The organism is Methanobacterium formicicum DSM 3637, from assembly GCF_000302455.1.
Taxonomy (GTDB): Archaea; Methanobacteriota; Methanobacteria; order Methanobacteriales; family Methanobacteriaceae; genus Methanobacterium; species Methanobacterium formicicum_A.
In genome coordinates, this window is sequence record NZ_AMPO01000001.1 from 468,700 (window position 1) to 526,370 (window position 57,671).

Here is a 57,671-nt window from a genome sequence, read left to right on the forward strand (position 1 = left end):
AACAGCACTATCTATTATTACTGAGGGGGTAGTGGCTGCACCACTGGAAGGAATAGCCAGAGTGGCCATAAAAAGGAACTTTGACCAAACATGGTACCTGGCAGTGTACTTCACCGGACCCATAAGAAGTGCCGGAGGAACAGCATCTGCTATGGCGGTTCTAGTCGCAGATTACATACGAAGTAGCATGGGACTAGCAGCTTACAAGCCCACTGATGGAGAAATTGAACGTTACGTGGAAGAAGCAGAACTTTACGAGTCAGAAGTAACCAACCTGCAGTACTCTCCTTCTCCAGATGAAGTTCGTACTGCAGCCAAGAACATACCGGTGGAGGTCACTGGTGAACCCACTGACCAGGTAGAGGTTTCCCACCGGGACCTGGAACGAGTGGAAACCAACCATCTTCGTGGGGGTGCCCTCCTGGCTATGGTTGAGGGAGTTATACAGAAGGCCCCTAAAGTATTGAAGTACGCTAAGATGTTGAACATGGAAGGATGGGACTGGCTGGGAGATCTCTCCAAAACCAAAAAATCAGATAAAGATGAGGAAGCTGATGAAGGCAAAGAAGAAGATAAAGTAGATGACAAGTACATGAGGGATATTATTGGAGGTCGTCCAGTTTTAGCATATCCTCAAACCAGGGGGGGCTTCCGTTTAAGGTACGGTAGATCTAGAAACACCGGGCTGGCTGCCATGGGTGTGCACCCTGCAACCATGGAGATCCTGGAATTTTTAGCTGTCGGGACCCAGATGAAGATCGAACGGCCGGGTAAGGGTAACTGTGTGGTTCCCTGCGATAGTATTGATGGGCCGGTTGTGAAACTTAGAAACGGGGATGTGGTGAAGGTAGAATCAGTAGAAGAAGCCCGGAAAATCAGATCAAACGTGGTGGAAATAATCTACCTGGGGGACATGCTGGTGGCTTTTGGTGAGTTCCTCAGAAACAACCACCCACTTCTCCCTGCTGGCTGGTGCGAAGAATGGTGGATACAGATTTTAGAAAAATCAAGCAGTTACCATGATGGACAGGAAGAAGAGTTGAACCAGTTCCTCCAGCGGGGTAAACTTAGTGCTAAAGAAGCATTCGAACTGTCAAAACAGTACCAGATCCCACTGCACCCTGACTACACCTACTTCTATCATGATGTAACCCGAAAGGACATCAACACTCTCCAGGCATGGTTAGTCAATGATCTAGATGATGAAAACATTGAAGATGACTTAATAAAAGATATGGGGCCTGAGAAGAGGATATTAGAATCCATGGGAGTCCCACACCGTGTCAGTGATGATAAAATTATTTTAAACCATGATGATGCCTATGCCCTTATCCACACCTTAACCGAACCATTGGAAACTGAAACGGATTTATCAACCATGGATGCAATAAACCGAGTTGCACCGGTGGAAATAATGGCCAAAGCACCCACATATCTTGGTGGAAGGGTGGGAAGGCCTGAAAAAACCAAGGAAAGGATGATGAAACCAGCCCCACATGCTCTTTTCCCCATTGGTAACTTTGGTGGAACTAGGAGAAACATTGTGGAAGCAGCTAGAAAAGGCAGTATCACAGTGGATATAGCTCGATGTAAATGCACCAATCCTGAATGTGGTGTGGGTTCAATGCAGGCTATTTGCCCAGTCTGTGGGGCCCGTACTGTTCCCACCAGTTCAGGGAAAAAAAGAATCAACGTGGCCAACCTCCTAAGAAAAGCCTATAAAAATTCTGGTGTGCGGAAACTGGACGAGATAAAGGGGGTAAAGGGAATGATATCCGAAGAAAAATTCCCAGAGCCACTTGAAAAAGGAATACTCCGGGCAAAAAATGGAGTTTACACTTTCAAAGATGCCACCATACGCCATGACTCAACAGACCTGCCACTTACTCATTTCATACCCAGAGAAATAGGTGTAAGTCCCCAGAAGCTTCGTGAAATAGGATACACACATGATATTAGGGGAGAAGAGCTTAAAAATGATGATCAGGTGGTTGAACTCCGTATACAGGATCTGGTAATATCCGAGGCCTGTGGAGAATACCTGATGCGGGTTTCACACTTCATTGACGATCTTCTGAAAAATTTCTACGAAATGGAACCATTCTATAATGTTAAAACCAAAGAAGACCTAGTGGGGCACCTGGCAGTGGGCCTGGCACCACATACCTCAGCGGGTGTCCTTGGACGGATCATAGGATTCACCAAAGCCGCAGCATGCTACGCCCATCCCTACTTCCACTCTGCTAAACGTCGAAACTGTGACAGTGATGAAGACTCAGTGATGCTACTGATGGATGCCTTACTGAACTTCTCCAAGGTTTACCTTCCCAGCAGTCGTGGGGGACGAATGGATGCTCCTCTGGTTTTATCATCCCGCATTGATCCTGAGGAAATTGATGATGAATCTCACAACCTGGATACCATGGAAATGTTACCTCTGGAACTGTACCAGAAAACTCTGGAAAATGCAAAACCTGCTGATGTGGTGGAAATGGTGGATAATGTCCAGAAGAGGTTGGGCAAGGATGAACAGTACAGTGGCTTGATTTATTCTCATGAAACTTCCAGTATCCACCAGGGACCAAAAATATGTCTCTATAAAACATTACCTACCATGAAAGAGAAGGTGAATGGTCAGATCAGTCTGGCAGAGAAGATACGTGCTGTGGATCAAAAGGGAGTGGTGGAAGGAGTCTTAAACTCTCATTTTCTGCCGGATATGGCAGGGAATATAAGGGCATTTGCTAGGCAAAAGGTTCGCTGCACCAAATGTAACAAGAAATACCGACGTATACCTCTCACCGGGGAATGTACCTGTGGTGGAAACCTTATACTGAGTATATCAAAGGGTTCTGTCACAAAATATCTGGAAATATCCAAGGAACTGGCGAGTCGTTACCCTATAGATCCATATCTGGTGCAGCGGATTGAACTTTTAGAGTCAGGTATACATTCCCTCTTTGAAAGTGACCGATCCAAGCAGAGTTCACTGGATGTATTTCTGTAGATAGTTCACTGGATGTTATTCATAGATCACTAAAAAATAGTGCACATGTTGTGTTATTGTGCACTATCAATAGTGGTTTGGGCTAAATTTTGTTCACCTCATGTGTTCAATTGAGGGGGAGAATGATGTTATCATGGAAACACTTACCGTTATAAACAGTTTTCACGGATCAGAACAGTTTGGTAATCGAAAGAATTTTATAAGATACAAATAGAAATAATATGTAGATTTAAAAACTCTTTCCAGGGGGTCAGGGGAAATTATTACACAAAAATGAATTAATATTATTTTTAAAATAATTAAATAATTGAGTCGGAGGATAGATGATGAAGGATGCCCGTATTATTGCTGCAATACCAACCAAGGCGGAAAATTGTGTTTTGAAAAATAATGGGATATTTGAAAAGTTCAGTCATGAAAAGATATTGAAATCCTGTCTTATGGCAGGTGCTCCTCTTTGGGCTGCGGAAAAAATAGCATCTCAGGCCGCTGGTGCGGCTTATGATGGAGTCACCACCAAGGAAATCAAGATGTGGGTATATGATTCCTTGAAGCGGGTAGAACCACAAGTGGCTGACAAGTATCTAAGAAGCAACCAGTTAAGGGTTAGAACAGCACGGGACACCATCGAATCCTTTGACAAGTCCAAAATCGAGAAAACCCTGATTGTAGAAACAGGTGCCAGTCCAGAAATCGCGGATAAAATTGCCACCAGTGTTTGGAAAGAGGTTAGAAAACTGGATGTGGAATATTTAACCGCTCCTATGCTAAGAGAAATGGTAAACACCAAACTGGTTGAAAATGGGCTGGAAACCCTCAGACGAAAGTACACCAGGCTGGGTATACCAGTCTACAACATCACCAACCTCATCCAGAATGGAAGCCGGGACAACGCCAACATGATCCACAACCCGGAAACAGTACACAAATACGTGGCTGATGAAGCACTTAAGCAATATGCACTCTTGCAAATGCTCCCCAACGAACTGGCTGACGCCCATCTGGGTGGAGATATACACATACACGATCTGGAATTCTTCGCGGGCAGACCTATAAACTGCCTCCAGCATGATTTAAGATACTTTATAAGAAACGGGCTCAAAGTGGACGGTACTGGTGACCATACTTCAGTGGCAGGACCACCAAACCACATTGAAACTTTGATGAACCACTCTGGAGAGATAATGCTGGCAGCCCAGCAGAATATGAGTGGTGGACAATCTATGAGTCTCTGGAATGTTTTTGTCGCTCCATTTGCCCATGGACTTCCCTATGAGAAGATCAAACAGGCAGTGCAGATGTTTATCTACAATCTGAACATGGCATACGCTGCCAGAGGAAGCCAGGTACCATTTACATCCATCAACATGGAATTCACCGTACCAGATTTTTTAAAAGAGGAACCAGCATATGGGCCTAAAGGTAGACTAGTGGGAACTTATGGTGATTTTGAAGATGAAACCCGCATGTTACAACGGGCCTTCACTGAAGTACTACTAGACGGAGATTCTGATGGTAAACCACACCTGTTCCCCAACACAATCTATGCCCTAAGGAAAGAAGTCCTGAAGGATGAATTTGCCGAAGACCTGGAACGGGTGCATGAATTATCCTCCAAATACGGTACTGCATACTTTACCAACATGTTACCTAGTTACAGGGGGCAGATGGCCAACTACATGGGATGTAGAACCTCCCTTTCTGATAACTGGACTGGTGACTGGGATAAGGACTGTTTCCGAACAGGGAACCTGGCCTACGTAACACTGAACTTGCCCAGAATAGCCTATCAATCCAAGGATGAAGATGAAATATTCGAGTACTTGGATTCATACTTGCGTCTTTCTGAAGAGGTCCTGATGTTACGTCGTCAGCAGGCAATGGCCTGTCTGGATGACTACAACCTGTTACCATTCTTAACCCAGGAACAGGATGGGGAAAGGTATTACAGGGTTGAAAACTCCACGATGACCTTTGGATTTGTGGGATTAAATGAAATGCTCCAGTCATTCTGCGGTTCGGGAATCGATGACCCTGATTCGCTTAAATTAGGCCTTAAAGTAGTGGACTATATGAATGGGCGGGCTCAAGAACTTAAAAAAGATAATGGCCTTCGTTGGACTATTATTCAGACTCCTGCTGAGTCTACTGCCTACCGATTTGCAATGCTGGATAGGGAGAAATTCGGTAACAAGGCTATAACGCAGGGAGATTCTGATGCTTATTACTATACCAACTCTTCCCATGCACCGGTGGATACTAGTCTGAGCCTGGCAGAGAAGATCCGTGTTGAAGAACAATTCCACAGTCGTACTTTAGGTGGACACATCTTCCATGCTTACATGGGAGAATCACACAGTGACCCTGAAGCACTGCTGAGCCTCACTAACAAGATAGCCAAAAAATCGGATATAGGTTTCTGGGCATACAGCAGTGCCCTCAGTTTCTGCATAAAATGCAAAACCCTGATGAAAGGATTACAGGATAACTGTGCTTCATGTGGAGAACAGAAAGAAGTAGAATGGTACGACCGTATCACAGGATACGTCCAGCAAGTGGGTCGCTCTAAATCCGCCAGTGGAGGATGGAATCCTGGTAAAATGAAAGAGTTAATGGATAGGAGAAGGTATTAATCTTCTTATCCCAATCTTTTTTCTTTTTAGTTTTTAATTTCAGTTTTTAAATTATTTTTCAGATTTTTCAAAATAGGGTAAAATCTCATTTATTGAGTAAAATCTTTCTAAATAGTTTTAAAAAAAGAATAGATGTGTATATTTAGATTTTAAAATAATTAATTAGTCAAATATTTCAAACCTGATACTTGGTTTAAAATATCGGTTTTAGTTAAAATTCCAACTGGTTTGTCCTTTTCATCAGTGATAATAAGACGCCCAATTTTGTTTTTATTCATAATTTGAATGGCTTCTGCTATCATCACATCTTGTTTAACTGTTATAATGTACTTGGACATCAGATTGGTTATGTTAAGATCAGTTTCTTCATTGGCAATGGCCTTAGTAATGTCAATGAGGGTTAACATTCCCATAACATTATCATTTTCAACTACAGGGGCTCCATCTATTCCATTATTCGATAGAATCCATGCTGCTTCTTTAATATTCATATCTCGATCCAGTGTTATGAGATCCTGGCTGGCTATTTCCAGCACGGATTTATGGGGTATGCTTCGTATATCTTTAACATCTAGGAGTAAAACACCATCCATATCGTCCCTTCCAACAATAATCCCATTCACCACAAGTTTATTCACGGGACTGGGGCCTACTCTTACTTTATCTCCAAGGGCAAGCTGCTTGATATCTCCCATGACCGTTATAGTTGCTTCACAATCTCCCGGTTGGGGTAGGCTGGTGAATTCTATCCTGGTGACAGTTATATTTTCAACCAGTTTATCTTTTTTAAATAAAGGTACAGTTTCTTCTTCATCAGCAGTACTAAGATTTAAAGCATGATATGCGTCTAATGTTGGTTTATATCCTCCTCTAGGGCCTGGAACGCCTTTCACGATCCCCATGCTTCTTAAGGATTGCATCTGATTTCGTATGGTTCCAGGGTTTCGGTTCATAATCGATGCAATGTTTTCTCCTTTAATGGGCATGTAATTTGATTTACTATACAGATCAATCAAAACCTGCAATATTTCTTTTTGGACGGTTGTGAGCAATATAACACCTTCTGATTGATTATTATCGTTATCATGAATAATAATACTGGCTTTGTTTAGGATATAACTTATGCTATCTATGGTATATAAACCGAATCCAATATGGTGAAATCCTATTTTTTTAATATTTCCGTAATGGATTGATATTTTTTATTATATTATTAAACGCGGAAGATTAAAACATGTTGAAAAAATAAAAAAATGGTGTGTTTAGAATAGATCAGGTTATGATCTCTTCTAAACGATTTTCTTTGATTCCATTCTTGATTTCTCTGGCCATTCTGCGGCCCATACTCATAGGTTCGCCATGTTTGAGGTAGCTGTAAGGAGATCCATCCATGAATGTATTGGTTCCTCCATCTGATCTGGCACTCATTTCAAAGACCACTACTTCCAGATTGTCGGTTACCAGAGTCTGCATACAGAATGGGCCGTTAAATCCTGGTGGTACCAGTTTTTTAGCTTTTTCAACGATTTTATCTCCTATGTCAAATACCTGTGGCAGTAGTGATTCTCTCATAACTACCGGGTGGTTACCAGTTATCACGTAGGATGGGCTGGTATTGATATCCAGCTGGTCTTTGGCAGGAACCCTGGTTAAGCCGTCAATGGTTGATTCGTATCTGCTGTCCATTCCCATTACTTCTACTTCATCGTTTAATCCAGAGTAGAAGTAATGGACACAGTAGTTACATCCTAATACGTATTCTTCGATGTGAGCATCTTTAATGTCTGTTTCTTCGATCCAGTTCCTTTGGATCATGGCGTCAATTTTTTGGTCGAATTCTTCTGGTGAACTGGCAACGAAGTATCCCTTTCCACCTCTTGCTCCAGGGAACTTCACCATCACGGTGCCCTCAATTTCACTGGGGTTATTTATTTTTTGGGGGATTCGGATTCCTGATTCAACCATAAGTTTCCTTTCTAAATCCCGTTCAGCTTCCCATCGTAATATGTCCCTGTTTCCAAACATGGGGACGTTAAAAATAGTTTCAATGTTGTCCAGCCCAGCATACGCCACAAAAGATCCGTGTGGGAATACTATGCTGTTCATATCCCTTAATTCCTGCTGAACTTCCTCATTAACTATGTCACTAAATTTATCAACAATGATGTATTCATCGGCACTATTGAACCGTTGGTAGGGAACTTCCCTCCCTTTTTCACAAACCACTGCCGTCCTGAATCCTTCCTTTTTCGCTCCCTGAAACATATGCAGGGACGAATGACTTCCTAAAGTTGCAATAGTTATGTCTTCCTTATCATACCCATCCAAAACGTCCAGAATCTTCTGCCGGTCTATTTTACTCATTTGCTAAATCCCTCCGCATGTTAATAAATATCTGGTTATTTTAACATGGCTTCTTTCTGATAGTTATCTTTTTCGTCTTGAATTTTTGTGTGATCCACAGCATTTTTAATAATAATTTTATATTTTATATCAAAATTTATCATGGGATTATTCTATTTGCCTTGCTGGTAAAATGAGAATAGTATAGGAGGGCTTTTGATAGTAAACTAATAATGGTTTATATTAATGGCTGATGAAAAGTATTTATTCTGTTTTTGCACTTACCTATCTAAAAAATAAATAATTATGTATATAATTTTGAGTTGGGGATTAATTGGATAACTAAAATAAAATTAAAATAAAAACAGTTGGTTATCCTTCAACTAAAACCTTCAATTTACCATCATAAAGGTCTATTATAAGTCCATGAATGGGGACATCGTCTGGAATAAATGGTGATTCCTTGATTTTTTCCACCACTACCATTACATTTTCCTCTTCACTGTCAATTGCCCCTATCCATTCTTTAAGATTAACTTCAGAAAGTGCTTTTTCATCCACACCCCTGGATTTCATGTTTGCTTCCAATTTTTCAGGGTCTACGTTTGCCATCCCGCACTCGTAATGTCCCACCACCATGACTTCCTCAGCACCAAGAGCGTATATTGCTGCTGCAACGGATCTTATGACATCCCTATCCACAGCGGCATTACCTGCGTTTTTGATTATTTTGGCATCACCTCGTTCAATCCCCATGGCAGGTTCTAAAAACCCGGTAAGACGGGTGTCCATACAAGTTACAATGGCCAGTTTCTTTTGGGGCATGTGGCTCATTTTTTTAGGTTCAAAATCCTTAACAAAATCTTCATTGGCTTTCAATACTTCATCAAGCATCATTTTTATCACCATAGATAAGCAATTATCAAGTCAGAGATTACTCTATCAGAGATTATCATCTAAATATCCTAAATTCTTCAAATAATCAAAGAAAAAATATTAGGGAGGTTATTTTTATTCCTCACTGGGTTCTTTGTTTATCACTGAAAGAGGGGGTTTTTGTTCCAGATCATATCCAGGGTGGTATTTAAAGACATCCTGTAATTCTACATTTATCTTATGGAAGATCCGGGCCAGCGGAATCTCAGCTGGGCATACTTCTTCGCACTGTCCACAGTTGGTACAGGAATCTACCATATGCAACATTCTCACAAAGTGGAACATTGGTGATGGGGGAATTTCTCCCTTAGGCACCCAGTTAACAGATTCGGACTCAATGGAACATTCTCTACAGAAACAGATCGGACAAGCTTCTCTGCAACCGTAACATTTAATACACTTGTCAAATTCATCCAGGTACTGATCCAAGTTCATTAACTCGTTACTTTCTTCAAAATGCCGGGTCTGCCATTTATTAGCTAGATTAACCATTGCTTTGTCAATTTTGTTGCGTATCTCAATACCTTTGGGGACAGGATCTGTCACCTTTAAGATGTTTGCTTTAATAGCTTTATCCAAGATTTCTGCACCTTTTTCAGAAAATACTTCTACGAATGTGGCTTTACCTGAATTTGGTCCGATTACTCCCCAGTTACCCATGGCTAGGTCTGCCATTTTTGGTATGTTGGTTTCACATCTTCGGCAGTTGGTTCTTCGCCCGTATCCTGCGTTTTCAAGTTCATCAATACTGATCTCTTGCTCCTCGTCATCTGCGGTTTCAATTACCAGGTTTCCTTTGGCAATTTCTTCTTTTACCACTGTGTCGGGGTTGATTTTGTAGAATTTTTCAATCATTTCACGTGCCTGAACTGGGGGTAAGGTTCCTCCACAGTTAATTCCAATCATTATCACATTATCTTGGTTTATCTGTTTCCTTTTCATAAGTTCCACAATGGTCATGGCGTCGCAGGGTTTGGTGGTGACGGCTATTTTCATCTCATTGGCACCATCAAGATATTTATGAAGGACTTTGGACATGTTCAGTGTTCCGCAGTGGAGGGATCCTGCTGATTCTATGACTTTTTCTGGGTCGGTTATCAGTGTGGGGACGGCATCGTATAGATCAGCACCTTTTTTAACGGCGAGAACTGCGTCTACTATGCATTCTTCCAGTAAAAATTTAAGAATGGATGTTACTGCTCCTCCACATTCTCCACTGGCTGCGATTTCTTCATCAGGGGATAAAGCATAATACATATCGTTTATTTGAACCATTGGATCACCCTATTTCTGCTTTATTTTTTCTCCAGGAGAATGGGCCAAGTTCTTTGACCTGATCACTTATCATCTTCATTGTTTTGGCAAATTTCTCACCCTCTGAAGCAGATATCCAGTCGAGATGGAATCTTCCTTCTTCAAAGCCAAGGGTTTTCATAACAGTTTTAAGGGCTGTTATGCGTCGGTCACACGCGAAGTTTCCTCTATCGTAGTGACAGTCTCCAAAGTGACATCCGGCGACCATTACTCCATCAGCCCCTTCATCAAATGCTTTCAAAACAAAAAGGGGATTTATTCTACCTGAACACATTACTCTGATTATGCGAACGTTTGGAGGATATTGCATCCTTGCTGTACCTGCAGTGTCTGCTCCACCATAGGAACACCAATTACAACAGAAAACTATTATTTTGGGGGTCCATTCCATATGAGCATCTCCTTTTTTTTTATGGTAATTATTTTTCATTATCCCAAATTATTCAATAATCATAAATTCCAAACTCATTATAAATTAATAACAAACCACATTTTGTATTCTCTTAGATTATAGTGGGGGGATGATGTTCTTACCTGACTCTAATTTTTTTTAAAATTCTGGTGATTTATTGAACGACTATTACTTAGGTCAGAATTAAAGAATTACAAAAGGGTTTGTTATATCTTGTAGCAAAGCTTCAAGATCGTGATATGTGACCTATCTGTGATCACTGTGACTTTTTGTATGATTTTGTGAACGTTAGGGTTTATTATTAAATATATAAAAAAGGTGGGATGTCCCCACCTTGAGTTTTTCACGGTTTATTTTCCAGGTGCTGGGAAATAAGACAGCGGTGGCATTTTATCATCCATTCCCCTGGTGAAACCATAGGTTTCCTGCATTTTGAGGTTGATTTCATGCCAGATTTTTGCCAGAGGTATTTCAGCTGGGCATACTTCCTCGCACTGTCCACAGTTAGTACAGGATTCTACCATGTGAATTAACCTTTCCATATGGAACATTGGTGATGGTGGGAGTTCTTTACTCAGCCAATCTGGACCATTATTAGACTCTAGACAGCAGTTTTCACAGTAACAGATTGGACAGGATTCCCTGCAACCGTAGCACTTGATACATTTGTCAAATTCATCCATGTACTGGGCCATAGTGGTAAATATTTCGCCTCTGGTTTCGTCGAAATCTTTGGCTTGCCATTTACCGGCTAATTTTGCCATGATCTTGTCGATGTTGGCTCGTATTTCAACACCCTTAGGTATTGGTTCCTGGGTGTTGAGAGCTCCGGATTCTATGGCTTTGTCAAGAGCATCGGCTCCTTTTTCGGAGAATACTTCTACAAAGGTTGCTTTGCCTGCCAATGGTCCGATTACTCCCCAGTTACCCAGTGCAAGATCAGCCATACTTGGTATGTTGATTTCACATCTTCGGCAGTTGGTTCTTCGACCGTATCCAGCGTTTTCCAGTTCGTCGATACTTATTTCCTGTTCTTCGTTGTCTTTGGTTTCAATGATCAATTTTCCTTTGGCAATTTCTTCTTTTACCACTTCATCTGGGTCAGTTTCGTAGAATTTTTCGATCATCTGTCGGGCTTTAACTGGAGGCATGGTTCCTCCGCAGTTAACCCCTACCATGAGAATGTTGTCGCCGTCCACTTCTTCCCGTTTAATCAATTCTACCAGAGTCATGGCGTCGCAGGGTTTGGTGGTGACGGCTATTTTCATGTCTTTGGCACCGTCCAAGTATTTTCCCACTATTTTTGCCATGTTTAGGGTTCCACAGTGGAGGGATCCTGCTGATTCTATGATTTTTTCTGGGTCGGTTATCAGTGTGGGTACAGCGTCATATAGATCTGAACCTTTTTTAACGGCAAGGACTGCATCAACTACGCCTTCTTCTAAAAGGAACTTTAAAATTGTGGTAACTGCCCCACCACATTCGCCGTTGGTAGCTATTTCATCGTCTGAACCCCATGCATAATACATATCGCCTATTTGAACCATTTGAATCACTCCAGTTTTTCAATGCTTGCAGCAGAAACTTTTAGTTCGGGCATCTTAGCGAATGGGTCCAGTGCATCACCACTGGTGAGCATGTTAGCAGCACATTCAGCGAAGTGGAATGGTATGAATACAGTTCCGGGGATGATGTCGGAAGTGACTTTGGCTGGCACTTCTATTTCGCCACGTCGGGTTTTAACTTTAACCATTTCTTTATTCTTAATACCGAGTTTAGCTGCGTCTTCTGGGTTAATTTCAACAAAACCAGTTGGAACTTCACGGTCCAGGGTAGTTGATCTTCGTGTCATACTGCCAGTGTGCCAGTGGAACAGCATACGTCCAGTGGTGAGTATGAATGGGTACTCATCATCCGGGTTTTCAGCTGGTGGTTTAAATTCGATGGCTTTGAATACTCCAAGACCATCAGGGGTCGCGAATTTTTCTGCGTGGAGTATGGGAGTTCCAGGGTGTTCTTCGTCAGGGCAAGGCCAATGTAGTGCTTCTGGTTTGGATAGTCTTTCCGGGTTCATACCAGCATACTGTGGAGTTACTGATCGCACTTCTTCAAAGATATCCTCTGCGCTGGTGAACTTGAACAGGTCTGATCCCATTCTGGTAGCTATGTCGGAAACTATTTCCCAGTCATCTCTTGTTTCACCGGGTCCGTCTACGGCTTTTCTAATGTACTGCACTCTTCTTTCGGTGCTGGTGAATGTTCCATCCTTTTCGGCCCATGAAAATGCAGGTAATACTACATCCGCTAGGGCAGCAGTTTCAGTTAAGAATATATCCTGTACCACTAAGAAATCCAGGTTGTTTAAAGCAGCTTCAACGTGTTGCTGGTCTGGGTCGGATATCATAGGGTTTTCACCCATAATGTACATGCCTGTAATATCACCATCGTGGGCTGCGTGCATCATTTCCACTACAGTAAGACCTGGTGCACATGATAAATCACCGCATCCCCATGATGTTTGCATTTTTTCTCCCAGTTCCTCGTTAATAACAGCCTGATATCCAGGGTATACTACTGGAAGTGCTCCCATATCACATGCTCCTTGCACATTGTTTTGACCTCGCAGAGGGTTAACTCCAGTACCAGGCCGACCAATGTTACCGGTTAGCATAGACAGGTTGGAAGTGGACATAACGTTCTCGGTACCAACTGTGTGTTGGGTTATACCCATTGAGAATAATAGGGCGGCACTGTCTGCTTTGGCGTACATTAGTGCGGCCTCTCGGATAAGATCAGCAGGAACTCCAGTTATTTTTTCAGCTTCTTCTGGCGGATATTTTTTAACCATTTCCTTAAGTTCTTCATATCCAGTAGTTCGGTTTTTCACAAACTCTTTATCTTCCAATCCTTCGGCAATAATCACATTCATCATGGAATTCAGTAAAGCCACGTCTGTACCGGATTGGAATGGTATGTAAAGGTCAGCTTGCTTGGCAGATGGTGTAAATCTGGGGTCTGCCACTATGATTTTTGCACCTTTTTCTTTGGCTTGTAATACCCTTCTCCACATTAGTGGGTGTTGTTCAAGGGTGTTGGTTCCAATTAGAAACACCACATCAGCATGAGCACAGCTTTCCAATGAGTTGGTCATGGCTCCTGATCCGAAGGTCTGGGCCAGTCCAGCAACTGAAGGACCGTGACACAGTCTTGCACAGTGGTCTACGTTGTTGGTTCCAACTACGGTTCGCACAAACTTCTGGAACGCGTAATTATCTTCGTTTGTACATCTGGCTGAAGATAGGAAAGCCAACTGTTCAGCATTTGCTTCTTTCATTTCAGTTAATTTGGATGCAACCAGATCAAGTGCTTCATCCCATGTTGCTTCAACAAATTCCCCACCTTTTTTAATTAAAGGGGTGGTTAACCTGTCTTCTCGGTGGACAAACTCGTAAGAAAAGTTACCCTTCGGACATAGTTTTCCTTCATTCACTGGGTTTCTTTTCCATGGTTCCACACCTTTTAGTTTGCCATTGACACTTACCAGGTTAAATCCACATCCACATCCACAGTAGGGACATGTGGTTGGTGTGTATTGAATATTCATTTTCTTCCTCCTCTCATCATATGAAAATATGATGTAACAATAACTTCCTTTCCTTTTCAATAACTTCCTTTCTTTTAAAAATCATGAATATTCATGATGGTTACTGCTGATTTTAACTTATTTCTAGTGATATCACTGAGTAATCTTTGTTTGCTATATGATCATTCATGATAGATTTTGGAATTTGGACAATCCCTTCTTTTTTCTAAAAATATATAAAAAAAGAAAAAAATGGAAAAGATTCCACAAATGCCATTTTGGTATGCAGCTACTTTCCCTAATTAGGCTTTACTTGTACCCCTTAGGTAGGTAAACCAGTAGATACATGCTACAAATATTGCTCCACCAACGATGTTACCGAGAGTAGCAGGGACCATGTTGTTGATGAACATCTGTGACCAGCTTACTCCACCTATGAATATTCCTACAGGTATAAAGAACATATTTGCAACTACGTGCTCAAATCCAATAGTTACGAAAGCCATTATTGGGAACCATATTCCAAATATTTTACCAATAATATCATCTGAGGCAATAGCTAAGTAAACTGCAAGACATACCAGCCAGTTACATCCAATTGCTCTTAAAAACACCTGTGTCCATGTTAAGGATGTAACGGTTTTACCTGCTGCTACAAATTGTGCTCCTCCAAGAGCTTTGGTTTTAGCGATGGTAACTGCAGTTGCTGCCCAAGGATCTGCGGTTAAAATACCGGTGAGGTATGCTAGGAAGTATGCAACAAATAATGCTCCAACCAGGTTGAAAACCCAGCTTCCTACCCAGTTACGGATAAGTCCTAACCAGCTTGCTTTTCCCTCTAATATTCCAAGGGGCATGTACATGTTGTTACCAGTAAATAGCTCAGAACCGGCTATAACAACCAGCATCAGTCCCACTGGGAACACTCCACCAAAGACGAATTTTACTAATCCTGTAGGGTAACCCGCAGCAGCCATACCTCCAGTTGCAACTTCTGCTAGAAGCCCTCCAAATGCAATGTAAGCCCCTGCTAAAAAACTCAAAACAATCAAATTACTCAATGAGGCTTTTTCTTTCAGCTCTGCAATACCAACACAAGCTTTGGCGGTATCTGCAGGTGATTTAAACGACGATGCCATATATATTCAACCTCCTTTTAATAAACCTATTTATTCAAACGATTACTTCAAATCGACTATTCTATTTATCCAAAGATATCATGATAAATGGATGGATTTGTGATCAATTTTCTCAAATTATACATGATTGTTCTATGGGGTTTGGAAAAATTTCAAGATTCATCATTGTTTTTGAGTGAATTGATACCAATCTTCCATGAATGTTCATGATATATGGGATATACGAAGTCTGATTATGGGTAATATAAAGTTTTGTTAATGAGATAATTTCGAAAGACTTATATCCGTTATGCAATTATTTGCATTTCAATTTATTAAACAATGAATATGGTGAACTAGAACACGAATTAACTAATTAAGTGTCTTATTTGAATTATTTAAACGATTTTTAAGACTTATTTATAGATTTTAAAAATAAAAAAAGTTCATGAATGTTCCATTTTCACGGGTAATATAAATTTTTGTTAATGAGATAATTTCAAAGGAATTATGTCCTTTAAACAGTTAGATGCACTTAATAGGAGGAATTAAGATACCCGAGTGAATTAAAACTAGAATTAACTGATTAATAACCTTTATAAGATAATTCGAACCTTCTAAAAATTTAAAAAAAATATAATTAGATTATCAAGATTACTGTATTATTTTTTGCCCCTTATTTGTTCTTGTATTTCTTTTTCGATTTCTGCTTGGACTTTTCCCCTTATTTGTTCTTGTATTTCTTTTTCGATTTCTGCTTGGACTTTTCCCCTTATTTGTTCTTGTATTTCTTTTTCGATTTCTATATCTGGTTTTCCTTTTATTTGTTCTTGTATTTCTTTTTCGATTTCTGCTTGGACTTTTCCCCTTATTTGTTCTTGCATTTCTTTTTCAAGTTCTTTAGACATTTGACCACCTGGCCATTTTAAAGTTTTTTCATTATTATCCTTAATATAATAATAAAATTACATTAAAAATATATAAAGATTTTTATTTCCTTTTTTTCTTATAAATCGTCCATAGAATTATTAAATAAATAAATAAAGAGTTATCAGTCCTTTTCAAACTTAGTAAAATGCCCTTTTTTATAATTAAAAATGTATGTAGAATTATGTAGGTTTCCAATTTTGCAGTGTCATTAATTTCTTGTAAATTAAAAATATTAATTATTTTTTTGATTAAGCCTTAATATAATGTTTTTATTATATTTAGGGCAATTTTGACTACTTAAAGATTGATTTGTCTGCTAAAATTCATAATATAAAAAGAATAATAAGAATCCTCAATGGATTGATAATGGATCTTCAATGATTTTTTATGTTCGTAAGTTTTATAAGTTCTTATTTTATAACAACATAACATCAAGATGAATATTGTCATTACAATTCTTAAAATAAATTAAATAACAGGTAAGCTTGATCTAAAAAAAGTTTTTTCAAGGTCAATGACTTTCCATAATTGTTAACGTTAATAAAAATATTAATGAGATTTTAGGTGATATCTTGGTATCCACAATTATCTGCCCACGATGCAAAACAAAAAACAGCAAAAAAGCTGAATTCTGTTACAACTGTAAAAATCCTTTAAAGCCGGGTAAAACATCTAATAAAAAAAATCCCCTGAGTTTAAACCCTAAATCCCGATTTGACTTTAGAATTATTGTAACTGGACTAATTTTATTTGTTTTATGTAATATTGTCCTGCTGTTTATTTCTGGCGATTATGCAATGCTTATCTCAGGATTTGCTTTAATGTTGTTTTTATATGTTATTTTCAAACGATTCATGGAAATTGACGATTCTGTAACTTTAAAAAGTTTAGGATTCAAGATAATTCTATATTATCTTGTAATTGTTGCTCTAGGGGCTATATTGCTGCTTGCATTCCATTTATATTAGACTTAAACGTTAGGGGTAGGAAGGGCCTTAATTATGCCTTAACTGCCTGATATGATATTTTTTTAAATCTAACTCTTTTTTCACATTATATCTTTAAAAATCAAGAGATCTGTGAGATTGCCCACATTCAACCTTCGATTCACTGCATTTTTTTTAGTTATGACTTAAAAAAAATAGTAAATGATCATTAGAGGTAATATGTTAATTCCACAAAAAGTAAATTCCACGAACAATATATTAAAATTTTCCACAAACAATATAATTGAATTTAACTTCTGTTTGTTTAAAAGTGGTGGTTATGACTTCTGTGGATTTTTATAAGGACATAGATCAACTGGGTAGTGATTTTGCATCCTGTCAGATCAAAATTTTCCGCTGGCTACACCAACATCCTGAACTGGCTTACCAGGAATTTGAAACCAGCCAGTACATCCTGAAACACCTGGAAAAACTCCCTGAACTGGAAATACATTCCATTGCCAGGACTGGGATAAAGGCGGTTCTTCGAGGGGGGAAATCGGGCGCCACAGTTGCTATCCGAGCGGATATAGATGCCCTCCCCATACAGGAAGAAACTGACCTTGAATATGCATCTCGTGTAAAAACAGATTATAATGGTCAGGAAACAGGCGTGGCCCATGCATGTGGTCATGATGCCAGTACTGCAGCGGCTATAGGCACTGCCACAGTTTTAAGTCAACTCAAATCTGAATTACATGGAAATGTGGTTTTCTTATTCCAACCCGCTGAAGAAGGTGCACCTAATGGTGCTGATGGTGGAGCTCTGCGCATGATTGGTGAAGGCGCCCTGCAGGATCCGGAAGTTCAGGCTATATTTGGATTCCATGCCAACAGCACCTGCTACCCTGGTCAGGTCATGATCAGGGAGGGACCCACCCATGCCAGCCAGGACAGTATATTCATACGTATATGGGGAGAACAGGCCCACGGATCTCAGCCATGGAGTGGTAAAGACCCTATTGTTGCCGGAGCATCCCTTATAAATTCCCTTCAAACCCTAATCAGCCGTGAAGTGGACCTGCAGAAGGGAGCAGCAGTCATCACCGTGGGATACTTCTGGGGAGGGATCAAAGTGAACATCATCCCCGAAGGGGCTGAAATGGGATTAACTGTTCGTTCACTAGATAAGGATAACAGGGAAATTCTTATAACTCGTATTAAAGAGTTAGCAGAGATGAAGGCAGAAATGCACGGTTGCCAGGCTGAAGTGATATACGGTCAGCACTACCCCATGAACATCAACAACCTTGAACTGTACCATGCAATGCTCCCAACGGTGGAAAGAGTTGCGCGGGCAAAAAATGTCCTTTATTATCTTTCATCCACAAAATCAGAAGATTTTTCCCATTTTTCTCGTGAAATTCCCGGATTATACATGTATTATGGTGTTGCTCCCTGTGAACTGCCCCTATCTGAAGCCAAACCCACTCATCATCCAGGATTCATGGTTGACACAACTGCTCTGAAGTTTGCAACCCGTCTGGAGTGTAATTTAATCTATGACAGTTTGAAAATGCTTAATAATGATTTTTGATACCTTACTTTAAAACGCTTAATAATGATTTTCGATACTTTACTTAATTTTAGGGAATTTTTTTAGGATTTTCACGGATAACACTACTCTGCACTGATAAACATTTAATTATGCATGGATAATCACTAACTTTTGGTGGATAAACACTAAAAATATATTAATCGAACTTCAAACTAATAAATTCTGATTATTATAGGTTTTAAACTTATTTGATTGGATTATTGATGTTCTTTTAGTTATTAAGTATTTTTTTGTTCTCTTTAGCTCCTTTTAAAGTTTAGGGATTACCACTAATTTAAATAGAAAGTAATTACATACTAATAATGATAATTATAATTTGTAAGGTGGTTGAATGAAAAGGTTGATCTACATTTTGGCAGTTGTTTTAGTGGTGGTAATGGCTTCTGGTTGTACCAGTGACGAATGGGCGTCGAACAAAACATACTCTGGCAACGGGATAACTTTCACCTATCCTGGTACATGGGGTGAAAATGCAACAAAAACTGTAACTGTTCCAGCTGGTTCCAATAGTCTTGCAGCAGTTGGAAGCAATGATGAAGGTTTTGCTGTTGGAAGTATAACTGCTTCTGGATTGGATACGGCAAGTATTCAGAATGTACTAAATCAACTGGTACAGGAATATCAGACTCAAGGGTACGGTGACAGTAAATCAATAAGCGTGGATGGATCCACTGCAACTATGCTCACAACAACCAGCAAAGACTCCTCTGGTTACTATACTACCATTGCTTTCTGGGTGAAAAATAACAGTCTCTACTATGCTGCGTATGTATCTTCAACTAATAGTACTCAAAACATGGAAAAGATACTTGGTAGCCTCAAAACAACCTAAAACGTTCTAAAGATAATTGTAAACATCAAAAGACATTGAAACAACGAATTCATTTAATTTCTTTTTTTATTTTTTTATTTATTAGTTGAATTACACTATATTGTATAGGAGAATCTCATGGGATCAGATGATTATCGTTTCATGGCTGAAGCAATTAATGAAGCTAAAAAAAGCCTTAAAGAGGGAGGAATTCCCATAGGCGCGGTGCTGGTTGAAGAGGGGAAAGTGGTGGGTCGTGGCCACAACCGATTACTTCAAAATAATTCAACTATTCTCCATGGGGAGATGGACTGCATTGAAAATGCAGGACGCCTCAAAGGGGAGAATTATCAAAAATCCACTCTTTACACTACCTTATCTCCGTGTACCATGTGTTCAGGGGCAATCATCTTATACAATATCCATCGAGTGGTTATTGGAGAAAACACCACACTAATTGGTCCTGAAGAACTATTAATGGAAAATGGGGTGGAAGTTAAAGTTATGGGTATTGATGAGTGCAGGGAAATTTTAGAAAAATATATTGAAGAAAATCCCCAGACATGGGAATCAGAATTAGAACGAGTAGGTTATCATACGGATTAAATTAATAAAACCCGGATTAATAATGAATAAAACTTGATTTAATCTCTTTTATCTCTGTTTTCAAAGAGATTAGTTTTTGAAAAAATAGATTGAATAATCTATATTAAAAGTTAATTCCTAAAAGTTATTTCTCAACAATTTCCTAAAATAACTCCAATCTACTTTAAAATCTATTTTATTTTAAAATCTTCCACAGATCTGACTGTTGTGCCATCTTTTAGAGATAGGGGTCTGGTTACAGACAGAGATCCATTTCCAAAGCCGTGGCTGATCATGGTATGTCTACCAGGTCCCCCTGCCACCAGTAAAATAACATCGGAGGGTGAGCGGGTTATACGAACATCCCCGTCAATAATCCATTCATCATCCAGTTTCCGACCACCACGATCACCTAAAACAGCATTTAACAGTGTGTTTTCATGGATATAATTCTTAACATCTTCTTTTTCCCAACCATCCCTGCTGATGGTTGTTGCGTGCTCTGGACTCATAATCACTAATAGTTCACCTGGCACGTGGCTGTTGTTACAACCGGCAGTGGCTGCAGTGTGAACTATGGTATCCAGAAGATCTTCTGCGGTCTGGCTGCGATGATCATTGACGTTGTGTGGGGCTTCAGCAGCCATTACCGTGACTGTACTTTCATCATTCAAGTAACCGTTTTCCACCTGGAAAGGGTCCCAGGGGGTTTCTTCCTCATTTTCCGCAAAACAGTAACTGTACTTGGCTGGTGAACCATGGGTGGCATGGTCACCCACTCCAGGGATTGCCCCGGCAAGGTTAATAAGACACAAACGGAGTGCACGGCCAATGGTAGCATTAGTCATGTTACCTGGTCCCAGGCACCCTGTACCAGAGTTTAAATCTAATTCATGGGATAATGGCCCGTTTACAATGGTGCAGATGGATACAGGATGAGTGGTGGCGTTAACTCCGGCGAGGTTGAATTTATCCTGAGAAATGGCCTGGATAATGTGTTCTGTGACTGGTTGAAATTGAGGCAGGCAACCAGCCATAACTGAGTTAATGGCGATTTTTTCAGGAGTGGCCTGTCCCATTTTAGGGGGTAGAACCGCCAGAATATCATTAGGGTCATGTGAACTGTACCTCAGGAAACGATTTACCTTCTCCCTGGTGGGGGGAATGATTGGAAGACCATCGGTCAGGCGGCGCTGGTAAAAATCGGCACTGACTTTTTGAGGATCCGGATCAACAAAGAACTCCATATCTGATGGACTGGCACTGCAAAGACGATTTTCATCTTTAATCTCCTTTGGGGCCATGTTTTTGTCATTTTCCAATATTTCATCATTTTCCAGGATTTCATCAATAAGGCAGCCACAGGCTTGGTCGTTAACTTTTATTTTATCTTTTTTGGCCATGGTTATCTAACACATTTAGTGGTTTAAGGTATTTTCAGAGCATCATGGTATTTGCAGTAAATATAAGAAAGATGGAATCAGTTTCCTGGTTTTTTCTTCCACTTCTTCCTTAGAAAGCCCGGCTATGGGATGTTCAATTTCTAAAATTCTTAATTCATTCATTCCATGGGATTTGGCCAGTTCATGGGCGAATGGTGCAAAATGTGTTGAACAGATGGAAATGGTGGGTATTCCCATTTTTTCCAGGCGGATGGCATCCAGTATAACCCAGCTGGTGCAGGAACCACAGTCCCCTAAGGCAAGTATTGCAAGTTCTCCAGATGAAGCTTTATCAATCTGTTTTTGGGTAGCAGGGGCGCCAGCTGGTTTTTTAACCTTTATTAATTCTCGGTTTCCCATGGACTTTCTTAAAATGTCCAGTATAATCTCTGCACCGGGTTTGGTGTTATTGATTATGGAAACTTTTTCAAAGTCCTCTGGCAGGGGGTTTACCTTTAATTTATCGGCTTGAACCACTCCCACTGGATCCAGGACCTCCCGTTCAACCAGCTGAACTTTCAATTATTAAGCCTCCCTGCGGAACCTCTTGATAACAAAGTCTTTGTCAAGGGATAACACGAATGAAGCTGCCCTCGGTCCCTGTTTTTTACCAATTATGGTCTTGTAAATTGCCTGAAATGCCTTGGGCGGTTTTAGTCCCAGTTCATTTATTATGGTGTACATTCCATCATGGAGTTCCTGTGAAGAGGTGTAATCATTGTTTTCCAGGAGGTCTGCTACCTGTAACAGGAAAGTATCCTGATTTTCGTTTAACTGTACATCGGGTAATGTTTTCTGGACACTGAATTTAACAAATTCAGGTGCATATTTTCCAAGCCAGTTTTCCACATTTTCTAAACGTGATCCCAGCCTGGTCTTGGCATCTTCATCCAGATCAGAGTATTCTTTACCTTCCATATCTGCATTCAACTGGGAATTCCGTTTGAGTATTGCGAAGATCTTCTCGGGATCATCGGTTATCTGCCTGGCTACAGTGAGGAAACGATAGGATGTCTGGAAGGGCATAGATTCAGAAGTGTTGATCTGGGACACTTCATAGATTTTCCCCAGTTTCTCCATTTCCTTCTCCGAAGCAGCCTCTTCAGCACCGTAGTAGATCCTTTCCACCCGGTCATACTGGTCAATGAAATCCAGGAAAGACATTCCAGGGTCAAAATCCTTATGTTTAAGGGGTTTACTACGGAATAAAAAGTAATTCAAGGTTTCAGGGGCCCCTATTTCCAGCCACTGTCCTGGAGTGAAGAAGACTCCATGGGACTTACTCATGGCCTCACCTTTAAGGGTGATCCACTCATAGGGCACGGGATATGGTGCTCTGTAATCGAATATCTCCTGGGATATGACTTTACTCACATCATATGACCCCCCACTGGCGGCATGATCCTTTCCAAATGGTTCACAGGTCACACCGAAGATCTTCCAACGGGCAGCCCATTCCACACGCCAGGTGAGCTTCCCCTCACCCGATTTGATGTTCATTTCACCCTCATGCCCGCACTGGCACCGGTAGAAAACAGTGTCTCCCTGGTAATCGTAGGCAGTGGTAGTGTTCACCCGGCCACACTCGGTACAAATGGGATTGTAGGGCAACCAGTCCTCAGCCAGAGGATGTTCCCGGTACTGGTTGAATATTTCCCTGATCTTAGGGGCTCTTTCCAGTGATTTTTTAATATAATCGTTGTAAACTCCATCCTGGTACATTTTAAACCCTGAATAGGTTTCCAGTTCTATTCCAAATACTGGTAAGGTTTCCAGGAATGGTTTTTGGAAGTGTTCAACGAAGTTCTCGCAGCAACCCTCAGGACAGGGGATCTGGGAGTAAGGAATTCCTAGGTACTTCTCGTATGATTCTGGGAGGGGGTAGGGAACCTTTCTAAGGGGGTCGTGGTCATCGGCAATCCAGATGGTCTTGGAGTCTTCGCCCAGTTTTTGCAGGGATTTACCCACTGCATTGGCTATGAAAACGTCACAGGAATTTCCAATATGTATAGAGCCAGATATGGATGTTCCGCTGGCTACAACGTGTTTTTCAACGTCCCAGTTAGTCAGATCAGATGCAATTCGTTCAGTCCAGTGTTTCAAGTAATTCACCTTCTAAAAATAAAAAATTATGGTTAATATTTAAAATGAATAAAAAATGGGGGGATGAATTTATTTCCTTTTATTCGAATTTTCTTATTCGAATACTTCAGTTGGGGCTTCATCCAGCCATTCATTCACGATTTTAATAGCACAGTAGCTTCCGCACATGGTACAGGTGTCCGGGTCTTCTGGTGGCCTGGCATCTCTTATTGCCCTGGCATCAGAAGGACAGATAGCGGCATTGTACTGGGCTTCCCAGTTAAGTTTTTTCCTGGCGTTAGCCATTTCCAGGTCCTTTTCACCGTTGTGTATTCCCTTGGCCATGTCCCCAACGTATGCTCCGATACGGCTGGCTATAACTCCCATTTTCACGTCTTCTGGTCCGGGGAGTGCCAGGTGCTCGGCAGGGGTAACGTAACAGATGAAATCTGCTCCGGCAGCCGCAGACTGGGATGCTCCTATGGATGAGACTATGTGGTCGTATGCTGGTGCAATATCAGTTACAATAGGTCCTAACATGTAAAATGGAGCTTGACGGCACAGTTTTTTCTGGATAACCACGTTGGCTTTAATTTCATTTAATGGTATGTGACCAGGGCCTTCCACAATGGTCTGTACACCTGCTTCCCTTGCCCGGTCTATTAATTCACCGAGGATGATGAGTTCCTGCACTCCAGCTCGATCTGTGGAATCTGCAATGGCTCCTGCTCTCATGGCGTTGGCCATGGACATACAAAAGTCGTATTCCTTGGCGATTTCCAGGATGTAATCAAAGTTCTTATATAGTGGGTTTTCCACTTCGTTTTCCACCATCCAGGCAGATACCAGTGCTCCACCACGGCTCACCAGTCCACCTTCACGTCCCTGACGTTTGAGACGTTTGAGGGTTTCCATGTTCACACTGCAGTGAATGGCCATGAAGTCGATACCATCTTTTGCCTGTTTTTCAATGGCCTTGAACATGACATCTTCGTCCATGTAGATGGCTGCACCCTTTTTGCGGATGGTTTCGAATGCTGCCTGGTATACAGGCACACTTCCCACCGGTATGTCGGATACTTTCAGTATTCTTCTCCTGATCTCATCCAGGTCTCCACCCACAGAAAGTTCCATTAAAGTATCAGCGTTATTAGCAATAGCAATTTTGGCCTTTTCTTCTTCCATGTCAAAGTCACAGATATCAGTGGAAGTTCCAATGGTAGCGTTGACTTTGGTTCGGAGACCGGCTCCAATACCAACAGCTTTCACTTCTCTTCCTTTGTTACTGGGAATGGCAATGGTACCATTAGCTACAGATTTTCGGATGAATTCAGCGTCAACATTTTCATTTTCTGCGACGGATTTCATTTCGTCGGTTATTATCCCTTTTCTTGCGTCGTCCATTTGTGTCATAGAATCACCGTGTTAGGTTCAACATTGTAAACGTACTTTAGCTATGGGCTTTCACAAATCGCAAGAAGCCCCTAGCAACTGATTAATGTTAATCTTAATTTGATTTCTATGTTCCCTATAAAAATAGATATGGTTTTTTAGCCTATGATTTGGTATATATTCTAAAGGCCAACTGGAAGTTAATACTAAAATCCGGGAATAGGAATATTATACTAATTTTTTATACTAATTTTAAAACACTAAATATTATACTAATTTTGAAGCATTAAAAATTGTGGAGGTTATCTGGATTAGTAGATTTTCTATTAATTCCTGATTGTTTTATCCTCCAAATTATTATAAAAAATTCAGGGTTATTCTAAAGAGTTTCCCATTCTTTCTTTAGCCATTTCAAGGGTTGGAATATTAGTCTGGCATCCTTCTGCTTCTACAATGAATGAAGACACAGCTGAAGCCAGTTTACCACAGTATTCTAATGGTTCTCCTTCCAGGTATGGTTTCAGGAATCCTGCCCTGTAAGAGTCCCCAGCACCGGTGGGGTCAGTGGGGTCCCGTTCTATGGCATCAATCTGGATCTTTTCATCAGAGTAGATAACGCTACCATTTCTGCCCCTGGTTTCCACTACAATGGAAGGACCGTAATCTCTTAACTGGTCAATGTTCATATTGATGCTTTCCAAGATGCGTCCGATTTCATGATGGTTTCCAAAGAGAATATCACATATTTTCAGAACATCCAGCAGATCCTGGGGTGAGTACATGTGCAGGTCCTGTCCTGGATCGAAAGAGATGATTTTATCACTTTCACGGGCGAATTCACCGCACCGGCAGTTGAAGGTGGGGTCTCCGGTTGCCAAATGCACTGCCTGAACATTCATGATGGCATCCTCAGGGACAGGGGATTCTTTAAACCTGCTGGCAGCTCCCCAGTAAAAGTAAAATATCTGGTCATCGTTGGTATCAGTTAAAACGAATGCAGTGGGTGTTTTATCTTCCCCAACAATTATCATGTCATCGAGGTTGATCTGGAGGTTTTCTAAATGATTTTGATAGTCTGATCCTGGAAAGTCTCCTCCCACTGCAGACACCAGGGATGATTCTAAACCCAGCGTGGATGCAACCACGGCCACATTGGCAGCAGCACCCCCATGGAAGGTACGCATATTGTTAATGGTAGTAGCGGAGTTAGGTAGTGGGAATTCGTTAACCTGAATTATGTAATCAAGTGCAGTGTGTCCAATGGCCAGTAAATCTCTTTCTTTCCTCAATCAATCACCTGCCTTATTTCTATTTTGAGATTATTTAAAAATAACCCTTTGAAATAATAATTTTAACCAGATTTAGTTATATAGAAAAATCACAAACCCCTAAAGGATTATACTATTTTAACTCTCAAATAGAGTGTAATTAACCAGATTCTATTTACTATGATACCTTTTTTGGATTATATAAATTTTTCATAATTCTAAAAGAGGAACTTGTGAAAAATAAAATAATATAGTTCAATAAAATATCAACAAAATTTAGATTTATCCACCTAAGTGGACAATACTAGGTTATTTTTGAAATTTTCCCGAGTATTGTGGACTGGTTTACTTGTGGGTATCCTTTGTAGAGGATTTCTCCAAAGTCTTTGATCTCAGCACTTAAGAATTCACTGGCATTAACCGTTGCTTTGCTGTTGCCGCTAACCAATACTTTTGCAACCAGTGATGTTAAACCATCCGCCTAAAACACCCTATATGGTTGATAATGTTAAATCCATGCTTTAATTTGAAGTTGGATTTCCTTTTGGTGTTCTTGATCTTTTTATCAAGGATCCTATGAAACCTGCTATTGCACCAGCAATAATATAAAAAATTATAGCATATAAAGTGTAAAAAATCGTTTCACTGTCCATTCCCATAAAAGCCCAAATAGAACCAACAACCATAAACAGACTGATAACTATTACTAAAAAACCCACCACTAAACCGTTTAACGCACCCTCTTTTAAATTTGCTCCAACTGCATAACCAACATATATCGTTCCAATAAAAAACCCAATGAAAGCCCCGATCTCCGCAAGCCCAGTGAAAATTGGGATTATATAAGCAAGTATGAGGGCCATTATTATGCCCAAAGTGACTATTTTCCATTTTATAAGCATTTTACTCCTCTGATTTTTTTAATAAGTTATATTGGCCGAATGCAATAATGATTTTATTATCAACATAATCACTGTAATCAGTCTAAATGAAGATACTGTCTGTGTTCACAGTTTGTCCATTGATAATAACACTACTTGGTAACGCATTGTTTGTTTCAATTTGATTTTTAACGTTTACCGATGCCGAAGCAATATCGCCAGTTGTAAAATTGGATGTTGCAGAAACACAACCCATACTCAAAACAAAAAACAAAACCCGCTAAGATAAATAGTACAAATAATCTTTTCATAACAATGTTCCCCTTCGTAATTCTGGTAATAATTAATAAGATATAATACTTTCGATCAAATTAATGTTACAAAGTACTTACATTCTTTAAACTTTCATAAGACTATAAACAAAGTTTTTAGGTGTAAAAAATAAGCAATTTATTTAAAATTAACCATCTGGCCATTTTATTAAAAATAAACTAATATATGTAATCAAATCCCAATAAAATTATAAATATTCCGTAGAATGATTTAAAATAGAATAAAACACATTTAATCATCTATTTATATATTTGAATGTTTAATCAATTCTCCCAAAACCCCACTCCCTGATTATGTCCTGACCCTTTCCCTGGATAAAATTTGAAAAATCTTCCAGTTCATCCTTTTTATCCGCTTCATCTTTATCAGGGATAACCATGCTGATTATGTGGCTGGTGTCATCTGCCATGATATCCGACACGGTAAAAGAATCAAGCAATGGTGACATGAAACTCCTGTTTTGAAATGTTAAAAGATCTTCACGTGTTTTAACCATCTTGAGGGCATTTTCAGGGGAACTGCATACATCAACGATTTCATAATCAACCCGTAACTGATCCAGGGTGTTCCAGGCCAGTCTCTGGGCAGAATGAATAACTTCCACAAATTCTCTTCCCCGGAGCTGGTCAACATTCTCCAGGTTTTCATCAGATCCAGATACCAGTACCAGATCATCTCGGGCTATGGGTAAAAAGTCCAGATCATGCATATAAGCATGCACTGGGTCGTCTAAAACCAGGATATCCAGCATGTCCATCTCAGCCATCTTAAGGGCATTCAAATCATCGGTGGTATAAATCACCACTTCCAGGCCGTATTGACGTGCTAACGCGTCCATCAAACCGGTGGCAATGGGACCCCCACCTATAACCGGTACATCCCTATCCTCTAACCGTCTCAGATAGCTTTGGTATTTTTCCAAGATCACCATTCCCTGGGGACTGAGACCGGAACCTGCTCCAGTTGTCTCCACTAATTTAAAACCCAGCTTTCCTTCAGCGTCACGAATTCTGCGATTTAAAACTGCATGTGATATCCCCAATCTTTTGGCAGCTTCCCTCTGGGACCAGGTATTGGTGATCTCACGTAAAGCATCAAAAAGACGGTAGCTGAATGTTTCACCATTTATTTGCAGGTTCACGCTTGGCTGAGATTTCATTTTTCATCCTTTTAACTTGACAAGCTTTAAATGCCAGCTGATAAGGTTGGTGTAGGGATTTGTATAAGAATTGTATGAAATAGGACTTATATATATCAGGCCACTAAAAATTCATATAGATACAAAGTTTATTTGTAATAGTTAAAAAATTTATAATAATTAAAAATTACAATAATTTTTTAAAATACAATAATTTTTAAAAAAATATAACAATGGTGCTAATATTGAAAGAATTTATTCTCAACGATGCTATAGAAGAAATAATGGATAATGTGCGGTCTGTTTCTGCAGAACTTGACCCTGAAAACATTGAAGACATGACCCGCCTCTTACAAACATCTAAAAACGTTTTTGTAATGGGACTGGGACGATCTGGTCTGGTAGCCCGGGCCTTTGCCATGCGCCTAATGCACCTTGGAATCAGTGTTTACGTGGTGGGAGAAACCACAACCCCTGCTTTAACCAGTGAAGACTGCCTCCTGTCAATTTCAGGTTCAGGTGAAACCTTCAGCATTATCAGTGCAGCCAACATTGCCCATAAAAGGGGAACCAAGATCATTGCGGTGACTTCCTATGTGGATTCCACCCTGGGAGAGATGGCTGATCTGGTGGTACATATAAAAGGACGTACAAAAATTGATTCAGAAAAAAACTACATAACCCGGCAGATGAACGGAAAACACCAGTCATTATCTCCAATGGGAACCCTTTTCGAGGTAACCAGCTTGATATTCCTGGACAGTCTCATAGCCCAGTTAATGGTTGAAATGGGAAAAACAGAAGAGGATATGAAGGCCAGGCACACGGTTATTGAATAACCGTATCCTATATTCTTTTAAACTTTATATCATCTTTTAATTTTATTATCATTTTCTATTTCATTACATTTTACTTATTTTAGTACATATTATTCCTAATTAAACTATTATACGGTGGGGGTGGGTGTATATATTGAATCTACCATCTCTTAAAAAACCGATTAGGGTAATGCCTGCTTTTTCACCTATTCTTAAACCTTCCACAGTAGGGGCAGCTTTGGTAACCATGATGGGTATGCCTACATTGGCCAGTTTCACCACCCTGTCAGGGGGTATCCTTCCACTGCATACAATAAAACTTTTTGAAAATTCAATTCCCTTTTTTAACCCCGCACCAATAACTTTATCCACGGCCACGTGGCGGCTGACATCCTCCCGGACAATGAACTGATCCTCACTTACAAGTGCGGCCACATGTGTGCCCCCGGTTTTGGACCAGACTTCTGCTTTTTCAATAAGTAGCTGGTATGAATCAATAATTCTATTTTTTTCAACCTTCAAAAGGGCGTTAACATGGGGTATGGGCTGGTCCTGATGTACCCATCCATCGTAACAGGAAAGATCGTCAGTTTTTAAATGTTCCTGTTCTTTTAAACCAACTTGAATCGAATCTGATTCTAGAGTGATTTTTTTAAGATCATCCATGGAATGGATGTACCTCTCATCCAGCAGATAACCTATGGTGAAGTCTTCCAGGTTATCCGGGCTTAAGTAAAATTTACCAAGCAGATTCCCGTTAACCACTAGTTTCATCTTAGCATCAATGGCTACCAAGTCTTCAGTAGGATGAGCTTCCTCTTTTACCTTAATTATATTGGTTTTCTGGAACATTTTGCTCATGTATCCACTTCCACAATGCCCTATAAAAAATACTATATGAAAATAATTAGTTGGATAAAATAAATTAAGATTTTATGAGTTACATGTTTGAATTATAAAAAATATTGGTATATTAAAGCACTCATTGAGGAATAATAGGCGTTTTTAGGTATTAAATTATAGTTAATTCTATAATTTAACCACAGCAATTGCAGCAGCTTTAAATCCTATAAAAACTTCTTTTCCAAGATCTAATTCTAATTCATCTCTTGCATACTGGGTAATGTCTGCAAATAGATTCACACCGCCTAGATCTATATTTAATCGTACTACTTGGTTTTTAAGTTCCATTCTGGTTATAATGCCTTTGAAAACGTTTCTTACACTGGATTTTTGTGGTTCAAGTGTTAAGAAAATATCTTCAGGACTAATTAAAACCAAAATTTTTTCACCGATTTTAAACTCACCTCTAAGGGGTAAGATAACTCTTTTTTCACCGAAATAAATGTTAATAATTTTTTTCTCTTCATCTATTTCTGCAATTTCAGATTCTATTTCATTTACATCGGTGTGCATTTTGATTACGCTTTCTACTTTTCTGTATTCTCTTAAAAGGAGCTTTCCTTTGGTGGTCAGTTCACTTCCCCCTCCTCCTCCTTTACCTCCCCTTTTAGTTAAAACTAACAGATCATTAAGGTCATTTTCAAGGTTTTCAATATATTTAAGGGCACTTCTATATGGTATATCTGATTTCTGGGAAGCTTGGGTAATGGATCCACACTCATCAATAAATTTTAAAAGATTAAACTTTTTTTTATCCAATAATATGAGTTTTCCACCTATTTCTAACCTATATTCTGGTTCATCTTTAGATTTAGTCATTGAAAACCCCCATTAATTCCTGTTTTGTATATAATAATTATAACCAATATATTATTTGTAATTGGTTAAAGATGTATAATATTAGTCAAATATTGTAGCGATTTTATATGATCATATCGATATTCATATAAATTATTTTGATGCCCCTTCATGAGCATTTATCATAATATGGTTCTCTATTTTCTATGGCCTTTAAAAATAATTTTTTGAGCTCTTCATTGGATTTTCCCTGCCTCATTGGCTCTATAAAATCAACCAGATTATCATTCCGCAGTAAACATGGTTTTAACTTACCTTCGGGGGTTATGCGTATTCTTGTGCAGTTTTTGCAGAACTGGGTGTTGTCCATGGGTTTAACAACCTCGATCTCCCCTCCATCCACAAAGTATTTTTTCCTGTCCTGCATGAACTTCCTGGTTTTAACTTTATCTGCCCTATTTACCAATTCTTCTTCTAAATCATCCATTTTGTAATGGTAATCATCAATAAAACCATTATCTGGGCAATTTTCAGTTTTTAAAAGTTCAATAAGTTGTAGTACTGCTCCATTTTCCTGACAGAAGTTAAACATGTCCCAAATTTCGTCATGGTTAAGTCCTTTCATCACTACCATGTTCACTTTAACTGGGTAAAGGCCGGATTCAGAAGCATGGATTATGCCCTGTTTTGCCTTTTGAAGGTAGTCTTTTTTGGTTATGAATCGATAAATTTCGGGTTTAAGGGTGTCAAGGCTAACATTAACCCGGTTGAGCCCAGCTTCCACTAAACTATCGGCGTATTTATCTAAAAAAGTTCCGTTGGTGGTTATGGAGACATCTTTAAATCCTATTGATGATATTTTGGACACAATTTCCACTATATCGTCACGAATCAGTGGTTCTCCGCCTGAAAGTCTGATCTTCTGCACCCCGATGTCACGGGCAACCTGGGCGATGCGATGTATCTCATCAGGTGTCATTTCGTATTTTTGAGGTAGTATGCCATCGTGGTGGCAGTAAAAACAGTTTACATTGCAGCGATTTGTTATGGATATCCTTAAAGATATTATAGGGCGCTGGTAGGTATCAGTTACTGTCATTAGGGTTACCTTTTTATTGGTTGATGTCGTGCTGTATTGTGAGTTCGATTTTTTGGGGTTCGCCATGTTCTTTGATTTTAAGGGCGCTAATCATACCCAGGAATGTGTTTTCAATGAATTTATTAACAAATGGATTCATTGGGACTCTATTCCCATTAACTTTAAGAATAACATCTGCCATTTGTTTCATAACACAGAGGTCTTCTTTAGCATCTCCTTTTACCATGGCCAATGCCATTTGCCGGCAGTTTTCGTAACCACAGTCACCACAGTCCAAGTTTGCTAGTTTACCAAAACTCCTCTCTTCAACCAGATCTGCTAGTTTTCCAACGGATTCCTCATCCAGTTCGCGCACATCCACCTGTGCCAGACTTAAAGGATCATCTAAGGAAGAAGTGGAAATTTTAGCATAATTAGCAGGTTTATAACCTTCTAATACTAGGAAATCTAGTTGATGTAGCTGTTGGACGCTGCTTATTATTGTTTCAAGGTCCATGTCTTCAGTTACTATGAAAAAGGTTTCATCTCTCCCTGCACCCACCACTATTTCTGCACCAGCTTCGCGGTGTTTCCAGGTGTCCTTTCCTTCTAAGTCTAATTTAACATGGGTATGTTTCACAGTACCTACTTTGAAACCTCTTTTAACCAGTTCACTCACCAACAGGGTGACCAAAGTGGTTTTACCCGTGTTTTTGGTTCCTGCCACTGACACTATCTTCATGTATTACACCTCTACACTGTATAAATTTTATCTACCTTTTTAGTTAATCACTTATCTTACATGTATTCTACACTAACCTCTTTGGATATTGCATAAAAATATTTAGGTATTGTTCATAATTTGTGAATCTGTATCTAAAATTATTGAAGGTTCACACAATTTGGCCAAAGGTTATTATTACTTATTTAATCAAAGATTAAGCAAATTTATATATTATTATTAATTATGGGTGTAAATTCCAATTTAGTCCTGTATAAATACTGTAATATTCTGGACTTTAGTTGGATTGGATTTTGTAGTTGGATATGGGGGAAATAGATTGTGCAATGATTTTTTTTTGCTAAATACTTCAGTATCAACTAATTTTTTGCTAATACTCCAAGTATCAACTAAATTTATCTTTTGCTTATTATGGGATACTTTATATTGTTGAATTTTCAATTTGTATTACAAGTCTATGTGTGATTATAACACGTCCATATATATTATTTTCTATATAATTTTTTAGAGAAATTATATATATTAAAGCAATCGAATGTGTTATCAACACACATGATATGTATCAAAGCACATGTAAAACCATCAGACATCAATCAGATCTTCTAAGTGATTGGGTTGATAGTGATCACATTAACCAGGGATTAGAGTTGTTTTGAGGATGTCTGTTGTGTACTAAATATGTATAGTGATTCAGGAAACTTATTATAAATAAAGGAGGTTGATGTAATGGAAACAACAGAAGTTATTGAGGGTAAAGACATTTCTGTAGAGAGGACAGGCGAAAAAGACAGAAAATTATTATTTAAGAATGAAAGCTGTGCTGCCTGTGGTCTCTGTGAAAAAATTTGTCCAACAAACGCTATAGAGGTTCAACCAACTGGTGCTGTGGTTAGAACGGAACAGAATACAAGTAACATAGAGATCGACGAGAATAAATGTGTTCTATGTGGAATGTGTAGTAGTATCTGTCCTTTTGACGCACTGGATCTGGAAATAGCTGGACAGTCCATAAAAACAATGGATGCTTACCCACACCTAATAAAATCTGCAGAAATTGATGATGATACATGTATATATTGTAAAGCATGTGAAACTGCTTGCCCTGCCGAAGCAATTACCATAGATCGTAAACTGCCCGACAGAGCAAAATTGGTAAGTGGTGAAATCGAAATCGATAAAGAAACCTGTATAGATTGTGGAATATGTGAAGAAATGTGTCCTGCAGATGCAATTACATTAGAACACAAATTCCCAACTTCTGATGACCCTACAGTCTCTTCAGACATAACTGTTGACAAAGATAAATGTGTTTATTGTATGGTATGTAAAAAGGCATGCCCAGTGGATGCAATTAAAGCAGTGTGCAGAATATGTTCCTATGGAGAATACGATATAAAATCTGAAGACTCCCAGATCAAGGGTGATTCTGTCATAGATGATGATTTATGTGTGAAGTGTGGATGGTGTCAGGATGTTTGCCCGGTTGATGCTGCAACAGTTACCAAACCATTTGAAGGTAAACTTGAGCACGACGACGATACCTGTCAGGGTTGTGAAACCTGTGTTATGGTATGCCCATGTAATGCATTATCATTCCCACAACCTGCAGAATCGGGTGATAAAGAAGCTAAACTCTACATGGATGAAAAATATTGCATATACTGTGGGGCATGTGAAAGATCCTGTCCTGTGGATGCAATAAATGTTACCAGAACCGGTATCAACTCCACACCAATAAAATCAAAATCATGGAAAAAAGCTTTTGAATCGGTAAAAAACTGATGATATCTGGATTATCATCATTGAATTATCATCAAGCTTATAAAAAAAAATTAGAGTTGTAACTAATCTTAAAACAATCAATAAAAAATAATTTTAGTTTAAAAACGATTTAAATGTCTTTTAAAAATCTAAAATTTATGGAGGTAATTAAATGGCAATTGGGCTAGTAGTATATCGAGAGCTTTGTCATGGATGTGGAAATTGTGTTGTGTCCTGTCCAGTCAATTCACTAAACAGTCCTGAGGTCGCTGGAGGAAAGGGGCCTACAGATGATGTTGATCTGATAATGATCGTGGAGGATGGTCGAGTAAACCTCAAAAACGTTAACTTATGTGGAAAATGCGGTACATGTGTTGAAAGCTGTCCGGTAGACGCCATAAGACTTGAAAAATTGGAGGAAGCCAAATGAGAGTTATATTAAACACAGGCAGGACAGTATGGCAGGGTCAGGCAATCGAATCGGGTAAAGATCTTCAAATGTTCATAAATGCGGCGGCTATATGTCATATTAACCAGGACATGATGGATGAACTGGGTATAAAAGATGGAGACAATGTAAAAATAGTTTCTGAATATGGTGATGTTATTGTTAAAGCAGTGAACACAAAGGAAGAACTTCCAGATGGAATGGTCTACGTCCCAATGGGACCCTGGGCAAACAGAGTTATAAGGCCTAACACAGATTCCACGGCCACGCCCAGTTTTAAAAATGTCCCGGTGGACCTTAATCCTACAGAAGAGCCTGTTCTTGACATGCCTACTCTCATGAAAGGTTACGGAAAGATTTCAAATTACTAATGGTTTAGGAGGATTTACATTGGAACGTATAATAAAAAATGGAATTGTTTATGATCCACTAAACAGCATCGATGGAGAGCAAATGGACATCTGCATAAAAGATGGTAAAATAGTGGAAAGTGTAAGTGAAGCTGCAGATGTCATAGATGCCTCTGGAAAAATAGTTATGGCTGGAGGTGTGGATCCACACACCCACATAGCTGGTCCTAAAGTTAACGTTGGAAGGATGTTCCGTCCAGAAGACAGTAAAAAAGATGCTGAAGTTATAACCAATCTTAAAAGAGCAGGAAGTGGTTTTTCAGTTCCTTCAACATTCATGACTGGTTACAGGTACTCCCAGATGGGTTACACAACTGCAATGGAAGCAGCAATGCCACCACTTCTTTCAAGACACACCCACGAGGAATTCATTGACACACCTTTCATTGACCATGCAGCATACCCCCTCTTTGGTAACAGCTGGTTTGTTATGGAGTATTTAAAAGATGGGGACATTGATAAATGTGCAGCATTTGTATCATGGCTTTTAAAGGCAACTAAAGGGTACACAATAAAGATAGTTAACCCGGCAGGAACTGAAGCCTGGGGTTGGGGTGGAAATGTTCACGGAATAAATGATCCCGCACCTTATTTCGACGTCACCGGGGCAGAAATTATTAGGGGTTTGGCTGAAGTCAACGAGAAACTGGGACTTCCACATGCAATACACCTTCACTGTAACGATCTCGGACACCCTGGAAACTACGAAACAACCCTGAAATCATTTGATGTGCCAAAAGGGATAAAGGCGAACCCAAAACACGGAGAGAGGGATGCTGTACTGTACGCGACACACGTTCAATTCCACAGTTATGGTGGTACAAACTGGAGAGACTTTGTATCAGAAGCACCCAAAGTAGCGGATTACGTAAACAAGAATGATCACCTTGTAATAGATGTTGGGCAGGTTACGCTGGATGAAACCACACTTATGACAGCTGACGGTCCTATGCAATACGATTTACACACTTTAAACGGGCTTAAATGGGCCAACTGTGATGTAGAACTTGAAACAGGTTCTGGTATTGTTCCATTCCTTTACCCTCCAAGGGCACCAGTCCCAGCATGTCAGTGGGCAATAGGGCTAGAACTCTTCCTGCTAGTTAACCCTGAAAAAGTTTGTTTAACAACAGACAGTCCAAACGGTGGGCCTTTCATAAGATACCCCAGGGTTATGGCATGGTTAATGAGCAACAAGTACAGGGAAGACATGATTGAAAACCAGGTTCACAAATGGGTTCAGAAAAAAACCAGTGTAGCCACCCTTGACAAGGAGTACAGTTTCTACGAAATCGCACAGATAACAAGGAGCACACCAGCTAAAGTTCTTGGTTTAAGTGAAACCAAAGGCCATCTTGGAGTTGGTGCAGATGCGGATGTAGCAATTTACAACTTCAATCCGGAAGTACAGGATCAGTCCGCTGACTACGCTGCACTTGAAGCCGCACTTCAAAACTCAGCTTATGTCCTTAAAGATGGTAACATTATAGTTAAAGAGGGTAATGTTGTCAGTGAGGGTACACACGGAAGAACCTACTGGGTTAACTCTCTTTACGATGGAGAGTTAGAGAAACAGGTTGAATCTGAAGTTGAGAAAGTATTCAAAAAATATTATTCAGTTAACTTTGCAAATTACCCTGTTCAGGAAGAATATCTTCCTAAATCATGTCCAATAAATGGGGTGATCCAATGAATGAAATAATCCTGACACCTAAAGAACAACCACTGGTACCCATTGAAATAAATAACATAATTCCCGATGTTTTAGCAGGTAAAAGTATAGATGATATCAAAAACATGGGAATATGGCATGGTAACAGTCAGGTAAGACTCCACGAGTTCTTTGATGTTGAAGGAGAATCATCAGAAAATCCCTCTGAAATAAAGATAATTATCAATGGTGATGTTTACAACACCAAAAGGATTGGTCAGGGAATGACTACTGGTGAAATCCTGGTCAAAGGAAACGCTAACATGTACGTTGGTGTGGAAATGAAAGGTGGAAATATCACCGTAGAAGGAAATGTTGGTTCATGGGCTGGACAGAACATGTCCGGTGGAGAATTAACCATAATGGGTGATGCAGAAGACTATGTAGGTTCAGCATACCGTGGAGACTGGAGAGGTATGAGTGGCGGCCTTTTAACTGTTCATGGAAATGTGGGCAGTGAAATCGCCGAGTACATGTTGGGCGGTAAGATTGTAATCAAGGGAAATACTAGAATAGAACCCGGAGTCCACATGAACGGAGGATTACTCGTAATTGAAGGTGACGTCGTTGCCAGAGCCGGTGGAGAAATGAAAAGTGGCACAATAGTAATCAAAGGACGTGTCAACGAATTTTTACCCGGATTCAGGTACTTGGGTGTTGAAAAAGACATAGAAGTAGAAGGAGAATTAATTAAAGGTGCATTTTATAAATTTGAAGGTGATTATGCAACTAAAGGGGCAAAAGGATTTGTATATGTTTCAGTTGCAGGAAATAGCCATATAGCACCTTTCTAAATTAAGAGTTCATGGAGGGATAACTTTGGAACTTGTAAAAAATGTTGTGTGCCCATTTTGCGGAACCCTATGTGATGACATAATCTGTAAAGTAGAGGATAATGAAATAGTAGGCACAATGAACGCATGTATAATAGGACACAGTAAATTTGTTCACACTGAAGGTGCTGAAAGATATACTAAACCACTTGTGAGAAAGAATGGTGAATTTGTGGAAGTCACCATGGATGAAGCCATAGACAAAGCAGCACATATACTAGCAGATTCAAAGAGACCATTAATGTATGGATGGAGCTGTACTGACTGTGATGCACAGGCAGTTGGAATTAAACTCGCCGAAGAAGCTAAAGCATGTATAGACAATACTGCTTCTGTTTGTCACGGACCTTCTGTTCTGGGACTTCAGGATTCAGGATACCCCATATGTACTATGGGTGAAGTAAAAAACCGTGCAGATGTAGTTGTCTACTGGGGATGTAACCCAATGCACGCACACCCAAGACATCTTTCAAGAAATGTATTCGCACGCGGGTTTTTCAGAGAAAGAGGCCGGTCTGATAGGACATTAATAGTTGTCGACCCTCGAAAATCAGATTCATCCAAACTAGCGGACATTCACCTGCAACTGGAGTATGACCATGATTATGAACTATTGGATGCCATCAGAAGTGTGGTAAACGGTAAGGACATTCTCTATGATGAGGTTGCAGGAGTACCTCGAGAACTTATCTATGAAACTGCAGAAGTTCTTAAAAATGCACAGTTTGGTATACTCTTCTTTGGAATGGGAATAACCCACAGTCGTGGAAAACACAGGAACATCGACACTGCCATCTGTCTTACGACTGATCTAAACGATGCATCCAAGTGGAATCTCATACCAATGAGAGGTCACTACAATGTTACTGGCTTCAACCAGGTATGTACATGGGAAGTTGGATATCCATACTGTGTTGATTTTGCAACCGGAATTCCAAGGTACAACCCTGGTGAATCAGGTTCAAACGACCTTCTCCAAAATAAAGAGACTGATGGAATGCTGGTAATAGCATCCGACCCTGGTGGAAACTTCCCACAGAAGGCACTTGAGAGAATGGCTGAGATCCCTATTGTGGCAATAGAACCGCACCGTACACCAACCACAGAGATGTCTGATGTAATCATTCCACCAGCAATTGTGGGTATGCAAGCAGAAGGTACTGCCTATAGGATGGAAGGAGTTCCAATCCGGATGAGAAAAGTTGTGGAGTCCGACCTGCTTCCAGATAGGGAGATTCTGGAAAGAATCCTTGAAAAAGTCAAAGAGATCAACGCATCTAAATAATAAGCCGGAATGGCTTTTTATTTTTATTTCTTTTTTTTTAATTGGTTGCTTGTTCTATTGATACATTTTCCCTGATTTTTCAATAAATGGTTTTTAAGTAGTTCTTTTTAATCCAACAAATGTTTCATAGTAAGGAGCCCCATTACCATGGTCGCTCACAAGATCAGGAGTCAAAATATTCACACATTTATTATATTTTCTCCATCCACCCCTATGGGTGAGAACGTAATCCGGTCTAATCTCATTATTTTCCTTAACTTTAACCAAAAGTTTTCCCTGAATTGATTCGAGCCAGACTTCTTCACCATCTTCAATACCTTTTTCTTTAAGAACTTCTGGATGGACTTGTACCTCAAGAACACTTTTTCCATGTTCATTATCCGGTATTTCTGAACCTATCCATCCTTGAGGGCTAACTGATAGTAATCTAAGGCTAAAACCCATATTTGTGTTGAAATTTTTATTTAAAATTTCATCTGTAATTTTGAGATGAAGTTCAGTTGGAAACTCAAATTTCCCTGATTTAGTTTCAAATTTCCCATCAGAAAAGGGGGTTATTGGGGCAGATGGAAGCCGGTAAGGTTTTCTTTGAATGTCTTCCAGTGATATTCCCTCACGGATTATGGGTTCTGCTAGTTTACCCAACCATTCACGAGGGGTTCCTGCCATTTTTTCTCCAAATCCAAGCTTCACTGCTAATTCCTGGAATATCTGTAATTCGGATCTGGCCTCACCACAGGGAGGGGTAACGGGGTTGAGGGGGGATATCCAGTTATGACCATAGCTTCCAACCAGATCTTCCTCTTCCAAAAAGCAGGTTGCTGGTAAAAATAGGTTAGCCACATCAGCAGTATCATTTAAGAAATGATCGACCATTATAACATCATCAACACTTTGAAATGCCTTTTTCACTTTGTGGGTGTTGGCAAGCATTGCTAAAGGATTTCCTGCTGTGATAAAAATGAGTTTAATAGGTGGGTCCTGTGTCCTGATCAGTTCTTCACCAACAATGGGTATGTTCAGTTTCCTCTGGTTGGGTGCAATATCATCAAGGGCATGCTCATGGTTGAAGTAGCCATATTCATCAAAACCATGACTGACACCACCACCACTTTTTCCTATGTTCCCTGTAATGGCAGCCAGTGCATCAATAAGGCGGAAAGTCAAATGACTCTTCACGTAACGTTGCAAACCCCAACCTAATATGATGCTACTGGGATGACCATTTGCATACAACATTGCCAGTTTATAAAGGTCGTTCAGGGGGACATCGGTTATTCTGGAAAGTTCATTCAGGCTGTAATCATTCAGTAAATCATGGTAATCCTGAAAGTATTCTGTATTTTTGTGTATGAATTCTTCAGCAATGATTTTCTCTTTTAATATTATCTTAGCAATTGCTATGGCTAAAAAACTGTCGGAGCCCGGAACTGGCTGCAGGTACATATCTGCACTATGACTGGTTTTGGTGTTCACCGGATCAATTACTACTAATTTAGCCCCTTTTCGGTGTGCTTGTTTAATGATCTTCCACAGATGAATATCGGTGACTGCAGGATTTCGACCCCAAACCAATATAACTTTGCTGTTAAGATGATCAATGGGGTCATGGGATAGACGAACTCCCATGTCCATTTCCTGACCTGCCTGTCCTGTTCCTCCGCATATTGATCCGTAAAGGGTGGAAACTCCGCCTAATAGATTAAAAAAACGACGATTAATAAGTCTAAGTGCGGTTCTAGCTCCATAGCCTTGGTAATAAAGAATAGACTGGCTTCCGTAGTTTTCACAAGCATTCTTTATTTTAGTGGTGGTCATATCCAGGGCTTCATCCCAGCTAATCTGCACCCATTTACCATCTTCCTTTTTTAAGGGATGTAAAATTCTCCTATCGTTGTAAAGTCGTTCTTTTAAATAGTTTTTTGCGTTCCTGCAGATGAAACCACTGGTTATGTCATGTTCAGGATTTCCGTGCAATTTAACTATTTTTTCATTTTCTACTTGGGCTATTATGCTGCATGTTCCGGGGCAGTCAGCTGTACATGCTGTTAAAATTTCCCTCATAAAAATTCTCCGATATGTCTGTAATATTCAAATATATCTTTAATATGGAATATTAAGCTTAAAAGTGGGATAAAGTATTGATGAGCTGTGAGTTAATAGACTCTACTCATTTAATAGACTCTACTCATTTAATAGACTCTACTCATTTAATAGACTCTACTTATTTTAGTATTTTATTAATTTTCAATCAAAACCCCTCTAAAAAGAAATATTTATCAAAAAATAAAGAAATTCCTCCCTTTGGAGGAATCTAATTTTCTTATTTTTTATTTAGTTTTATTCTGTTATATTTATGGCTGAGCTGGGACATAGATCCTGGCACATTTCGCATAAATTACAGTCTTCCCCTGATTTGGTGATTATTTTATTATTTTCCAGTTGAAAAATTGACATGGGGCAGGAATCTACACATTCTGCACAGTCACTGGCATCACATTTATCATGATCAATCTTTATTATGGGCATCTTCTCCCTCCAATTGCTTATTTGATTTTATTTCCTGGATAACTGAAGTAAGATAACCGGTTATTGCATTGGTTATGGTCTCTTTTTTCGATTCTACTACTTCAATTCCAAATTCCTGTAATTTTTGACGGGGTTCATCACCTATTCTTCGGCAAAATACTACCCGACAATCTTTCAAAATTTCTAAACCTCTTTTCCAACGATATTCATGATCATAAATTGGTTTTTTGCTTTTTTCTCTCAATTCTAAAAATTCGAGGCCTCCTTTTCCCATCTGGAAGATGAGATAGTGACTGGCCTGTCCGAAGTGCTGGTCTACGGTCTCACCATCGCTAGAGGCAACTGCGATCTTCATTTAATCCTCCAGGGGATTGTTTTAATAAGTTTTTAATAGTCTTTTTTTCCCCGTATTTCGATTTTTAGTTTTAATTATCTTTTCTGCTGTATTCTTGTCATGATCTGGAATATTTATGATAATGGCTGCTTCTGGGCATATCTCTAAACATTCCTGACACATTTTGCAGTAAACAGGGGATGTAACAGTTACTACATCAGTGATTGTGAAAACATTATTTGGGCAGACATACGCACATTTGCCGCATTTTGAACCTTGACAACGGTTTTGGTTTAATATAATGTCGATCATGCCCATATACTCCTTTAAACACCTGCTAATTCATTTAACTATTAATTAATTTAATTTTCCATACCCTCAATTAACTCATAACCTGCTTCATCATAGTAGTGCTGGATGATGGTGTTGGTAAGTTGATCCAAAAGATTTAAACTTCCACTGTAACCTAAAATGCGGATTCTCTGGGCACCTACCCGGTCAAATATTGGGAATCCTACTCTAAACAGGGGAATATTTTCCTCCACGGCTACACGTGCTCCGTAAGAGTTTCCTATCAGGAGATCTACTCCCGTTTTTTTGACTTCCTGGTGCAGATCATAGAGATCTCCGCCATTGATTATCACTGGATCATGCCCAGTTTTGCAGATGATCTTTTGAATATCTGCACTGAATTTACTGCTGTGGGTGCCAGTGGCAATAATCGCAGGTTCCATGCCCATCTCAGTCAGAAAACTCACCATGCCTAATACTAAATCTGGATCTCCATAGATTGCCACTTTTCGCCCGTAATTGTAGGCTTGGGAATCAACCAAAGCATCCAGTAATCTGCCACGGTCGCGTTCCATCTCTGGGGGGATACTTTCAACATCTTTCAGGGAGGAAAGGGTGCTTATGAATTGATCAGTGTTCTCCAGGCCCACCGGGAGGGGTAGTGTAACATGGGGAACACCAAATCTTTTCTTAAGGAAGATCCCACCTGAATCTGCGTGTTTAGAGAGGGTTAATGTAATTTTTGAATTGGATGTTCGTCTGATTTCATCTAAAGTTGTTCCACCTGATGGTAAAAATTCTATTGATCCATTTAAAGGAGCATGGAGTGATTCGGAGGTATCCGTGAGGATAATGTTATCCAGTTCCATAAGATCTAATATGTGTTTAATCTCCTCCACATCTGCGGGGGCCAGGTTTCCAGGGATGATATTGATTACATCATTTTTATCCTCTGATTTTGGGGGTAAAGCCAGACTTTCTAATATGGCTTTAATGGTTTTATCATAGCCTTCTACATGAGAACCCGTATAACTGGGAGTGGATACTGTTATTATGGGTGGAAGTTCCTCTTTATTAAGTTTAAAGTGGGATTCACGAAATTTATTTATTATACCATCTACATCATCCCCAATGGTCTCGGTAAGACAACTGGAAGTAACCCCAATCAGGGTGGGATGGTACTGTAAGTTCATGGTTTCCATGGCTTTTATAAGGTTTTTTTCGCCACCGTACACCACGGTACTTTCACTCATGGATGTGGAAGACACGTTAATTGGTTCCCTGAAATGACGGCATAATTGGAATCGCATGTAGGTACTGCATCCCTGTGAACCATGTATAAGTGGCATAGCACCTTCAATACCCAGAAGGGCCTGCACAGCACCCATGGGTTGACACATTCTACAGGGATTGATCACTGCAAATTTCTTTTTATTAGTCTCAAGGGATTTCCCAGGTGATGTAACCTTATCTGGAGGGATATTCTCAGGAGTACTGTGCAATTACATCACCTCTGGGGAAATTTTTGTTTTGGATGAACATTCTTTCACGGATTTTTTGCATTTCATTGAATTAGACTTCTCTTTACAAGCTGATATTTCACAATAAGTTTCTTTATAATTTGATACTTTAAATTGGGTTTCTTTATAATCTGATACTTTAGAGTTGGATTTTTTACAACCTGATACTTTAGAGTGGGCCGTTGCTTTTGTATTTATCAAAGGTGATGATTTTGAGGGATATTTCGTTGGATTATTAAAAACTGAGCCCTGTTTTAATTTGGCAGTGTATTTCCAAACTGGACTTGACACTGCCCGATCCACTTCCCTGGCAAAGTTTAGGAATCCCTGAAAACCGGCAAAAGAGCTGATACGGTCATGGTTAAAGTCGCAGAACGCTACTCCCATTTTCAGTGACATATATTTCTCTTTTGCTCCTGAAACCAGTAAATCTGGTTGGTATTTCTCCAGAAGTCTGGCCAGTTCCATGGCATTGGCATCATCCACAATGAGGGTTCCATCTCTCACAGTCTCTTTTATCCGCTGATAGTCTTCAGGCAACCCATTTTGAGTTCCAGTCATCAGTACTTCCATTCCCAGCTCTTCAAATGCTCTGATAAGAGACCAAGCCTTATTTCCCCCAACATAAACCGCAACTTTCTTACCAGTTAAACGTTGCCTGTAGGGAGTAATGGCATCTCTGATTCGGCTGGTTTCCAGTTCAATGAGCTTTTCAGTTGCCTCCATCATCACCGGGTCGTTGAAAAATTCAGCTATGGATCTGAGGGATTTTGAAGTTTCTTCAACTCCGAAAAAGTTTACTCTGACCTGAGGAATATTGTAACGTTCTTCCATGGAATCAGCCAAGTAACGGGATGATTTCTGGCACTGTACCAGGTTCAGATGGGCTAAATGGGCATTTGCTATATCTTCAACCCGTGAGTCTCCTGTAATCACCGCTTGAATGGAAACTCCAATTTTTTCCAGGAGTGGTTTCATTGCCCAGAAATCTCCAGCCACATTGAACTCTCCTAAAATGTTTATCAAGTAATCAGTTGTTGCTGGAGGGTCTTCTGTATTTGTAGGGGGAATATTTATTTCAAGAGTGTCCATTTTCTTTTGGGGAGTTTTTATACTTTTTTGAGAAGTTTTTATACTTTTCTGGGGAGGTTCGGTACCAATGAGGTATTCTAGCATGGCATCACAGGCAAGCTGGTGTCCCAGTGATTTATTAACGCTCCTGAAACCTTCTGATTGGACTGGTATAACTCTTGATCCAGTGATTTCGGTTGCTTCACGGCAAACACTTTTAATATCATCTCCAATTAACCCCACCACACAAGTGGCGTAGACGAAAATAGCAGCAGGTTTGAATAACTGGTTCAACTCTACTATGGTTTCCAGGAGTTTTTTCTCGCCTCCGAAGACAATGTCCTTTTCCTGGAGATCCGTGGAGAACCCATTACGATAGAGTTCAGATCCTGATGACCTACTTCCACGAATATCCCATGTGCATGATGCACAGCCCAGAGGACCGTGTACCAAGTGGATGGCATCGGTTATGGGCATTAAAACCACCCTGGCCCCACCATAAACGCATGATCGTTGAGTTACCATTCCAGGGACACTGGCCTGGTTACATGCAGGAGTGGATTCATTGCCCTCTCTTTTGATGCACATATGCTTCTTTCGAGATTTCAGGGTACTTATCACTTCTTTTGGTATTTTAGGAATTTTAATATCCTGCAGATCCAGGGAAGAAATCACTTCTTTATCCCCCTTTTGGGGGTTATGGTGAGATTTATTATTCTTTTGCATTAGATAACCGTTAATTTATATTTTTTTTCATTTTTTAGCTACTTAATATATATTTTTTAAAAAAAATTTATGAAAATTTTGATCATTTTACTGCTGTAATTTCCAGTGTTCGTCAGCATAGTATTTGTCAAACACAGTATTGGTTATTCGGTCTATTAGATTAACTGAACCATTATAACCTACAATAGGGACTCTGTGATATCCTGCTCGGTCATAAACTGGATATCCAACTCTTACCAATGGAATATCGAGGTGTTTAGCAAATAATCTGCCATCAGAGTGACCAATCATCATTTCTACTGGTTCTTCCTCTAATTTAACTTCTAAAGCTCTTAGATCGCTTCCTATCATGACATCTACTGGTTCATCTGATTCTTTGGCTACTTTTTTCATTTCACTAACGAATTCTGGATTTTCAACACCAGTACAAACCACGGATGGGATCATTCCCAGTTCACATACAAAGCGGGCTATCCCTGCACTTATGGCTGGATCTCCAAATATGGCTACTTTACGTCCGAAAAGATACCTTGATGCGAGATCTGCCATGGAATCTATTAAGAGTCCTCTTTCATCCAGAACAGAATCTGGAATTTCTGTGTCGGTGAATTTTTTCAAATTTCTCAGGAAATTATCGGTATTTTTAACACCAATGGGTATAGGACCTACAGCAGCAGGAACTTCATACTTTTTCTCAAGAGAAAGGGCACCAGAACCTGCATATCCGCACAAAGCTATTGTTCCAAGGCTGTTAGATGAATCTTCTATTTCTTCAAGAGTTGTTCCTCCTTTAGGATAGAATGGTCTGGTTTCAGTTGTTGAGGGGCGGAGTGGTGAATCAAATGGATCAGATATGTCGGTGAGTATGATCCCATCAATTCCCATAAGTCCCATTATATGTTTTATTTCTCTGATATCTCCTGGATTAACGATTCCTGGAATTATATTGACCTTTTCATTACTATCTTCAGGATCTTGGGCTAAATTATTCACCAATGCGTTAATACCATTGTCGTAACCTTTGAAATGGGTTTCTACAAAACTGGGGGTGCTTATGGGTACAATTTTTATTTTTTCTGCTTTTTCTTCCCCTATTTTTTGTTTTAGTTCTTCCTTAGCTATTTTGATGAAACCTTCCATGTCATCTCCAATAATTTCACTGGAGCAGGTGCTTATGGCGCCGATCACACTTGGTTTAAACCGGACTGCCAGGTTTCCAATACCGGATATCAGGTTTTTTCTTCCGCCGAAAACTGCGGCATCTTCGTGTAGTGATGTTACTGCAATTTCTGAAGGTTCCCTGAAATGTCTGGAGAATGAGTATCTCACAAAGGTTGAACATCCTTGAGATCCGTGAACCAGTGGAAGACCTCTTCTTATTCCGGCAACTGCATACATGGCACCCATGGGCTGGCAGGTAACCAGGGGATTTATAACTGCAGTTCTATCCCTTTTCATTACATTGGCACAGCTCATTACAGGACCTCCTCTTCTTTGGCTTTAGGAACATTTGTTCCGGTTTCAGATATTTTGCCTTTTACTTCCTCTTTTGAAGTTTCTTCTTCATCTTCGATGGTTTCTTCAAATTCTAACATATTCCACACTGGATTATATATTGATGCGTATATATCCTGGGCCAGATTTAAGAATCCTTCAAAGCCCATGTAGGGCCCATTTTCGTATGAATGGATTAACACGCAGGGAACTCCCAGTTTATGAGCTATATATTTCTCTTTTATTCCTGAAAGAATAATGTCTGGTTTGTATACATCAATGATTTCTTCCAGTTCCAGTGAGTTAGGGTCATCCACAATTACAGTTCCTTCACCCACACGTTCTTTGATCTTTTCATATCCATCTTCGTGTTCAAACATGGTTGAAACAGCAACTGTTTCCATTCCAAGGTGTTCTTTTAATGGTTCTGGAAGGTGCCAGTTTTTAGGTCCTCCTGAAAACACCCACAATGTTTTTCCTTCAAGTTTTTCTCTATAGAAATCTAATTTTGGTTGTATTTTGGCCATTTCACGATCTATGAGTTTTTGAGCATTTTCTTCCAGTCCAAAGTGTTTAGCTACAGCCATAAGATTTTCGGCACAGTATTTTGGGCCGAAAAAATCCACCTTGATGTAGGGGATGTTGTATTTCTCTTCGATTAAGTCTGCAATGTAAGTTGCAGAACGTTGACACCTTACTAGGCTTAATTTAGCCCTGTGCATCCAGCATATTTCATCATGACTGCAGTCTCCAGTGAATGTGGAGAGTATGTTAATTCCTATCTCTTCAAAATACTTTTGAAGGACCCACAGGTCTCCATCTATATTGTATTCTCCGATTAGGTTGATATCGTAGGGCGTTGTTTCTGGTGGTTCTTTGGTTCCAACCAATTTGTTGAAAAGGGTAAAATTACCTACATGGTGTCCTTTGGATTGAGTTGGCCCTGAAAATCCTGGAGCATTAAATGCTATTACATCTTTTCCAATTTCCTCTGATAATTCTTTAGCAACTGCATCCATGTCATCCCCTATAAGTCCCGTTGTACATGTTGCATAGGTGTAGATGGCAGTGACAAATGGAAATTCTTTAGCAGCTTCCAAGATGGACTGTCGTAATTTTTTCATTCCACCGAAAACCACATCCGATTCTTTTAGATCGGTACCCATAATATATTTCAGGTTAAACTGATCTACAGGAATTTTATCTCCATTGGGAAGATCAGGGGAAGTGGGATACCTTTTACTCCCACAACCATAAGTGGTACATCCTACAGGTGAGTGAACCACGTGCACCACGTCTTTCACAGCTCCAGTTATAACTCCCTTAACACCTGCAAATGCACACCCACGTTCGGTCATACAACCGGGAACAGTTTTAGTATTACATTTTGGGATTTCTCCAGTTGGATCTGCTAAGTCTTTTACATAAGTATGGTTTTTCCTTTCCGGGATTTCTTTATCCACTTCAAAAAGTTCATAGGGCATTTTTACTCTCCTAAAATGCTGAATTCTCCGTTATTTTTTTGTTCGAAATATTTTTATGCTAATTTGTCCCTTTTGGATTGATGATCTTAATATTGATTAAACCAGGGCTTTTGTCCCTCGTTCATTCGTTCTTACCCGCACTGCCTCGTCTATAGGGCATACAAATAATTTCCCATCACCGTTTTGTCCGGTCTGGTTAACTCTCATAATTGCTTCAACAATTAAAGAAACATCTTCATCGGGTACAATTAGCGATATAAGTCGTTTAGGTATGTATCGCATGGTACCTTCCTCTTTTAGAAGGGTTTCGTTCTGTATGTCGAAGGATACTTCTCCAATTATTGCTTTTTGCTTTCCTCGCCCCATTACTCTTTGTGCAGTCATTGCAGGAAATCCAAGGGCGTTTAGAACGTCCTTAGTTTGAGTCATTTTGTTGGGGCGGATTATTGCGATTATTTCTTTCATTAAATGCACCGACTTTTATTTCCCATAAATTAAGTTAAAGTTCACTACTGCGCGTTCTTACGGTGTAAGCTTCATCTACTGGGCTGATGAATATTTTTCCATCACCAAAACTCCCGGTAAATGCCGATTCATTTATTAAATCAACAATTTGGGGAGTGGCATCGTCTTCTGCAACCAGTAGAATCATTGTTTTGGGTAACTCATCGTAGTAAATTTTATCCACCTGAATACCCTTTTGTTTTCCACGTCCAATAACATCCATTTTGGTTAAAGCCACATAACCAGCCTCTGCCAGTGAATCAACCACTTCTTCAGTTTTATCTGGGCGTACAATTGCTCTAATCATTTTCATTTTTTTAATCACCGTTAAATTTTTGAACTTGGATTCTATGGTATCAATCCCTTTCCAATTTGTAGATGGTTGGTTTGTTTAATCAACTAAACCATATTTCATAACCATTTCTTCCAGTTCTTCCATACTCATTGGATTGGGAATTACGAAATTTTCATTTTCAATTATTTTCCTACCCAGTTCCTCATACTCGTGGGCCTGGTTACATTCTTCATCAAACTCAACAACGGTTCTTTTGTTGAATTCTGCTTTCTGAACGATGTTATCTCGTGGAACGAAATATATCAACTGGGTCCCGATACGTTTACAAAATTCTTCCAGGAGTTCTTTCTCTCCGTCCACATTTCGACTGTTACAGATTATTCCTCCAAGCCGGACACCGCTTTGTTCTGCGTATTTCACCATACCTTTGCAAAGGTTGTTGGCAGCATACAGTGCCATCATCTCTCCAGAGGCTACCACATAAATTTCTTCTGCTTTACCGTCCCTGATGGGCATTGCGAATCCTCCACACACAACATCACCGAGAACATCGAAGAAAACAAAGTCATTGTCATCATAGACTTTAAGTTGTTCCATGATGGTTATGGCGGTTATAACTCCTCTACCTGCACATCCAACACCGGGTTCAGGTCCTCCTGATTCAACACATTTAATTCCGTCAAATCCGGTGGACATAATTTTATCTAGGTCCATACAGGCTTCTTCTCCCTCTTCCCGGAGGGTGTCCATCATGGTTGTCTGCATTTTGCCCCCAAGGATCATTCTTGTACTGTCTGCTTTGGGGTCACAGCCGTGTATCATCACTTTCTTATCGTGAAAGTGTGCCATGGCTGATGCTGTGTTTTGAGTTGTTGTTGACTTTCCAATTCCACCTTTACCGTATATAGCTATTTTTCTTACCATTTTGACCTCTCTTTTTTGGTTTTCTAATAAATTTAACCGGAAGAAGGAAACATACTTCCGACAAACTAGTGTTGGCAATCATCTTATATAAATTTTCTGGTACAAGTGTAATGAAAAATTGTATGGTGATGACAATTTTATCTAAAACAATTTTAGTAAAATATCATTGTTTCTGAAAAAAGTATAATCATCTAAAAACAGTTGATGAAACCCGTGTAATAGTTTTTAACTTTATGGGCAGCTCGTAGGAATTTTTCTAAAAAATATAGTGATTAAACCTTCATTAGTCTAATGCATTGTCTTGTGGTTAATACTACTATTTTAGTGACTTAATGATTATTTATGAAATTATTTAAGGAACGCAGGCCATTCTCCCTCCAACATCCAGAATCTTCACATCTATACCGTAAATACGTTTCATGTTCTCGGGGGTGATGACATCTTCTGGTTTTCCCAGGGCTAGGAATCTTTTTTCATTCATAAGTGCCACTTTAGTTGCAGAAATAAATGCATGGTCTGGGAAGTGTGAGGACATTATCACCGCAAGACCTTCACTGGCCAACTTTTGTATAATATTCAGGGTTCGAATTTGATTACCAAAATCCAGGTGGGAAGTGGGTTCATCCAGAATAAGAATATTTGGTTCCTGTGCAAGAACCCGAGCAATGAAAACCAGCTGCTGTTCACCACCACTTATCTCCGTGTAGGGTTTATCCTTCATATAACTGATATTCAAGGATTCCAGGGCTTTCAGCGCAATTTCATAGTCCTTATCAGAAGGGGATTCAAACATGTCCAGATGGGGAGATCTGCCCATTAACACCACATCCAACACAGTAAATGGAAAGGTTGAATTATGAATTTGAGGGATATAACCAATCTTTTTGGCCAGATCTGCACGGGAAAATGAATTCATATCCTGACCATCGATCATGATCTCTCCTGAATTGGGCTTCATAAGGCCGGTTAAACATTTAATCAGGGTGGTTTTACCGGTACCATTGGCACCCAGAATACAGAAAATATCCCCTGGAGTAACTGAAAAATTTATATCCTCAAAAATGTTCTTGTTATCATCATAGGCAAATGAACAGCCTTCTATTTCCATAAGAGGATTCATACCCACACCTCTTTACTTTTTCTAAGAAGATATAAAAAGAATGGAACTCCAATAAGGGCTGTAAGTATTCCTATTGGGATTTCAACTGTGGTGAGCGTTCGGGTGACATCATCGATCAGTAGGAGGAAGAAAGCCCCGGTAACCACGCTGGCTGGTAGTAGAATTTTATGATCTGGCCCCACTATCATCCGGGTAACATGGGGTATAACCAAACCTACCCAACCAATAATTCCACAGATACTAACTGAGGATGCGGTTACCACAGTACAGCATAAAATTATAATGGCCTGCAACTTTTTAGTATCCACGCCCATGGTTTGAGCTTCTTCCTCACCCATTGAAATAACATTAATTCTCCAGCGGATAAGGAGGAGAATTATTATTCCAATTATAACGGGTATTCCCATCATCACCAGTTTTTGCATGGTTACTGCTGAAAAACTTCCCAAAAGCCAGAAAACAATGGTGGGGAGTTGCTGGTAAGGATCAGCAACGTATTTGGAAAGGGCGATCAGGGCTCCGAAGAAGGATTCAATGGCAATACCGCATAGAATCAGGGTGAGAATGGATGTTCCTTTAAAGGTCCTGCTGATGAAGTAGGTAAGTCCCACTGCAATCAAACCACCGAAAAATGCTGAAACCTGGATCATGATGGTTCCAACTGATAATAGTATGGCTAATGATGCTGCAAAACCTGCACCAGCTGAAACTCCCAGCTTATCAGGTGAAACCAGTGGATTTCTGAATAATCCCTGGAAACATGCACCGGCAATGGATAAAGCCGCCCCCACTAACATGGCTGCCAGTATACGGGGCAACCTTACTTGGAAGATAACTGTCTCCATTGATGGTGAAACTGTAGAGTTAATGGGCAGAATTTTGGAAACCATGGTGATCATAACATCATAAGGGGGGATAGGATATCTTCCAACCAGAAAGGAAAGGAAAAATAGGATTATGAGAGGGATACATAGCAGTACTGTTATGGATATATTGTGAGCTGCTATTTTATCCCTGATTTTTTTCTTGAGCATGTAGATATCACTTTTTTGGTTGTATGGGGCCATGTTTGTTGTTTGGATTAGTATTTGTGCACATGGATCATTCAATATTCGAAACTGGGGTCCATGGTTTCATGGTTATGATTTCAACCCGGATGAGGTGATTATGGAGTTTGCTTCATCATCAGTGAGGTTGTAATAATAGAAACTGGAGTAAAACTCTTGGGTAATGTTTTTCAGGTTCAGGTCACTAAATTTATCTGGGTAGAGTACTTTGGCGGTCCAGGGTATTCCAATAATGGTGTTGGCTCCTGGTGGGTTTTCAAACCAGTTAAAGGGTGAATTTGGGACTAAATAAACTTGTTTGTCCTTAACTGCTTTCACATTTTGCCAGAGAGGGTCTGAGTATATATTTTGGTAGAATGTGGGGTCACTGGCTATTATAATATCTGGATTCCATATTAGGACCTGTTCAATGGAAACTCCAACACTACCCTTGGTTATAGGAACCTGGGCCACATTTATGCCCCCACACATATCAATTAGCTGAGTGTGAGCGGATCCAGATGGGTTGGTCATTAAACCGGTACTATCCCGGGCATAGTAAACACGTTTTTTCTCATTTTCAGGTATGGAAGCGGTTTTACTGACCACTTCACTCAGCATTCTCTGGTGGAAAGACACCAGCTCACTGGCTTTCTTCTGTTCACCAACGGTTTTACCAATGAAGTTTATGGAAGAATCGATGTTGGTGAGATTGTTATCTCCCTCCACATCCAGAAGTGGAATCAGTCCCAATTTGTCCTGCATATCATTCACATCATCTACCGACATGCCATGGCCCACAAAAACCAGATCAGGATTCATTGATATGAATGTTTCGTAATTAGCATCTTTTTTACCCCCTCCCAGTACAGGGAGAGTTTGATACTGGGTGGGCATGAACCTGTTTTGTACTGCACTTCGATTGGAATCCCATCCAATTAGCTTGTCTGGTGCCAGCATGTACACCTGGACCGTAACTGAGTTAGAAAGGGATGCCACTCGACTAACATTAAGGGGTACCTCCACATTCCTGCCCAGCATATCAGTTATCTGGGTCTGGTTACTTGAATTGGCCTTCAAAGTATTGGTATAAAAAGCTAAACTACTGAGAATGATTAATAACAGCACCATAATTATAATGATTTTTTTATTCATGAAAACCTCTCAATCAAGATATAAAAGTTCATCTTTCTCTCATGTCCTGAAATTATTAGATTAATGTCCTTTTCATTTTATGAATATTTACGGTTAATGAATGATTATTTTTGGATTAATTATTCATAATATCGGTGGATATGTATATATACACATATCATTATAGTAAATAAAAATTTTCCTAAAAAATTTCTCATTGAGGAAATTAAGGGGGTATTTAAAAATGTATAAAAACAAAATAATTTTAACTGTGGTAGCAACGTTTTTATTGATTTTTGCTTCAGCAGGCTCAGCCTTTGCCGGTTCGGACATATCAGTTTCTTTTGATAAAAGTACGGCAAATGTTGGTGACCAGGTGATAATGATAGTTACCCTAACCAACACTGGGCCAGGTGATTTGACCAATATTAACGTTTCAGCACCAATACCTGCGGGTATGAAATTCATGACCGCCACTACTGGAACCACTAAAAATCTTTACAACTCCAGTACAGGTATATGGCAAGTGGACAACCTGAAATTATCTTCCAAAGAAGGAGGGAAGAAAACCCTGAACATCACCATGGAAGTGCTGCCAGAACTGTCAGGGAAAACCATAACTGCCAATGCCAGTTATCTAAGTGTTACTGATAGTTCCGGGACTGATCCATTAAAATCAGCACAAAGTCAGCCTCTGGTAATTGGTGGCAATGCGGGAAATGTCACAGCCAATAACACCTCTGGTGCAACAGGCACGCCATGGGGTAAATATGCACTGGTAATAGTTGCTATAGTAATAATCCTTGGTGCAGGATGGTATATGATGAAGAGGAAGTAGATATAATATTTCCTCTTTTTTTAATCAACAGTTTATAATATCCTTAAAACTCTAATAGAATGATCAAATTATCTTTTTTGAAGATATATTTGTTTTGAAGATATATTTGTTATTTAAAAATAAACTTTTTAAATCCAATATCATCAATCATTTTTTTTCAAGATATTTCTTGTAAGTAAATCACTTTCATTTAAACTTATTTTTCATTTATGTAATGATAAAGGAACTATTTTCCTGATAAATACCAATAACGCTTATTTGATATTTAATTAGTTAAAATTAATCTCCATCCTCTTATTTAAGAACTTAAAAAAGAAAAAAAGGAAAAAGTTTTATTTTTTCCGGCTTAGGGTTATTCCGCTTCCAATACATAGGATACCGAGGATTAGTCCAACTAGTGGTGCTCCGGTTGTTTGCATGGGTACCGTTCCTGTTTGGGTGCTGGTTGTGGTTGCTGCGTTTACAGTATTTGTTGTTGGTGTTGTTGCTTTTGCTGCGTTTACTTGTAAGGTTCCGATGTTGTTTAGTCCGATGTTGTTTCCTGCTACGGTTACTGTTGGTTGTATGGTGAATGTGCCTGGGTTTAGTATGTTGAGGTTGAGCCATAGGTATGGGTCTGTGCCTGCTGTTACGTTTCCTACGTTCCAGGTTAGTGTTCTGGTTGTTGGGTCGTAGTTTACTGTTCCTTGGTCTACGTTTGCTCCTGCGTATTCTACTCCTTCGGGTAGTACGTAGGTGAATACCACGTTATTCGCATCTCCTAGTCCTTTGTTACCTAGTTTGAAGGTGTAAGTTACTTTATCCCCAACTGTGGGGTTGGCGATGGACGGAGTGATCTGCACATAAACCTCCGATTTTAAAACAGTGATGAAATCGGTTTTTGCCATGGTATTACTGCCGGCAAGGTTAGTTGCTGTTAATTTAACAGTGTAGTTCCCGGGAGCACTGTAGGTATGTGTTGGGTTCTGTTCGGTTGATGTTGTTCCGTCTCCAAAGTCCCACATCCATGATGTTGGGTAATTTGCAGAACTGTCTGTGAATTTAACAGTCAGTGAGTCAGATCCTGATGTTTTATCAGCAGTAAAGTTTGCAATAGGAGTTTCTGGAGCATAATTAACTGTAACTACACAAGGATTTGCGTTATTTATGATTGGATTACACCAGTTAATTCCGGTACCTTGGAATGATGCACCAGTCCATGCGTAAGCGTTGAATGAAGCTGTTGTGTACATGTTGTTGAGTGTGTATTCAACCTTAACAGCACCATTATCTATTGGTGCTTGCGAAAGACCTGACCTCAGATTTCCAACGTACAGATCTATGAACATCAAGTACTCAGCAGTTGAAGGATCACTTGTGTTCTGGCCACTGTAAAGTGGTTGCCATCCGCTAGGAGCAGGTCTTGTTGTCTGTGGTCCGTACTGGAAGTCAGACTTTGTGAAAGTTTTGTTCACAGCCCCTACTACGTACTGAGGGTTTGTGGGTAGTGGCGGCTGAGTTGCACCAAAAACCGAAATTATCCAGGTGTACCCACTTGAGACTATAGTTATATTAAAATTGTCAGATATAGGTCCCTTCACTGATAACAGAAGTATGATATCATCATTGGTCCCACGACCTCCTGTGGTAGTGATGTAGAACACACCAGATTGAGTACCACTGGTAGTGTTGGTCACGGTTATTTGACCGTACATTGCGCTTGTGCTGTTACTGTCACAGATGTGAAGTTGGTTAAGTCCTCCACCTTCAGCTTTGATGTAGTAAGTACCATTGGTACCGTTTGGATTGTATCCTTGTTGTAATGGGTCATTTAAATAGTAATCATAGTCCACGTTGTATTTAACTCCATTATCATTGGATACATTGATATAGACATGGTTATTTTGTGTAATGTTGGTTGTGTTGTTCAGGTCAGTTGCTGATGCACTTCCACACAAAATTAAAACCAAGAGACAGCTAAGTGTTATAAATATTATCTTTTTGTTCACTTTATCACCTCCATTATCATTTTCAATATTTATAATCGACATGTAAGAATCTATAAATCAATTATATAAACCTTTACATGATGTGTAATGTTGAATGTAAAACAGACTATTTATAAGTAAATATGGCTTTAATTTAAATTTAATAATAAATTGGCAAAATAAATCGTTAATTAATGTTGATTTTAGTTTTAAATGTATAAATATCTAATAAGATTAAGATAAATTCATATTTTTAATAATATGTATCTTATTGCATATCTAGAATTCATTGATTATCCTTTAAAAAAGAAAAAAAGAAGGGGGAATTTTTTTATTTTTTCCGGCTTAGGGTTATTCCGCTTCCTATACATAGAATACCGAGGATTAGTCCGGCTAAGGGTGCTCCGGTTGTTTTCATGGGTACTGTTCCTGTTTGGGTGCTGGTTGTGGTTGCTGCGTTCACCGTTTCTGTGTTTGTTGGTGATCCTGTGTTTGCTGTACTTGTTTTTGGTGCTGCGTTTACTTGTAATGTTTCGATGTTGTTGTTAAGTCCGGGGTTGTATCCTTCTACTGTGACGGTTGGTTGTATGGTGAATGTGCCTGGGTTTAGTATGTTGAGGTTGAGCCATAGGTATGGGTCTGTGCCTGCTGTTACGTTTCCTACGTTCCAGGTTAGTGTTCTGGTTGTTGGGTCGTAGTTTACTGTTCCTTGGTCTACGTTTGCTCCTGCGTATTCTACTCCTTCGGGTATTACGTAGGTGAATACTATGTTACTTGCGTCTCCGGGTCCATTGTTTCCTAGTTTGAAGGTGTAGGTTACTTTGTCGCCAACTGTGGGGTTGGTTATGGATGGTG

At 39.6% G+C, this 57,671-nt stretch carries 52 protein-coding genes (2 of these 52 only partly in view); 14 read left to right on the forward strand and 38 right to left on the reverse strand.

Features of this window, described 5'->3' with window-relative positions:
- A protein-coding gene (polC, locus tag A994_RS02220; protein WP_004029633.1) for a DNA polymerase II large subunit crosses the window boundary here: on the forward strand, positions 1-3,007 show its 3' portion. It extends 317 nt beyond the left edge of the window; 3,007 of the gene's 3,324 nt are visible here — the last part of the coding sequence; its start codon lies off the left edge, out of view; its stop codon occupies positions 3,005-3,007.
- A gap of 326 nt (positions 3,008-3,333) precedes the next feature.
- Positions 3,334-5,640: an anaerobic ribonucleoside-triphosphate reductase gene (gene nrdD / locus A994_RS02225; protein ID WP_004029634.1), complete on the forward strand. Its 2,307-nt coding sequence runs from the start codon at positions 3,334-3,336 to the stop codon at positions 5,638-5,640.
- Between the two features lie 158 nt (positions 5,641-5,798).
- Here nrdD and A994_RS02230 read toward each other — a convergent pair whose 3' ends face one another.
- From A994_RS02230 to A994_RS13675, 9 genes are all read right to left on the reverse strand, one after another.
- On the reverse strand, positions 5,799-6,692 hold the full coding sequence (locus A994_RS02230) for a CBS domain-containing protein (RefSeq protein WP_004029635.1): 894 nt from the start codon (positions 6,690-6,692) through the stop codon (positions 5,799-5,801).
- A gap of 220 nt (positions 6,693-6,912) precedes the next feature.
- Complete coding sequence (locus A994_RS02235; protein WP_004029636.1) at positions 6,913-8,004, reverse strand: formate--phosphoribosylaminoimidazolecarboxamide ligase; 1,092 nt, start codon at positions 8,002-8,004, stop codon at positions 6,913-6,915.
- A gap of 351 nt (positions 8,005-8,355) precedes the next feature.
- Positions 8,356-8,880, reverse strand: a complete 525-nt coding sequence (locus A994_RS02240; protein ID WP_048203999.1) for a carbonic anhydrase — start codon at positions 8,878-8,880, stop codon at positions 8,356-8,358.
- Positions 8,881-8,994: 114 nt separating this feature from the next.
- Positions 8,995-10,194 carry a Coenzyme F420 hydrogenase/dehydrogenase, beta subunit C-terminal domain gene (locus tag A994_RS02245; RefSeq protein WP_004029638.1) on the reverse strand — a complete coding sequence of 400 codons (1,200 nt, stop codon included), beginning with the start codon at positions 10,192-10,194 and terminating at the stop codon, positions 8,995-8,997.
- Between the two features lie 4 nt (positions 10,195-10,198).
- On the reverse strand, positions 10,199-10,624 hold the full coding sequence (locus tag A994_RS02250; RefSeq protein ID WP_048204000.1) for a hydrogenase iron-sulfur subunit: 426 nt from the start codon (positions 10,622-10,624) through the stop codon (positions 10,199-10,201).
- Positions 10,625-10,995: 371 nt separating this feature from the next.
- Positions 10,996-12,192 (reverse strand): Coenzyme F420 hydrogenase/dehydrogenase, beta subunit C-terminal domain, encoded by a 1,197-nt coding sequence (locus tag A994_RS02255; RefSeq protein ID WP_004029640.1) that lies wholly within the window; start codon positions 12,190-12,192, stop codon positions 10,996-10,998.
- 5 nt (positions 12,193-12,197) lie between these two features.
- Positions 12,198-14,249: a formate dehydrogenase subunit alpha gene (gene fdhF, locus A994_RS02260; RefSeq protein WP_004029641.1), complete on the reverse strand. Its 2,052-nt coding sequence runs from the start codon at positions 14,247-14,249 to the stop codon at positions 12,198-12,200.
- Positions 14,250-14,530: 281 nt separating this feature from the next.
- On the reverse strand, positions 14,531-15,367 hold the full coding sequence (locus A994_RS02265; RefSeq protein WP_004029642.1) for a formate/nitrite transporter family protein: 837 nt from the start codon (positions 15,365-15,367) through the stop codon (positions 14,531-14,533).
- Between the two features lie 641 nt (positions 15,368-16,008).
- Positions 16,009-16,254 carry a hypothetical protein gene (locus tag A994_RS13675; RefSeq protein ID WP_004029643.1) on the reverse strand — a complete coding sequence of 82 codons (246 nt, stop codon included), beginning with the start codon at positions 16,252-16,254 and terminating at the stop codon, positions 16,009-16,011.
- A gap of 594 nt (positions 16,255-16,848) precedes the next feature.
- Between A994_RS13675 and A994_RS02270 the strand changes: the two genes are divergently transcribed.
- The 4 genes from A994_RS02270 (at position 16,849) to A994_RS02285 (ending at position 20,237) form a co-directional block, all read left to right on the forward strand.
- A complete protein-coding gene (locus tag A994_RS02270) occupies positions 16,849-17,244 on the forward strand; it encodes a zinc ribbon domain-containing protein (RefSeq protein ID WP_004029644.1) in 396 nt (131 codons plus the stop codon).
- A gap of 298 nt (positions 17,245-17,542) precedes the next feature.
- Positions 17,543-18,799 (forward strand): M20 metallopeptidase family protein, encoded by a 1,257-nt coding sequence (locus A994_RS02275; protein ID WP_004029645.1) that lies wholly within the window; start codon positions 17,543-17,545, stop codon positions 18,797-18,799.
- A gap of 352 nt (positions 18,800-19,151) precedes the next feature.
- Positions 19,152-19,652 carry a hypothetical protein gene (locus tag A994_RS02280; protein ID WP_004029646.1) on the forward strand — a complete coding sequence of 167 codons (501 nt, stop codon included), beginning with the start codon at positions 19,152-19,154 and terminating at the stop codon, positions 19,650-19,652.
- A 117-nt stretch (positions 19,653-19,769) separates the two neighbouring features.
- Positions 19,770-20,237, forward strand: coding sequence for a nucleoside deaminase (locus A994_RS02285; protein WP_004029647.1), 468 nt, complete (start codon positions 19,770-19,772; stop codon positions 20,235-20,237).
- Between the two features lie 170 nt (positions 20,238-20,407).
- Here the strand turns inward: A994_RS02285 and A994_RS02290 are convergent, their stop codons facing one another.
- The 9 genes from A994_RS02290 to A994_RS02320 form a co-directional block, all read right to left on the reverse strand.
- Positions 20,408-21,619 carry a hypothetical protein gene (locus tag A994_RS02290; RefSeq protein ID WP_004029648.1) on the reverse strand — a complete coding sequence of 404 codons (1,212 nt, stop codon included), beginning with the start codon at positions 21,617-21,619 and terminating at the stop codon, positions 20,408-20,410.
- A gap of 42 nt (positions 21,620-21,661) precedes the next feature.
- Positions 21,662-22,180, reverse strand: a complete 519-nt coding sequence (locus tag A994_RS02295) for a UGSC family (seleno)protein (protein ID WP_004029649.1) — start codon at positions 22,178-22,180, stop codon at positions 21,662-21,664.
- A 3-nt stretch (positions 22,181-22,183) separates the two neighbouring features.
- Complete coding sequence (gene lysS, locus A994_RS02300) at positions 22,184-23,761, reverse strand: lysine--tRNA ligase (protein ID WP_004029650.1); 1,578 nt, start codon at positions 23,759-23,761, stop codon at positions 22,184-22,186.
- A gap of 93 nt (positions 23,762-23,854) precedes the next feature.
- On the reverse strand, positions 23,855-25,153 hold the full coding sequence (gene thiC, locus A994_RS02305; protein ID WP_004029653.1) for a phosphomethylpyrimidine synthase: 1,299 nt from the start codon (positions 25,151-25,153) through the stop codon (positions 23,855-23,857).
- Between the two features lie 353 nt (positions 25,154-25,506).
- A complete protein-coding gene (locus A994_RS02310) occupies positions 25,507-26,421 on the reverse strand; it encodes a carbohydrate kinase family protein (RefSeq protein WP_004029655.1) in 915 nt (304 codons plus the stop codon).
- A gap of 283 nt (positions 26,422-26,704) precedes the next feature.
- A complete protein-coding gene (locus tag A994_RS13220) occupies positions 26,705-26,848 on the reverse strand; it encodes a hypothetical protein (RefSeq protein WP_157787248.1) in 144 nt (47 codons plus the stop codon).
- A 73-nt stretch (positions 26,849-26,921) separates the two neighbouring features.
- Positions 26,922-27,302, reverse strand: a complete 381-nt coding sequence (locus A994_RS02315) for a DUF5518 domain-containing protein (protein ID WP_004029656.1) — start codon at positions 27,300-27,302, stop codon at positions 26,922-26,924.
- A gap of 82 nt (positions 27,303-27,384) precedes the next feature.
- On the reverse strand, positions 27,385-27,537 hold the full coding sequence (locus A994_RS13225; protein WP_192812687.1) for a hypothetical protein: 153 nt from the start codon (positions 27,535-27,537) through the stop codon (positions 27,385-27,387).
- A 336-nt stretch (positions 27,538-27,873) separates the two neighbouring features.
- On the reverse strand, positions 27,874-28,773 hold the full coding sequence (locus tag A994_RS02320; RefSeq protein WP_004029657.1) for a LysR family transcriptional regulator: 900 nt from the start codon (positions 28,771-28,773) through the stop codon (positions 27,874-27,876).
- A 212-nt stretch (positions 28,774-28,985) separates the two neighbouring features.
- Here A994_RS02320 and hxlB point away from each other — a divergent pair, with 212 nt between their 5' ends.
- Positions 28,986-29,591, forward strand: a complete 606-nt coding sequence (hxlB, locus tag A994_RS02325) for a 6-phospho-3-hexuloisomerase (RefSeq protein ID WP_048204001.1) — start codon at positions 28,986-28,988, stop codon at positions 29,589-29,591.
- Positions 29,592-29,690: 99 nt separating this feature from the next.
- On the opposite strand, the gene fdhD is transcribed toward hxlB, so the two are convergent.
- The 4 genes from fdhD to mobB all read right to left on the reverse strand — a co-directional run bounded on the left by fdhD (position 29,691) and on the right by mobB (position 33,091).
- The gene (fdhD, locus tag A994_RS02330) at positions 29,691-30,431 is read right to left on the reverse strand and encodes a formate dehydrogenase accessory sulfurtransferase FdhD (protein WP_004029660.1); all 741 of its coding nucleotides are present in this window, start codon (positions 30,429-30,431) and stop codon (positions 29,691-29,693) included.
- Between the two features lie 168 nt (positions 30,432-30,599).
- Positions 30,600-31,292: a TOBE domain-containing protein gene (locus A994_RS02335; RefSeq protein ID WP_004029661.1), complete on the reverse strand. Its 693-nt coding sequence runs from the start codon at positions 31,290-31,292 to the stop codon at positions 30,600-30,602.
- 148 nt (positions 31,293-31,440) lie between these two features.
- Positions 31,441-32,370 carry a GTP 3',8-cyclase MoaA gene (gene moaA, locus A994_RS02340; protein WP_004029662.1) on the reverse strand — a complete coding sequence of 310 codons (930 nt, stop codon included), beginning with the start codon at positions 32,368-32,370 and terminating at the stop codon, positions 31,441-31,443.
- Positions 32,371-32,383: 13 nt separating this feature from the next.
- Complete coding sequence (gene mobB / locus A994_RS02345) at positions 32,384-33,091, reverse strand: molybdopterin-guanine dinucleotide biosynthesis protein B (protein WP_004029663.1); 708 nt, start codon at positions 33,089-33,091, stop codon at positions 32,384-32,386.
- 726 nt (positions 33,092-33,817) lie between these two features.
- On the opposite strand from mobB, the gene fwdF reads away from it, so the two are divergent.
- From fwdF to A994_RS02375, 6 genes are all read left to right on the forward strand, one after another.
- The gene (fwdF, locus tag A994_RS02350; RefSeq protein ID WP_004029664.1) at positions 33,818-34,873 is read left to right on the forward strand and encodes a tungsten-dependent formylmethanofuran dehydrogenase subunit FwdF; all 1,056 of its coding nucleotides are present in this window, start codon (positions 33,818-33,820) and stop codon (positions 34,871-34,873) included.
- A 151-nt stretch (positions 34,874-35,024) separates the two neighbouring features.
- Positions 35,025-35,282 carry a 4Fe-4S binding protein gene (locus A994_RS02355; protein WP_004029665.1) on the forward strand — a complete coding sequence of 86 codons (258 nt, stop codon included), beginning with the start codon at positions 35,025-35,027 and terminating at the stop codon, positions 35,280-35,282.
- Positions 35,279-35,671 carry a tungsten-dependent formylmethanofuran dehydrogenase subunit FwdD gene (gene fwdD, locus A994_RS02360; RefSeq protein WP_004029666.1) on the forward strand — a complete coding sequence of 131 codons (393 nt, stop codon included), beginning with the start codon at positions 35,279-35,281 and terminating at the stop codon, positions 35,669-35,671. The genes A994_RS02355 and fwdD overlap by 4 nt, the downstream gene beginning before the upstream one ends.
- Positions 35,672-35,690: 19 nt before the next feature.
- Positions 35,691-37,403: a tungsten-dependent formylmethanofuran dehydrogenase subunit FwdA gene (gene fwdA, locus A994_RS02365; RefSeq protein ID WP_004029667.1), complete on the forward strand. Its 1,713-nt coding sequence runs from the start codon at positions 35,691-35,693 to the stop codon at positions 37,401-37,403.
- The gene (fwdC, locus tag A994_RS02370; protein ID WP_004029668.1) at positions 37,400-38,215 is read left to right on the forward strand and encodes a tungsten-dependent formylmethanofuran dehydrogenase subunit FwdC; all 816 of its coding nucleotides are present in this window, start codon (positions 37,400-37,402) and stop codon (positions 38,213-38,215) included. The genes fwdA and fwdC overlap by 4 nt, the downstream gene beginning before the upstream one ends.
- 25 nt (positions 38,216-38,240) lie before the next feature.
- Positions 38,241-39,539, forward strand: a complete 1,299-nt coding sequence (locus A994_RS02375) for a formylmethanofuran dehydrogenase subunit B (RefSeq protein ID WP_004029669.1) — start codon at positions 38,241-38,243, stop codon at positions 39,537-39,539.
- 93 nt (positions 39,540-39,632) lie between these two features.
- On the opposite strand, the gene A994_RS02380 is transcribed toward A994_RS02375, so the two are convergent.
- From A994_RS02380 to A994_RS02445, 14 genes are all read right to left on the reverse strand, one after another.
- Entirely contained in the window at positions 39,633-41,603 is a 1,971-nt protein-coding gene (locus tag A994_RS02380; RefSeq protein WP_004029670.1) for a molybdopterin-dependent oxidoreductase, read from the reverse strand.
- A 276-nt stretch (positions 41,604-41,879) separates the two neighbouring features.
- On the reverse strand, positions 41,880-42,068 hold the full coding sequence (locus A994_RS02385; protein ID WP_004029671.1) for a 4Fe-4S dicluster domain-containing protein: 189 nt from the start codon (positions 42,066-42,068) through the stop codon (positions 41,880-41,882).
- Entirely contained in the window at positions 42,049-42,423 is a 375-nt protein-coding gene (locus A994_RS02390) for a NifB/NifX family molybdenum-iron cluster-binding protein (RefSeq protein ID WP_004029672.1), read from the reverse strand. The genes A994_RS02385 and A994_RS02390 overlap by 20 nt, the downstream gene beginning before the upstream one ends.
- 21 nt (positions 42,424-42,444) lie before the next feature.
- Positions 42,445-42,714 carry a DUF362 domain-containing protein gene (locus tag A994_RS02395; RefSeq protein WP_100222221.1) on the reverse strand — a complete coding sequence of 90 codons (270 nt, stop codon included), beginning with the start codon at positions 42,712-42,714 and terminating at the stop codon, positions 42,445-42,447.
- 50 nt (positions 42,715-42,764) lie between these two features.
- Positions 42,765-44,195, reverse strand: a complete 1,431-nt coding sequence (nifN, locus tag A994_RS02400; protein WP_004029674.1) for a nitrogenase iron-molybdenum cofactor biosynthesis protein NifN — start codon at positions 44,193-44,195, stop codon at positions 42,765-42,767.
- On the reverse strand, positions 44,196-45,959 hold the full coding sequence (nifE, locus tag A994_RS02405) for a nitrogenase iron-molybdenum cofactor biosynthesis protein NifE (RefSeq protein WP_237739681.1): 1,764 nt from the start codon (positions 45,957-45,959) through the stop codon (positions 44,196-44,198).
- A gap of 138 nt (positions 45,960-46,097) precedes the next feature.
- Positions 46,098-47,486 carry a nitrogenase component 1 gene (locus tag A994_RS02410; protein ID WP_004029676.1) on the reverse strand — a complete coding sequence of 463 codons (1,389 nt, stop codon included), beginning with the start codon at positions 47,484-47,486 and terminating at the stop codon, positions 46,098-46,100.
- Positions 47,486-48,988, reverse strand: coding sequence for a nitrogenase subunit alpha (locus A994_RS02415; RefSeq protein ID WP_004029677.1), 1,503 nt, complete (start codon positions 48,986-48,988; stop codon positions 47,486-47,488). The genes A994_RS02410 and A994_RS02415 overlap by 1 nt, the downstream gene beginning before the upstream one ends.
- Positions 48,989-49,084: 96 nt before the next feature.
- The gene (locus A994_RS02420) at positions 49,085-49,453 is read right to left on the reverse strand and encodes a P-II family nitrogen regulator (protein WP_004029678.1); all 369 of its coding nucleotides are present in this window, start codon (positions 49,451-49,453) and stop codon (positions 49,085-49,087) included.
- A 34-nt stretch (positions 49,454-49,487) separates the two neighbouring features.
- On the reverse strand, positions 49,488-49,805 hold the full coding sequence (locus tag A994_RS02425; protein WP_004029679.1) for a P-II family nitrogen regulator: 318 nt from the start codon (positions 49,803-49,805) through the stop codon (positions 49,488-49,490).
- Positions 49,806-49,883: 78 nt separating this feature from the next.
- The gene (nifH, locus tag A994_RS02430) at positions 49,884-50,711 is read right to left on the reverse strand and encodes a nitrogenase iron protein (protein ID WP_004029680.1); all 828 of its coding nucleotides are present in this window, start codon (positions 50,709-50,711) and stop codon (positions 49,884-49,886) included.
- A 352-nt stretch (positions 50,712-51,063) separates the two neighbouring features.
- Positions 51,064-51,831 (reverse strand): ABC transporter ATP-binding protein, encoded by a 768-nt coding sequence (locus A994_RS02435; RefSeq protein WP_004029681.1) that lies wholly within the window; start codon positions 51,829-51,831, stop codon positions 51,064-51,066.
- Positions 51,828-52,865: a FecCD family ABC transporter permease gene (locus A994_RS02440; protein WP_004029682.1), complete on the reverse strand. Its 1,038-nt coding sequence runs from the start codon at positions 52,863-52,865 to the stop codon at positions 51,828-51,830. The genes A994_RS02435 and A994_RS02440 overlap by 4 nt, the downstream gene beginning before the upstream one ends.
- Positions 52,866-52,970: 105 nt before the next feature.
- Positions 52,971-54,032: an ABC transporter substrate-binding protein gene (locus A994_RS02445; RefSeq protein WP_004029683.1), complete on the reverse strand. Its 1,062-nt coding sequence runs from the start codon at positions 54,030-54,032 to the stop codon at positions 52,971-52,973.
- A gap of 223 nt (positions 54,033-54,255) precedes the next feature.
- Between A994_RS02445 and A994_RS02450 the strand changes: the two genes are divergently transcribed.
- Positions 54,256-54,849: a DUF11 domain-containing protein gene (locus tag A994_RS02450; protein ID WP_004029684.1), complete on the forward strand. Its 594-nt coding sequence runs from the start codon at positions 54,256-54,258 to the stop codon at positions 54,847-54,849.
- Between the two features lie 332 nt (positions 54,850-55,181).
- Here the strand turns inward: A994_RS02450 and A994_RS13605 are convergent, their stop codons facing one another.
- Both A994_RS13605 and A994_RS02460 read right to left on the reverse strand, forming a co-directional pair.
- The gene (locus A994_RS13605) at positions 55,182-56,837 is read right to left on the reverse strand and encodes a PKD domain-containing protein (RefSeq protein WP_004029685.1); all 1,656 of its coding nucleotides are present in this window, start codon (positions 56,835-56,837) and stop codon (positions 55,182-55,184) included.
- Positions 56,838-57,147: 310 nt separating this feature from the next.
- Positions 57,148-57,671, reverse strand: partial view of a PKD domain-containing protein gene (locus A994_RS02460; RefSeq protein WP_004029686.1) — the 3' portion only. The gene runs 1,390 nt beyond the window's last position; the window shows 524 of its 1,914 coding nt (coding positions 1,391-1,914); its start codon lies beyond the right edge, outside the window; the stop codon is at positions 57,148-57,150.

Coding starts and splice junctions, on each gene's coding strand:
- nrdD (WP_004029634.1), top strand. CDS start 3,334: ATGAAGGATGCCCGTATTATTGCTGCAATACCAACCAAGGCGGAAAAT.
- A994_RS02235 (WP_004029636.1), bottom strand. CDS start 8,004: ATGAGTAAAATAGACCGGCAGAAGATTCTGGACGTTTTGGATGGGTAT.
- A994_RS02240 (WP_048203999.1), bottom strand. CDS start 8,880: ATGATGCTTGATGAAGTATTGAAAGCCAATGAAGATTTTGTTAAGGAT.
- A994_RS02245 (WP_004029638.1), bottom strand. CDS start 10,194: ATGGTTCAAATAAACGATATGTATTATGCTTTATCCCCTGATGAAGAA.
- A994_RS02250 (WP_048204000.1), bottom strand. CDS start 10,624: ATGGAATGGACCCCCAAAATAATAGTTTTCTGTTGTAATTGGTGTTCC.
- A994_RS02255 (WP_004029640.1), bottom strand. CDS start 12,192: ATGGTTCAAATAGGCGATATGTATTATGCATGGGGTTCAGACGATGAA.
- fdhF (WP_004029641.1), bottom strand. CDS start 14,249: ATGAATATTCAATACACACCAACCACATGTCCCTACTGTGGATGTGGA.
- A994_RS02265 (WP_004029642.1), bottom strand. CDS start 15,367: ATGGCATCGTCGTTTAAATCACCTGCAGATACCGCCAAAGCTTGTGTT.
- A994_RS13675 (WP_004029643.1), bottom strand. CDS start 16,254: ATGTCTAAAGAACTTGAAAAAGAAATGCAAGAACAAATAAGGGGAAAA.
- A994_RS02275 (WP_004029645.1), top strand. CDS start 17,543: ATGACTTCTGTGGATTTTTATAAGGACATAGATCAACTGGGTAGTGAT.
- A994_RS02280 (WP_004029646.1), top strand. CDS start 19,152: ATGAAAAGGTTGATCTACATTTTGGCAGTTGTTTTAGTGGTGGTAATG.
- A994_RS02285 (WP_004029647.1), top strand. CDS start 19,770: ATGGGATCAGATGATTATCGTTTCATGGCTGAAGCAATTAATGAAGCT.
- A994_RS02290 (WP_004029648.1), bottom strand. CDS start 21,619: ATGGCCAAAAAAGATAAAATAAAAGTTAACGACCAAGCCTGTGGCTGC.
- thiC (WP_004029653.1), bottom strand. CDS start 25,153: ATGACACAAATGGACGACGCAAGAAAAGGGATAATAACCGACGAAATG.
- A994_RS02315 (WP_004029656.1), bottom strand. CDS start 27,302: ATGCTTATAAAATGGAAAATAGTCACTTTGGGCATAATAATGGCCCTC.
- A994_RS13225 (WP_192812687.1), bottom strand. CDS start 27,537: ATGGGTTGTGTTTCTGCAACATCCAATTTTACAACTGGCGATATTGCT.
- A994_RS02320 (WP_004029657.1), bottom strand. CDS start 28,773: ATGAAATCTCAGCCAAGCGTGAACCTGCAAATAAATGGTGAAACATTC.
- hxlB (WP_048204001.1), top strand. CDS start 28,986: ATGGTGCTAATATTGAAAGAATTTATTCTCAACGATGCTATAGAAGAA.
- fdhD (WP_004029660.1), bottom strand. CDS start 30,431: ATGAGCAAAATGTTCCAGAAAACCAATATAATTAAGGTAAAAGAGGAA.
- A994_RS02335 (WP_004029661.1), bottom strand. CDS start 31,292: ATGACTAAATCTAAAGATGAACCAGAATATAGGTTAGAAATAGGTGGA.
- moaA (WP_004029662.1), bottom strand. CDS start 32,370: ATGACAGTAACTGATACCTACCAGCGCCCTATAATATCTTTAAGGATA.
- mobB (WP_004029663.1), bottom strand. CDS start 33,091: ATGAAGATAGTGTCAGTGGCAGGAACCAAAAACACGGGTAAAACCACT.
- fwdF (WP_004029664.1), top strand. CDS start 33,818: ATGGAAACAACAGAAGTTATTGAGGGTAAAGACATTTCTGTAGAGAGG.
- A994_RS02355 (WP_004029665.1), top strand. CDS start 35,025: ATGGCAATTGGGCTAGTAGTATATCGAGAGCTTTGTCATGGATGTGGA.
- fwdD (WP_004029666.1), top strand. CDS start 35,279: ATGAGAGTTATATTAAACACAGGCAGGACAGTATGGCAGGGTCAGGCA.
- fwdC (WP_004029668.1), top strand. CDS start 37,400: ATGAATGAAATAATCCTGACACCTAAAGAACAACCACTGGTACCCATT.
- A994_RS02380 (WP_004029670.1), bottom strand. CDS start 41,603: ATGAGGGAAATTTTAACAGCATGTACAGCTGACTGCCCCGGAACATGC.
- A994_RS02385 (WP_004029671.1), bottom strand. CDS start 42,068: ATGCCCATAATAAAGATTGATCATGATAAATGTGATGCCAGTGACTGT.
- A994_RS02390 (WP_004029672.1), bottom strand. CDS start 42,423: ATGAAGATCGCAGTTGCCTCTAGCGATGGTGAGACCGTAGACCAGCAC.
- A994_RS02395 (WP_100222221.1), bottom strand. CDS start 42,714: ATGATCGACATTATATTAAACCAAAACCGTTGTCAAGGTTCAAAATGC.
- A994_RS02410 (WP_004029676.1), bottom strand. CDS start 47,486: ATGAGCTGTGCCAATGTAATGAAAAGGGATAGAACTGCAGTTATAAAT.
- A994_RS02415 (WP_004029677.1), bottom strand. CDS start 48,988: ATGCCCTATGAACTTTTTGAAGTGGATAAAGAAATCCCGGAAAGGAAA.
- A994_RS02420 (WP_004029678.1), bottom strand. CDS start 49,453: ATGAAAGAAATAATCGCAATAATCCGCCCCAACAAAATGACTCAAACT.
- A994_RS02425 (WP_004029679.1), bottom strand. CDS start 49,805: ATGAAAATGATTAGAGCAATTGTACGCCCAGATAAAACTGAAGAAGTG.
- nifH (WP_004029680.1), bottom strand. CDS start 50,711: ATGGTAAGAAAAATAGCTATATACGGTAAAGGTGGAATTGGAAAGTCA.
- A994_RS02435 (WP_004029681.1), bottom strand. CDS start 51,831: ATGAATCCTCTTATGGAAATAGAAGGCTGTTCATTTGCCTATGATGAT.
- A994_RS02440 (WP_004029682.1), bottom strand. CDS start 52,865: ATGCTCAAGAAAAAAATCAGGGATAAAATAGCAGCTCACAATATATCC.
- A994_RS02445 (WP_004029683.1), bottom strand. CDS start 54,032: ATGAATAAAAAAATCATTATAATTATGGTGCTGTTATTAATCATTCTC.
- A994_RS02450 (WP_004029684.1), top strand. CDS start 54,256: ATGTATAAAAACAAAATAATTTTAACTGTGGTAGCAACGTTTTTATTG.